The sequence below is a fragment of the Mangrovibacterium sp. genome, from assembly GCF_041596335.1.
GTDB lineage: Bacteria > Bacteroidota > Bacteroidia > Bacteroidales > Prolixibacteraceae > Mangrovibacterium.
Genome location: NZ_JBFHIT010000008.1, coordinates 57,672 through 102,681 on the forward strand (window position 1 = coordinate 57,672; position 45,010 = coordinate 102,681).

The window sequence follows — 45,010 nt, forward strand, 5'->3', positions numbered from 1 at the left end:
ATCCACTTTGTTTTTAGGGAAGGGCATCAACGCGACCTGATAATAACTGCGTTTCATAGTTCTAGCCTCCGGGGTCGATTGCCACTCCTGAAACAAGGAACCAAAGCCGCGTGAAAAAATCAATTGCCCCGTTTGATGATCGAACAACTGATAACGAAAGTTTCCGTAATTCCGATCATCAACCAGATTTACCCGCGATCCCGCCCAATCATCTAATTTTCGTTGTTGCTCGATAAAAATTTCGGTCGTTGTGTCATTTCCGGCGAGCGTAAAATCTAACCGTAAGGTCTTATCCTGAAAGGTCTTCTGAAAATTGTCGTGTGCAGTTACAATTCCGGATAGGGCAAACAAAAGGATAATCATCAGATATCGTATCATAATACTAGCTATTTACTATTTTTAGACCCTCAAAATACCAATAAAAACAAGATACAAACAAAAGCATTTCTCATGAAGCAATTCCGCGACTTTTTATTCTCTCTTTTTCAAGACCTGAACATACTGGATCACTGGGCATTAACTTTTTCAATTGGTTTATCATTAATCGCGCTAATTGTACTCGCTTTCCTCGCCCAGCTATCGACCCGTGTTATTCTGGTTTCACTTATTCATCGGCTTTTTCAAAAAACAAAAACAGAATGGGACGATTTTCTGATCAAACGAAAAGTCTTTCGTGCTTTAGCGCACTTCCCTTCTGCCCTCATAATTTATGCTGCCTACGATTTTTCAGGAGTTGAAATTATTACCGATATCCTATACGGGATCTCAAGAATATACCTTGTCGTCATATTCGCCCTCACCACGGTTCGCCTTGCAAATACGATCAACGACATTTACCAGACAACACCTTACGCAGCAACTCGCCCGATCAAAGGCTACATTCAGTTGCTCCAAATATTCATCATTTTCATGTCTGTCATTCTTGGCATCTCCATTATTATTGGCAAATCACCCTTGGGTATATTTGCCGGACTTGGAGCTATGGCTGCCGTTTTGCTGTTGATATTTAAAGATTCAATTCTTGGTTTCGTTGCCAGTATCCAGCTTTCTGCAAACAATATGCTCAAACCAGGCGACTGGATTGAAATGCAAAGCCACAAAGCCGACGGAACCGTGATTGACATTTCGCTGACAACCGTAAAAGTGCAGAACTGGGACAAAACAATTACCACCATCCCAACCTATGCTCTGGTCTCGGAATCGTTCAACAACTGGTCGGGCATGGAAGAATCGGGTGGTAGACGGATCAAACGATCGGTTAATATCGACATGAAAAGCGTTCGGTTTTGCGATCATGAAATGCTCGACAAGCTGAGCCATTTTTACCTCCTAAAGGATTTCATAAAGACCAAGCAGGAAGAAATTAAAGCCTTTAACGAACAACTCAACATTCAGGATGGCGATGTGTACAACGGACGCAGGCAAACAAATCTCGGTATCTTTCGATACTACCTGCAAGCTTACCTGAAACAAAACCCAAATATCCACCAAGACATGACTTTTCTGGTACGCCATCTGGATCCAACCGAAAAAGGAATACCGATCGAAATCTACGTTTTCAGCAAAGATCAGGAATGGGCAAACTACGAAGGTATTCAGGCTGACATTTTTGACCATGTCTTGGCAATCCTTCCTGAATTTGGCTTATTGGTGTTCCAAAACCCTAGTGGGCACGACATTCTTCAACTCAGCAATACCTTGCAAAACAACAGCGCAAACTAGTGTACTCCCAGCGGAAAATTAGCCGAGACCGTAGGTATTATCATTTAGAATTAAATAAAATTATTCTACATTTGCGGCGTGTGAGAAATACGATTTGATTTTTTCATTTTTAACTTTTCAACCGCCATTAGGTTGCAATTATTACAATATCTAATGAAAACTTTTATCATTTATCGTATTTTTGCAGTCGTACATTTCAATTTCTTACGCTAGAAACTTATTAAAATTACACGATGAATCAAGATTATATTGAACCCCTACCACAAATTGACGAGCTTGACGAAAAGATCCTTCGGTTGATTACTAAAAATGCCCGTATACCATTTCTGGAAGTCGCCCGCGAATGTGGTGTTTCCGGCGCAGCAATTCACCAGCGAGTGCAACGTCTGTTAAACCTGGGTGTTGTAACTGGTAGCGAATTCATTGTGAACCCGTCGAAACTGGGTTACAACACGTGCGCTTATATGGGTGTCTACCTCGAAAAAGCAAAATTCCACACGGTAGTTGCCGAAGCACTCCGTAAAATACCTGAAATCGTTGAGTGTCACTACACAACGGGGCAATATGCCATGTTTATTAAAATACAGACAAAGACGAATAAACACCTCAAAAAGCTTATTGACGAAGAATTGCAGGAGATTGAAGGAATTGCCCGTACGGAGACTTACATTTCTCTCGAAATGGATTTCAAAAGACAAGTGGCCATCAAATAAAAATCATTCTTACTATCCTATAAAAACCGTTCATCTGAGCGGTTTTTTTTTGTCTGCACCCGAACCACCCTTCTTTCTGAGCTAAACCAGTTGTAGCCATTAAACAGACCAACCTCACGATACTCGATTCGCAATGCGGGAAACAATCAATTTTGAATGAATTTAGTCGATCGAAACAACCACTCCTGCGCACTACTTTTTTATCTATTTCTCCGTTCATTCCAGAACTGACATCCAGAAATCAACACTGCAACAAATCACAACAAATGCAGATCCGGAAGCTGCCTGGCGAGGCAATATCGAAAATATTGAGACAAAAAAAACTCCCCGGAGACAAGGGGAGTTTCGAGCATATAAAAGAGCGACTCGTTAAAGCTTATTGTCGCTTTTATATTCAAAATCATATGATTCATTGTGCTGGCTAATATCCAACCCTACTTTCTCTGCCTGAGCCGAAACACGCAATGAAACAATCATATTGGTCACTTTATACATCAGCATAGCTCCACCAAAAGTGAAAATCCCGACGATAACCAGCGCCAACAAGTGATACAAAAACGTTGTTGACTCACCGTGAATCAAGCCTACATCTTCAGCAAAGACAGCTGTCAGCAACATACCAACAATACCACCCATACCATGAGCAGGAAATACATCCAACGTATCGTCCAACCGAGTTTTAGAGCGAAGTTCGATTGCGTAGTTACTAACCAATGCAGCCACGACACCAATAAACATACTCGACCCAACATTCACAAAACCAGCAGCTGGGGTAATTGCAACCAAACCTACAACCAGTCCAATAGCGGCACCCATACCCGAAGGCTTTTTGCCCTTCGCCATATCGTAGAATAAATAAGCTAACATAGCAGCAGCCGACGCAGTATTGGTATTCATTAGTGCCAATGCAGCTGTTGAATTTGCGCCTAACGCCGAACCAGCATTGAAACCAAACCATCCGAACCAAAGCATACCCGCGCCAAGTAGCACAAATGGAATGTTAGCCGGCTTCATTTCTTTGCCAAAATCTTTTCGCTTACCAAGGAAAATAGCTCCGGCCAACGCAGCGAAACCTGCTGACATGTGTACTACCGTACCACCTGCAAAGTCGAGAACTCCCCAATTTCTCAGGAAACCGTTCGGATGCCAGGTCCAGTGACACAAAGGCGCATAAATGAAAATGGTGAATAATACCATAAACAACATATACGCTCTAAACCGCACTCGTCCGGCGAACGAACCAGTAATCAGAGCTGGTGTAATAATTGCAAACTTTAGTTGAAACATGGCAAACAATGCCAAAGGAAACGTTGGGCTTAAATCCGGATCAGTAGCGCCACTCACGTTGTGGAAAAGAAAAAATGTGGCCGGATTACCAAAAAGTCCGTACCCTTCAGGCCCAATACTATCGCCAAAAGCAAGGCTAAAACCAACCAGCACCCAAACAACACTCACAACCCCCATTGCAATATAACTTTGCAACATGGTTGATAAAATGTTTTTGGGATTAACCATACCTCCATAAAAGAAGGCAAGTCCCGGTGTCATCAGTAAAACCAAAGCAGTAGCCGTCAACATCCAGGCGACATCTCCGGTTACAATATTCGGATCATCGAGGCCACCGAACCCACTAGGCACAAATACACCGACAATACTGACGACAATCAATAGCAATAGAATGAAAAGCCAACTTAGATTAGCGTTTTTCATAATGTCAAATAGTTAAGAATCCTACAATTTTACAGATAAGTTCAAATTAAATATCTTCAGCCAATATCAATTTGCTACTTTTATGTCTGCAAAAATAGCATTTAAAAACTAAATACAAAATTTACTCCTTAAATTGAAAGAGCGAACGCTGATTTTTATCATGTCCGAAACACAGAAAATCGCGACAAAACCGACATACCACACTGAACAACAACACTATAGACTCAAATGGGCAACAATAGGCGCCTAATCAAATTGAAAGAATACACCCCGTTATAATTTCCATTTGCTAAATAATGCTTACTTTTACCCTATTAAAATAATCTCGGATTTCTCAAATTATGACATTACGAAACAACCTGGATCAGATAGACTTACACATTCTTGATATAATCACCAAGAATGCGCGTATTCCCTTTAAAGATGTTGCTTCTGAAGTTGGCGTATCCAGAGCCGCAGTACATCAGCGTGTAAACAGAATGATAGAAATGAATGTCATTACAGGATCTGGTTATCAGATCGATCCTAAAAAAGTAGATTTTAAAACCTGCACCTATGTTGGTGTTTTCCTTGAAAAAGGCGGTTTTTACGACGATGTTGCCTCGATGTTGCAAGCCATTCCTGAAATTGTGGAATGCCACTACACCACCGGGCAATATGCAATTTTCGTCAAAGTTTATGCACGCGACAACGAACACTTAAAAGAAATTCTGAGCGACAAAGTTCAGAAAATTTCGGGTGTATCCAGCACTGAAACATTCATTTCGCTGGAAGAAACATTTAAACGTCAGGTGCCGATTACATTTTAGTTTCGGCCCGCTGCCGGACAACTTCGTATACCAGAAGACCGGCAGCGACTGATACGTTTAGCGATTGAATTTTTCCTAAAATCGGAATCTGCACGCGGTCGTCAGCCAGTTCCAAAATCTGGCGATCAATTCCAAACTCCTCCGACCCCATCACAATTGCTACTGGCCCTGAATAATCTGTTTTAATATAATTCTCAGATGTTTTTTCAGTCGCAGCCACAATTTTCAAGCCCGATTGCTGCAAAAACAATACTGATTTGCGTAAATCTTTGGTTCGGCAAACAGGAACCAAATGCAAAGCACCAGCCGAGGTCTTCACAGCATCGGCATTAATGCGGGCAGCCCCTTTGTCGGGTACTAAAACAGCATCAACTCCGGCGCATTCTGCAGTACGAACGATAGCACCAAAATTACGCACGTCAGTAACCTGGTCCAAAACCAAAATTACCGGGTTCTTACCTTCTTCAAATAAGGTTGGCAGGTAGTTTTCAATGTCATAAAACGTAACCGGCGAAACAAAAGCGATAACGCCCTGATGATTTTTTCGCGTGATCCGATTCAACTTTTCAACCGGTACAAACTGAAACGGCACCTGATGTTCCCGAATCAAATCGAACACTTCTTTGGACAAATCGCTTCCGGGCCCTTTTTTGAGCAACACTTTGTCGATTTCTTTTCCTGAATTAATTGCTTCGATAACGGCTCGTGTGCCGAAAATCATATCATCCGATTTTTGCTTTGCTTCTCTCATGTTCGTTTTGAAATAATATTTTTTGCCGGTAAAAAATTATCGTATGTATTCCCTACCAGGTTTTTTGTTGTACAAGTTGCTCGTGCTCCTCCGTAAATTCAGCCCATTGCTCCATCACCTGCTCAAGTTTTTGCTTCAGGTTTTCGTAAACCTCAAAAATCGACGAATCGTTCAAATTTTCCGGATTCGCCATTTTTTTATCCATTGCTGCAATTTCTCCTTCCACTTTGGAAATTTCTTTTTCCGACTGCTCAATTGATTTCTCGAGCCGGCTAATGGACTTATTAATTTCTTTTCGCTCTTCGTAGCTGAGTTTATTCTCCTCAACAACAGGCTTTTTCTCTTCTTTAGCGACAGCCTTATTTTCGATTGACTTCTGCTCCAACTCCTTCAAGGATTCTAACTTACGCTTCTGCAGAAAATCGTAAATTCCACCCAAATGCTGTTTAACTTTCTTATTTTTAAACTCATACACACAGTTCACCAACCCGTCCAGGAATTCACGATCATGCGAAACCACAAGCACAGTACCATCATATTCGGCCAGAGCTTGTTTAAGCATTTCCTTCGATCGCATATCCAAGTGGTTTGTCGGCTCGTCCATTACAAGAAAGTTTACCGGCTCTAGCATCAGTCGGATCATCGACAAACGCGTGCGCTCGCCACCCGACAGTACTTTTACTTTTTTATCTACATCCTCACCCGAAAACATAAATGCTCCCAAAATATCACGAATCTTTGTTCGAACATCGCCAACAGCAATTTGGTCAATCGTCTCCAGAACGGTCAGGTTCTCATCCATCAATTGGGCCTGGTTTTGAGCAAAGTAACCCACCTTCACATTGTGCCCTATTTTCAAATGTCCGGTATGCTCCAACTCATTTAAAATAACCCTTGCCAGCGTGGTTTTACCTTCCCCGTTTTTTCCGACAAAAGCCACTTTGTCACCTCGTTCAATCATCAGATCAATATCGTGCAACACTTCAAAATCGCCGTAACTTTTCGATAGATTCTTACATTCAACCACCACATTTCCAGACCGAATAGCCGGTGGAAATTTGATATTCAGGCGTGAATTATCGTCCTCGTCCACTTCTATCCGCTCTATTTTATCGAGCATTTTCGAGCGCGACTGAACTTGCACTGCTTTTGTAGCTTTATATCGAAATCGTTCAATAAATTGCTCCGTTTCTTCGATCAATTTTTGCTGGTTGCGATAGGCGGCCAGTTGAGTTTCCTTGTGTTCTTTGCGAAGTTCGAGGTAACGGGAATAATTTGCTTTGTAATCGTAAATTCTCCCCAGCGAGATTTCAACCGTCCGATTGGTCACCCCATCGAGGAAAGCCCTGTCGTGCGAAACCAACACCACAGCTCCGCTATAACTGCTCAAAAATTCTTCCAACCATTGAATCGATTCAATATCCAGATGGTTCGTCGGCTCATCGAGTAAAAACACATCCGGTTTTCTCAGCAAAATTTTGGCCAGCTCAATTCGCATTCGCCAACCACCGCTAAATTCAGAAGTTTGGCGGGTAAAGTCTTTTCGTTCAAAACCCAGTCCTTTCAGTGTTTGCTCAATTTCGCCCTCCATATTGGTTCCACCAAACATGTGATAGCGGTCATTCAAATCGGTTACCTCGTGAATCAATTGCATATAGCTATCCGACTCATAATCTTCCCGGGTCGCTATTTCATTATTCAGCCGGTCAATTTCACTTTTCATGGTCAGGATCTCGTCGAACGCCTTACGGGTTTCTTCGAAAACAGTTTTAGTATTGGACACGACCATGTGCTGCGGCAAGTAGCCAATCCGAACACCTTTCGGGCTCGAAATACTCCCTTCGGAGGGCATTTGCTTACCGGCCAAAATCTTCAAAAGTGTCGATTTACCGGCCCCATTCTTCCCGGTTAAACCTATCCTGTCCTTAGGAGTAATCAGAAATGACACACCTTTGAACAAATCAAACCCTCCAAAACTAACAACTAACTGATCAACCGAAATCATAAATAAGCAAAATTTTGAAGTGCAAAGATAACAGAAACATCCAAACGAAAGCGACAGCCGAATCGCTCTGAGCAGCAGATGTGCAGAAATGATTCATTACCTTTGCAAAAAAATCCCTCCGTCATGAAAACTAAACGCATTCACGTATTTCAACATGTCGCGTTTGAAGGCCCCGGCAGCCTGACAACCTGGTTTAAACAAAATAACTTTCCGGTAGAATATACCCGTTTTTATGAGCCTGCATTTAAGCTCCCGGAACTAGCCAGTTTTGATCAGCTTATTGTAATGGGAGGGCCAATGGGAGTAAACGATGAGGTCGACTATCCATGGCTGAAAGAAGAAAAAGAATTGATAAAAGCAGCCATTAAAAAGGGCAAAACAGTTGTTGGCATTTGCCTTGGCGCACAATTAATCGCAAGTGCACTTGGCAAAAAGGTATTTCCCAATAAACACACCGAAATTGGTTGGTTCCCAATTCTAAAAACCAAGGCAGCTGAACACGAGAAACTGGTCGCTGGTTTTCAACAGGCAACACAAGTGTTCCATTGGCACGGCGACACCTTCGACCTTCCGGAACAGGCAAAACATCTATTTTATTCTGAAGCCTGCCCGAACCAAGCATTTTTGATTGGGAACAAAGTTCTGGGGCTTCAGTTCCATCTCGAAGTTGAACCGGATAGTCTTGAAGGCATGCTCGAAAACGCAGGCAACGAACTACTTGGCGAGTTTTCATTTATTCAGTCAAAAGAAAGCATCCGCGCGAATATTGGAATATCTGAAACAAACACCCAACTACTTTACCGAATGATGGATTTGCTGGATTAATTCGATGATTGACTGCACAAATGCAGATAAAGCATCTAATGCCTTTTCAGCAGAAAGTGATTTACTGCTAATTCCTCTTTTTTATGACGCTAAATTTTAATCCGAACCCGCCACTTTTAGGTTCCGTTGTTTTAGCTATTTTTGCAAAAATTTAATCTCAATGGGTAGAAGCAGAAAAAGCAAACCTTTTTACGAAGGTGTTGAAATTACAGATATTGGTGCCGAAGGAAAAGCGGTGGCGCGAGTGAATGATGTGGTCATCTTCACAACACACGTTGTTCCGGGCGATGTGGTTGACCTACAGGTGACGAAAAAACGGAAAAACTACATGGAAGCGCGTGTAACAAACATCCGTGAAAAATCGAAAGACCGAGAGGAAGCTTTCTGCGCTCATTTTGGAACCTGTGGAGGCTGCAAATGGCAGTTTCTTCCTTACGACAAACAACTGTTTTACAAGCAAAAGCAAGTTGCCGACCAACTGCGCCGACTGGGACGAATTGAATTACCTGAAATTTCGCCCATTCTGGGGTCGGCTAAAAATACATTCTACCGAAACAAACTAGAATTTAGCTTTTCAAACAAACGCTGGCTACACCCCGACGAGATGGAACTGGATCTGGAAACACTACAGATGAATGCATTAGGATTTCACATCCCGGGGCTTTTCGATAAAATAATCGATGTAAACACGTGCTGGCTACAGCCCGATCCGTCGAACCGGGTGCGTAACTTCATTCGGGAATATGCGCTCAAAAATGAATTGAGTTTCTTCGACATACGCCAACAGGAAGGCTTTTTGAGGAACATGATTGTGCGTACCGCTTCAACCGAAGAAAACATGCTGATTGTTGTTTTCTTTTACGAAGACCAGGAAAAGCAAACCGCTTTACTTGAAGCTATTGCCGACAAGTTTCCGGAACTAAATTCAATCATGTATGTGATTAATCAAAAGGCAAACGATACAATTTCGGATCAGGAGATTGTGCCCTTCAAAGGCCCCGATCATATATTCGAAGAAATGGAAGGACTGCGTTTCAAAATCGGCCCAAAAAGTTTCTATCAAACCAATTCGGAACAAGCCTACGAATTATACAAAGTTACCCGCGAGTTTACCGAACTGAAGGAGACTGATGTGGTGTACGATTTGTATACCGGAACCGGAACAATTGCCAACTTTGTAGCCCGACAGGCAGCAAAAGTTGTTGGTATTGAATATGTTCCGGAGGCAATCGAAGATGCCAAAGTCAATTCCGCCATCAACAACATTGAAAATACACTGTTCTTTGCCGGCGACATGAAAAATGTGCTCAACGAAGCATTTGTTGCTGAACATGGCAAACCCGATGTAATCATCACCGACCCGCCACGTGCGGGAATGCACGATGATGTGATAAAAACCATTTTGGCTGCTGCTCCTGAACGAATTGTATATGTGAGTTGCAATCCGGCCACACAAGCTCGCGACCTTGCCTTAATGGACGAGTTTTATCAAGTTACCAAAATTCAACCGGTTGACATGTTTCCTCACACTCATCATGTTGAAAACGTTGTTCAGCTTATCCGAAGGAAATAGGTAAACTTTAAAAGCGCCAACTTGTTGTCTTTTCACAATTTAGAAAAACATAAAAATGATCGCTATTATTTCGCCGGCCAAGTCAATGGATTTCGAGACTAAACCGGCAACCGACAAATACACACAGATCGACTATTTAAATGAATCGATCCGACTGAATACAGTTTTAAAAAAAATGAAATCCTCCGACCTGATAAAGTTGATGGGGATTTCATCAAAATTGGCGAATCTAAATGTCGATCGTAACATCGCATGGTCAAAGACGTTTACAACCGAAAACTCGAAACAAGCGATTTTGGCCTTCAACGGCGATGTGTACGATGGTATAAATGCATCGGCATTTAACGAAGAGCAATTTTATTTTGCCCAAGACCACATCCGCATTTTATCGGGACTATACGGGCTGCTAAAACCGTTGGATTTGATTCAACCCTACCGACTGGAAATGGGAACCAAACTGAAGGTGGAGAAATACAACGACCTATACCAATTCTGGCAAACAAAGCTAACTAAATCCGTCAACTCGCTGCTGGAAAGCACGAATGGAACGCTGATCAATCTGGCATCTGTTGAATATTTCAAGGCAATCGACGCGAAAAAAATTAACGGTGAAATTATCACCCCCGAATTTAAGGACAATAAAAATGGCCAATATAAAATCATCTCGTTCTACGCAAAAAAAGCTAGGGGACTGATGTGCCGTTTTATGGTTGAGAACAAAATCACCAATCCCGAAGATTTAAAGGCATTTGATTTAGACGGCTACTATTTTAATAACCAGCTGTCGGGCGGCCGGAAGTGGGTTTTCACGCGCGACAACTAATTTCAATCAACAACGGCCTCCTTTACGGAGGCAAAATACAACGGGTAAGGTTCAATAAAATGTTACCTTTGTCAGTCCAATGCCTGAACACAGGAAAGAATATCGAACATGGAAGATTCATACAACGGAGATTTAAGCGGCTACAAACGTATTGACCGTTTCGACCAGAAAGTGACCGAACAAATTAGCGACCACTACAGTGAAATCATTCAGTTGCTGGGTGAAAATGTATCGCGTGAGGGCTTGCTGAAAACACCCCAGAGGGTCGCCAAATCGATGCAGTTTTTGTTACAGGGCTACGATCAGGATCCCGAACAAATGCTTCGCGATGCCATGTTTCACGAGGAGTACCGCCAAATGGTCATTGTAAAGGATATAGAGATTTATTCCATGTGCGAACACCACATGCTCCCGTTTATTGGAAAGGCTCATGTAGGCTACATCCCCAACGGCTACATTACCGGACTAAGTAAAATTGCCCGTGTGGTGGATGCTTTTGCCCGACGTTTGCAAGTTCAGGAACGATTAACCAGCCAAATTAAAGATTGTATCCAAAACACCTTAAATCCACTGGGTGTGGCTGTTGTGATTGAAGCACAGCACCTTTGCATGCAAATGCGTGGTGTTCAAAAACAACATTCAGTAACAACTACTTCTGATTTCACGGGAGCATTCGAACGGGTTGCGACGCGCGAAGAGTTTATCCGTTTAATTAGCTCGAAATAAGACAATCCGATTCCATTTCGACGGAAACACAAGCCGTTTGATTAATTTGAAACCTTCCTTGGTTTAATCAATTGTTACGGCTGACAATTCGGTCTGCAATTAACATTCGGTCAAACAACTTCTTATTATTCAAACAGATTGCTCATTCTACTGCTCAATAAGTCAGAATGTGCATTAACTTTACGAAAAAATCAGATTCATTTTTCTTAAGGCCAATAATTTTATATTATTTTTAGCACCGAATCAACATCAGCACTAGTTTAAATTATTCTACAATTCAGCCATTGTTGTTTTTGATTGGAAACAAATTAACCTTGTCAATATTAAACTATCACCAATGAATATGAAAAGTACATACAAAATTGTATCGCTGGCATTACTTGCTGGATTTTTATCGCCAGTTTTTCAATCCTGCACTGGTCAATCACCTAAAAAAGATTCGGCTCAGGTTGCTGAGGACGCTATTAAAAAAGAAATTGAGGAATATGCATATCCCCTTCCTTCAACATTTGAAGTAACCAATATGCTGAACTCCATTGAAGCCAGCTACATTGTTGGTATTACGAACGATGCTGAAAAAGCTGACAGCTATTTTACCGAAAAAAGCAAAGCGTTGAATCTGGGTATTTATACTGCCGATTTGGCCTATGCAACAACTTACAATCAAAAACCCGAAATTCAAGCCTATTTCAGTGCCAGTGAAAAACTGGTTCGTGAGCTGGACTTCACCTCTGCGTTTGACGAAAGCATGCCCGACCAGATTGAAGAAAACCTTGACAACAAAGAGAAATTGGTTGAGATTGTTACAAGCATGTTCCAAAACGCATATTCCTACCTCAACAAACAAGGCCGCACCGAGCTATCATACCTGGTTTTAACGGGTTCTGTTGTTGAAGGATTATACCTGACCACACACATTTCAGAAAATACATTCCAGAATCCTAAAATTTTGGAAGCTATCATTTTCCAAAAAGATGCGTTGATCGAACTGGAAAAAATGATGGAAACCTATAAAGATTCCGATTTACTGAAAGAAGCCTATTCAAGCATCAAAAGCATCAATGCGATCTATGCTATGGAAGAAGGCTCAACTGCATTGACTGAAAAACAAGTCTTATCATTAACAGAGACCGTAGCGGCAATCAGAGCAGCATTCGTTCAGTAGTTAACGAATAAACCAGTATGATATTGGGTTTTTGTAACCGCTGCTTATCGGCTACAAAAACCCTTTTTTCTTAAAATCGCTCCGCATGTACGAAGGTATAATTGAAACGCTGATTAAACTTTTTGCGATTATAACCGACTATAAAAACCGGTTATCTTCGGAAAATATGGCCTTGGTTGAATCCTATTTGAATGAAAATTTCAACCGGGAATTAGTCGATAAATACCTGGCTATGTATCGCGATTTTGTCACCTATTACCACATCGACCATCGCGAAATATTTTACTCAGAAAAGGGTGAAGGCGAGCGATTTATCAACAAAAAATACCTGAACCACATCTGTAGCGACATTGGGTTCAACTACGACATGAATATCCGCTTCATGATCGTAAATCAACTTTTCAACTTCATCAACAAATCCAAAGGGCTGAATATCGAAGACCTGAAAATGGTTCATGTAGTCGCCCTGGGCTTAAAGATCGATCCTAAGGAATACGATAACTTCTACCGGTTTGCCCTTTTCTCAATCCAAAAAGTAAAGCGTAAAAGCTGGCTTTTTGTCATTAACGGAAATCCGGATTACGACGACAAAGAAGTTAAACACCTGTATCGCGAAAATCAACGAGTTGAAATTGAATTCATCCGAATTCCCAGTATCAACACCATCTTCTTCAAATACAGCGGCTTCCGAAACCTTTACCTAAACGGACACCGAATTGCCCAACATCGGATGTATATTTTCCCGCCCGGGGGCATTCTTCGAACATCGCGCATCATCCCGATCTATTACAGCAGTGTGATGAGCCGTTTTATTCAGGACAAAGGGAAGTCGCTCATTGTTATTAATGCCGAAAATATTGAATATCGTTTTAGCAAACGAGTTTACGGTCTGCATGAGCTTAGCTTCCAGGAACGCTCTGGCGACTTAGTGGGAATTCTGGGGGGAAGTGGCGTTGGAAAAACGACCTTGTTGAATGTTCTAAACGGCAAATTGAAACCTAGTGGCGGTAAAATCAGCATAAACGGATACGACATTCACGATCCGGAAAATGCTGATATACTGAGTGGTGTAATTGGTTACGTTCCTCAGGATGATTTACTATTGGAAGAGTTAACGGTGTATCAAAACCTACGTTTCAACGCGCGCTTCTGCTTTGGAAACATGGCAAACGAAGAGATTGAAAACATCATTGAACAAACGCTGGTAGATTTTGATCTGGTGGAAGCACGAGACCTGGTTGTAGGCAATCCGCTGAAGAAAATCCTCAGTGGTGGTCAGCGAAAGCGTCTCAACATTGCGTTGGAACTGATGCGTGAACCTTCAATCCTCTTTGTTGACGAGCCAACCTCCGGCTTAAGCTCTGCTGACTCGGAGAAGGTTATGTACCTGTTGAAAAGGCAATGCCTAAAGGGCAAATTGGTATTTGCCAACATCCATCAACCGTCAAGCGACATTTATAAGTTGTTCGACCGTATAATTGTCATGGACAAAGGGGGCCGGGTGGTTTTCTTCGGCAACCCGATGGAGTCTATTACTTACTTTAAAAATCAGGCCAACTATATCAATCCCGACGAAAGCGAGTGCCTCAGTTGCGGAAATGTGAAAACGGAACAACCTCTTCGAATTATTGAAGCGCGTATGGTCGATCCGTTTGGCAAGAGTATTCGCCGACGGAAAGTGTCTCCTGAAGAGTGGTATCAAAATTACCGCGAAAAAGTAGAACCTCGGGTGGTTAATTTTATGCGATCGAATCCGATTAAGAAGGAAAAATTTCCGGAGGTAAAATTCAAAACCCCAAAATGGTGGAAGCAGTTCAAACTTTTTCTTCAGCGCGATTTTGCCTCAAAACGATCAAATAAACAATATCTGGCTATCGCGTTGCTCGAAGCGCCCATTTTAGCGCTTATCCTCGGGTTCTTCTCCAAATTTTACTTCCACGGAAAATACGTTTTTAACGAAAACGACAACATTCCTTCCTACTTGTTTATGAGTGTTGTTGTCGCGTTGTTTATCGGGCTAAGCATTAGTGCCGAAGAAATTTTCAAGGACAGAAGAATACGAAAACGCGAAGAATTCCTCAATTTAAGTAAAGGCGCCTATTTTGCATCGAAAATAGTTTTACTCTTTATCCTTTCCGGAATACAGGTTTTAACATTCGTGCTGATCGGCAACTACATGCTCGAAATCAAAGACTTAACATTTGAAAGCTGGGCAATTCTGTTTTCTACAGCTTGTTTTGCCAATATGCTGGGATTGAATTTGTCTGCTGGGTTAGATTCTGCTGTCGCCATTTATGTGATGATTCCGCTCATGCTCGTTCCTCAGCTTCTACTTAGTGGGGTAATTGTTGATTTCAATAAGATGCACCATTCCATCAGTAGTTTCGATCACACCCCGCTAATCGGCGATGCCATGGTTAGTCGCTGGTCATACGAAGCGCTGGCTGTCAATCAGTACACCAATAACTCATACCGAAAAAACTTTTTCCAGGAAGAACAGGAAAAGAATGAATGGGGATTCAAATCCTACTATTTCATACCCGAGCTTGAAGTATTGGTAGACGCTCACGAGAAAATGACCGCGACCAACGAACCGGAAGAGGCTGCGCTTCTGGAACCGCTGATTTACAATTCAATTGCAGAAATTGGTCAGGAAGTTAGCCCGAATGATTCTATTTTAGAAATCAGTAGAACCCTGCAAAATGGGAAAGGAGAAGCGATTCCGTATTCAACCTTAAACAACTATCTGGAAGAAGCAAAAACAACCTACCGGAGTTACTACTCGAAAGCGAATGAAAAACTGAACGAAAAATATGCGTCGTTACTCGAACAAAAGGGTAACAATCAGGAAAATTTGCAAGAGTTTAAAAACACGCACACAAATAAAAAACTCGAACTTTTAGTCCGCGATAAATATTCGCAGAACAAGCTCTACATCTCCAGAGACAGAATTCTTCAGGGAGATGAGCCAATATACCGGCTACCGATCGACACCAACGGAAGAGCCCATTTCTACTCCTCTTATAAATTTGTTGGGTCAACAAAAATACCGACGGTGATTTTTAACCTTTTAGTTATTTGGTTTTTCATTGGACTGCTCGCTATAGCCCTTTATTTCGATGTTTTACGGGATGTGCTGAGCTACATCGACAGGTGGAGATTAACTCGTCAGGCAGAGCTGCACGATCGAATTTTTTACAACCCAATGGCTTTTATAAAATCGGATCGCAAACACCGGGACAATAGTTCACAGCACAAAACCAGCTAGATTTCGCGCCACCAATAGCTATGTGGAGTCCGAACTTTGGGTTGAAATGATTCTCCGATTCGGGGAGTCGCAATCCATAATGAATCGTTCACAGCCGCTTTCAGCAAACGTTCAACCGGCTCTTTCCAAGGGTGAATGCTCAGCTTATATTTGGCCCAATGAATGGGCAATAGAGCTTTCGCCTTCAAATCGACCGCCACTTGATAGGTTTCTTCGGGAGCCAGATGAATTAACGGCCAGTATTGACTATACTGACCACATTCGAGCATGACCAAATCGAACGGTCCGAACTTTTCCCCAATAGATTTAAAGCCCGGATAGTAGCCTGAGTCCGCGCCGAAAAACAGTTTTTCACTTCCTCCATCAATCACCCATGAAGCCCACAAGGTAGAAAAACGGTTGGTCAGTCCTCTGCCTGAAAAATGCCGAGAGGGAGTTGCAGTCAAATGAACTGAATGATCAAAATCGTAGGATTCCCACCAATCCAGTTCGGTAATCCGTTCTGGCTGAATCCCCCAGTACTCCAGGTGAGCGCCAACTCCCAAGGCGGTCACAAATGGAACCTCTCGATCTTTCAAGGCATTAATGACCGAATAATCCAGATGATCGTAGTGATCGTGCGAAATGATTACCAGATCAATTTGCGGCAAATCATTCAAGCTGTAGTTTTGACTGTACTCAAACGCTTTGGTTCCCAGAAACGAAAAAGGCGAAACACTTTCTCCAAAAACCGGATCGACAAGAATTCGTTTGTTGTTTATTTCGATGAGCAAAGTTGAATGGCCCAACCAGGTAACCCGAGCGTTATCTACTTTTTGCTCAAAGTTTTCCGGATGAACCGCTACCACCGGAATGAGGCCCGACGGAACCCGATCGCCCTTTGCAAATAGGAACTCACGCAAAATTTTAAAAAAAGGCATATCATCGGTTTGCATCACCGTCTCAACCGGATTCTGGAATTTACCGTCCTTAAAATTCGGAGACTGCTGTGCTCTGGCAAGCCTCTCCCCTTTCAACTTACCTCCAAAATTGGGATTCAAACTAATCGCCAAAAACACACCAACGGCCAGAATCATCACAGCCAAAACAATCCAAAGTAAAACTTTCCAAATCATAAGCAGTCTTAATTTTACACAAAAAAAATGTTAGGCTCAACGACAGAATGCCTAACATCTTTCCATTCTTAATTTCGTAAATAAACTAGTTTACCGGAATTAATTTCAATATTTTCCCGGGATTTTCAATCGCGACATAAATATAGCCATCTGGGCTAACTTCAACGTTTCGTACCCGTCCAATTCCCTCCAGCAGCTTTTCGTGGTGAGTGACGGCATATCCATCCAGCACCACCCGCTCCAGGTACTGAAAGCGCAGCGAACCAATCAAAATATTGTTTTTCCAATTCGGATAGCGATCCCCCTTTACAAAAGTCATTCCACAGGGAGCGATTGACGGAACCCAATAAGTTAACGGCTGTTCCATTCCTTCTTTCTCGGTTATATTGGTGAAAGTTGTTCCGTTGTAGTTTATTCCATACGAAATAACCGGCCAACCGTAGTTCGCACCCGGACGAATTAGGTTCAGCTCATCGCCACCCATTGGTCCGTGTTCTGACTCAAAAATCTCCCCTGTTTCGGGATTCATGCAAGTGCCCTGCGGATTTCGATGACCGTAGGAATAAATGGAAGCAACAGCCCCCGGAGTATTCGTGAACGGATTATCGGGTGGGATGGAACCATCGTCGAAAATTCGGTGTATTTTACCGGCGTGATTGCTAAGACTTTGTGGATTCTGATCTCTGTTTCCGCGGTCACCAATTCCAAAGAAAAGATAACCTTCGCGATCGAACTCCAACTTTGCTCCCCAATGTTGTCCCCGGTCAGAATCAGGTGTTCCGTTAAATATTTCCTGCTGATCAACCAGTTGATTGCCGTTTAGTCGGGCACGCATAATGTTTGTACAGCCCTCCTTTTTGCTGTTCGCTCCGTAGCCTGAATAGGAAAAGTACAACCAACCATTCTCTTCATAGTTTGGGTGAAGTTTCAGATCGAGCAAGCCGCCCTGCCCTTTCACCATAATATCGGGCAACCCGCTTATTTCCTGCAATTCGTTGTTGGTAAACCGCAGCAACTGACCCGACCGCTCAGAAATGAGCAGGTCTCCAGTGGGTAAAAAAGCCATTCCCCACGGCACATTTAGTCCGCTAACGACTGTATCAACCACAAAATCCTGAACCTCGGTTTCAACTTTGTTGTTCCCCGACAGCGCCGGTTGCAAATCATCTTTGTTTTCCGGGAGCCCTTCTTTCACATAAACGGCAAGATTCCTGATTTCATCAGCCGTGAACGTAACTTCAAACGAAGGCATTCCCATTTCCTCTTGCCCATAAGTAATGCTATTGATCACACTTTGCAGGTTGTCGCCATACATCCAATCCTTCTTTTCAAACTTCTCGAGATTGAATCCATGACATCCTGCGCAATAGGCCCGGTAATTCTTAACCGCGACTGTATGTTCCTTTTCATTTAGTTGCCCGGTTCCGTTACTACAACCTCCAAGGAAAATCGCAACGAAAAGAATCAGGCTAAATCCAATTGTCCGATAATTCATAATAAGCAAGTTTTTAAGAGTTTAACACCCAACAACGAAAAAAGTTAAGCGACAGCCACAGAAAGATTACTAGTTTAAAAACTTCAGGCACACCGGACTCGGTATGTCGTAGCTTTTACCGGTGTAAGTCAGAAGGCCCGTTTCTGCATCGCGCGAAAATACAGCCACATTATTACTGTGTTGGTATGCCACGAGCACATAATTGCCGTCTGGCGAAATACAAAAGTTACGAGGCCATTCGCCCTGTTCCGGTTCATTCTGAATCAGTTCGATTGTGCCATTTTCCAGGTCGCGTTTAAAAACGGCTATCGAGTTTAACCCTCGGTTTGAACAATATAAAAACCGACCGTCCGCGCTAAGGTGGATATCTGCGCCCGACTTCGAGCCGGTATAATCAGCCGGAAGGCTCGATTCCGTCTGGACCAACTCCCAGCCGTCGTTCACTTTTTTCACAACACTAACTGTCGAAGCCATTTCGTTCATGACATAAATGAACGAATCGTCCGCTGATCGGGCAAAATGTCGAGGCCCTGCCCCCGGAGCCATTTCAACAAACGGCTGTTGTGCCGGAATGTATTTCCCCGAATCGGCATTGAACTGATAAAAGAACAGCTTATCAAGTCCCAAATCGGCTGTCATTATTGTTTTTCCATCGTCACTAAATTGCGCCGAGTGGGCGTGAGGTCCTTTCTGACGCTGTGAATCCGGCCCGAAACCAACATGTTGAATCAATTGTGGATTTTCCACCAGCGATCCGTCCGGCTTCACTTGGTAGATGCTAATACTTCCGCTGGTGTAATTCGATGCCACCATCGTTTCCCCGTCAGGAGCAACAGCTATATGGCAAGGATGATTTCCCAATGTTGCCACCTGGTTCAATTTAGTCAAACGGCCGTCCGGCTCAATCCCATAGGCAGTCACCGATCCACTGTCCAGATGGTTATAATCATTGACCTCACTTACAGCGTACAAAAACCTGTTGTTGCGTGAAATACCAATAAACGATGGATTCTCACGATTTTCAGTAACCTGATCAAAAACCAATTCCCCATTTTCGGGATTGAATTTATAGGCGTAAATACCGTCGCTGTCGTCAACAGAATAGGTTCCAACGTACAACCGGATTGAAGGATCAACAGGTTGACAGGCTTGCAATAGAACAAACAAGCAGATTACACTTAAGAGATTAAATTTCATATGATTCGTTTTAAATTTGATTGTTGATATCCCGATAATCAGTCTTCAACAATCGGTGTTTGGCTTTTTCATTCAGTTTTTAAATGAAATCGTCGGAATTAGTTGAACAGACTTTTACGTATCTTGTTTAAGTATGTAAACTTAAAAAGAAACACAATGAAGCCCAAGTATCTTTTAATCATCCTTTTCGTTTTCGGACAAATTTTTAGCGGTTACGCCCAAAAAATTGTAGAAGTGTGGAGAACAGGGCCGACATTGAAAACACCCGAATCGGTATTGTTCGATGCCAACAGTCAACGAATTTATGTTGCCAACATCAATGGCGCTCCAACAGATAAAGATGGAAATGGATTTATTTCGATACTAAATACCGATGGAAGCATCCAAACCGAAAAATGGGTTGAAGGAATGAATGCGCCCAAAGGAATGGCCATCTATAATGGAAAACTTTACGTATCTGACATCGACAACCTAATTGAGATCGACATTGCCAAAGCTGAAATTACAAATCGCTATCCATCGGCAGAGGCCATTTTTTTAAATGATGTGGCTGCCTGCAAGAACGGAATGATATTCGTGTCGGACAATCGAGCCGGAAGAATCCACCTGTTAACGAACGGTACCTTATCGGTTTGGCTGGAAGGAGACGATTATTTGGGCACGAATGGACTATACACCGAAAATGGGAAACTGTATGCCGGATCTGAGGTAATTAAAGAAATTGATATCAAAACAAAAGGTGAAAAAATTATTCAAACAGGTTGTCAGGGGATCGACGGACTTGACAAAGATGAGCATGGCAATTTTGTATTCTCGAACTGGGTAGGCCGGATTTTCTATCTAAAAGAGGGCAACCTGACTAAGATGTGGGACTCAACGGCTGAGAAACTAAATACTGCGGATCTGGATTATGCCAAAGGTTTAAATTTACTTTTGGTTCCCACGTTTTACAACAACCAGGTGGTAGATTACCGAATTGAACAGTAAAAAACGACTAAACAAATCAGATATGAAAAAAGGAAAAATCGCTGAAAAAAGCCCGTCTATGATGGAAATGGAACCGGGTACTTACTGGTGGTGCGCTTGCGGACAAAGTAAAAATCAGCCCTTTTGCGACGGTTCGCATAAAGGAAGTGAATTCACCCCCAAAGAGGTTTTAATTGAAAAGAAACAAACCGTTTTTTGGTGCCGCTGCAAACAAACGAATAATCCGCCTTTTTGCGATGGGTCGCATAAAAACCTGTAAATAAAATTTCCACGACGAAGTAAATAATTTTTCTTCGTCTTTTTTTTTGACATTATTTACCATTCACTCAGGCTTTTTAAGAAAGTTGGCCAGCATTAATTGCTAAATTGCGCCCCAATTCAGAATCAGTTCATGAAAAAATTCGCACCGATATTATTCGCCATTTTCCTCTTTCCAACATTCACTTGGGCGCAAACCAAGCTTGAGTCGCCTTCATTTTATAGTCCTGAATTTAACTGGAAAATCCAGATACCTCCGGGTTTTGAAGAAATTGAGCCGGCAATTTGGGATCTGAAAAAAAACGCTACGGACAGTATCGCGCCAGCAAAACAGCCACAGACCATCTTAGTTTTTAAAAGCAACGACTACCATTATTTTGAGTCAAACTGGCAATTGTACAACAAAGACGAACAAGGTGAATTTAAGGTGCATTGCCAGTCGGTTGCGAACCAACTATATCAAACTTTCGAAGAACAAATACCGGATGCGAAGATCGACACGGCCTCCAGCGTTCAAACGGTTGGAAGTCTGGAATTTCAGAAATTTGTTTTCAAAATGACTCTCCCCAACGGAATTGCTTTATACTCCTACATGTTCAGCCATTTGTTCGACAACAAAGAATTTTCGGCCAACTTGTTCTATGTGAATGAGGAGCAAGGCGCGCTGTTAATGGAAGCCTGGCTGTACTCTAAATTTGAATAAAAAAAGCTGCCGTTACGGGCAGCTTTCGAAGCTTATTGTTTTTGCAAAGTAATAACCTCTCGCGTATCGCCTGACGATATCGATATTTTTAATTCGCTGCCAGTCTCACTAGCCACTCCGCTCCATTCATCTCCATTCGGTTGAATCCATTTTACGGTATAAATACCGGGAAGATCAGAAGGAATTAGATTAGCAATCGTTTGCATTTTCTCGTATCCCAAGCTTTTACCGTTCAAAATAATCAATGCATTGGATCCGTCAGCCTTGGTTGCATATTCAATTAAAAACTTTTCGTTGTAATAAACAATTTTAGTTTGATTGCCGTCTGCCTCCCCCTCATCAACAACAGGCGCCTCAACCGGCATGGCTTTTTCAGCAACTATCGGTGCAGAAATAGCCGCGCTTTGCTGATTAGACATTTGTTTCTTGACAGGCAAATCTTTTAAATCTTTAAAGGCATCTTCTATGGCCTCGGCATAACCTTGTCGGAACTCTTTCGACATCCCAACACCTTCGTTCTCCCAGACCACCCAATTCATGCAATCCCGAAGTTCAATTGATACCTTCACTTTCAAGATGGAACTCTCTTTGGTAATCACAGCCGTAAGTCCATCGCAATAATCAGAGGGGCGCTCGGAGCTTTCAAATGCGCAAACTATTGATTTCTGAGCTAAAATTTTCTGCATACTGGAACTAACGCCGTAAGGATCAATTCCACTTCCAATTCCCGGCACATTTGTCGGAATAAGGATAAATTTATAGCTCTCCTGTGCTTGAGAAATCAAGCCGGCAAGAACAAACAAGACGAGAAAAAAATTTCGTTTCATGGGTATTAATTTTCAATCATGTATTTTATATCTGTAGGGAGAATTTCCATTTTCCCTTCTAATTTCCGCCGAAATAAAACAGACCTGACAATTCATAAAGGCAGTTGGCCTCCCTCTAAATCGCGCTCGCTCTAATTTTGCTAATTACTCCAATCGTCGCTAAATGAGTGTTAAGCGCAAAAGTCGATTTCATCATGCCAAGCTAACAATTTTTTTGCAGGAAAACGAGATTTGCTCAGGATATGCGTCTGCCCCAGCCCACGTGTCCCCGCTACACCCTACGCTTTCAATGCTTACTCTTGGTATCGCAATTATTAAGGAGATCAGCGATAAAACAATTCCGTTGCAATCGATGATCTTCCGGGTCGGCCAACTAAATTAGCATGAATTTTTGACCTGTAAATTGAATAGAATCTTTTGTGAATTCGAACAAAACAGGCTACATTCAGTAAAAAATAGTATTCGGGTTTACGATGATCTAAGTGAACGAATAAACCGATTCAATGTTAAGATAATAGGTGAGCCGGTGACCAGTTTCTTTTTACACCAATGTAATCGGGATCGTTTTAAGCCAGGCGCGATTAACAGAAATTTTACGACACAACAAACCGATATGAAAAAAACAGGAGTATTAGTGGTTAATTTGGGCACTCCAAATTCGTACGCGAAAGCAGATGTTGCAACTTATTTACGCGAATTTTTAATGGATGGCCGTGTCATCGACATTCCACATTGGAAGCGCTGGATGCTGGTCAATTTGATTATTGTGCCGTTCAGGGCTCCGAAAGTTGCCCACGAATACGAGAAGTTGTGGCTCAGCAACGGTTCGCCGTTAATGGTATACGGCAAGGAGCTGGTTGAAAAGTTAAATCAGAAATTCGACGATACTGTTGTGGTTGAGTTAGCAATGCGTTATCAAAACCCGTCCATTCAATCAGGGCTGGAAAGGTTACGTCAGTCACAGGTCGATCAGATTATCGTATTCCCGTTGTTTCCTCAATATGCATCGGCCACAACCGGTTCAGTTGCCGAAAAAGTGATGGAAATTGTGTCGAAATGGAATGTTATCCCATCCATCCAACTCATAAACAGTTACCACGACAACATGCTTTACATCGGCAATTTCGCCGACAAAGTGAGAAAAGACATCAAAAGACACGAACCTGATCATGTGCTGTTTAGCTATCACGGCATCCCGGAACGTCATCTCGACAACATGAATGAAGAGGGGTTGGAACTTTGTTCCCGTTGCATGGGAAACACCTGTGAAAAAGGCAGTGAAAAACGCTATTGCTACCGCTCGGCTTGCTTTGAAACATCGAAGTTGATTACTGAAAAACTTAAATTACCGCAGGACAAATACACAACAGCCTTTCAAAGTCGTTTGGGGAAAGATCCCTGGATAAAACCATATACTGACGCAACAATTAAGCAACTCGCTCAGCACGGAACAAAAAAACTGTTGGTTGTTTCGCCGTCGTTTGTTGCCGATTGTCTCGAAACGACACTGGAAATTGGAGAACAGTATCGCGATCTGTTTTTTGAAAACGGAGGGAACGACTTTAATTTCACCGAAAGTTTGAATGCAGACGATGCATGGGTACAAACCATTTTTAATCTCCTTCAGCGCGAGATAAAAAAAAATGACTTGACGATTTCCCATAATATTTCGGCATCGCTCATCGATTTTGATCCGATCACAAGTCCCAACTAACCACTTATTTCGTCAGTGAATAATTTGTTTTTTTGCCATTTGAAACGACAATAATCCCTTGGTAGTGTCATCAGCTGTTGGAAGCGAGCACCGCGACAATAGCTGTTTTTTTGTTGGTGAGAGCAACAATGCGAGATGCGGATTAAAACGAAGTGATCATTTCCCAACCAAATTATCTTCAATTTTTAGCGCATCTACTATTGTTTTGCCTATTTTTGACAGCACTAAACTACATCCAACCAATGCGATATTTCAAAGCACTGCTACTTACATTCTTGCTACTGACAAGTGTCAATGTTTTTGCACAAAAAGCAACGAAATTGTTCAATGGTAAAAATCTCAATGGCTGGTACGCCTTTAATGCCGAGCATGGAAAACCGACTAAAGCCGACCAATTATTTCAGGCTCAAGACGGGATGATCAGGCTTTTTGGCCCAACAGTGGGTTATTTGATGAGTAAAAAATCATACACCGAGTTTGAGATTACCGCCGAATTCCGCTGGAATATTGCTGAAGGTTTTGAGCATAAAAGCACAAAAAAAAATAGCGGATTGATGTATCTGGTACCCGAAACGGCCAAAGATACGATTTGGCCTCAGGGAATTCAGTTTCAAATTAAAGAAGGAGCTACCGGTGATTTCATATTACTGAAAAACGTAACTATAGAGAAAAATGGTGAGCGAAATGATCCTGGAGCAAGTGTTGTTTTACCCAAAGATATAGCAGCCGAAAACAAGCCCGGCGAATGGAACCAAATTACCATTCGGGTTGAAGACGGAAAAATCAGTCAATACTTAAACGGCCGTTTGGTAAACGAAGGACAACAAGCTTCGGTAAAAAAGGGAAGAATTCTCCTCCAATACGAAGGGTTTCCGATTGACTTCAAAAACATTCACATCCTAAAATTATAATTCACCATAACAAACAAGAAGCTATTTAAATGAATGCAAAGCAATTGGTTGGCGAAAAAGCGACTGAGTACGTTCAAAACGGCATGATTGTCGGACTGGGCACCGGCTCTACAGCGTATTATGCTATTCAGAAAATCGGTCAAATGGTCAGCGAGGGATTAAAAATTCAAGCGGTCCCAACATCAAATGCAACTGAGCGTCTGGCTCGCGAACTTAACATTCCGTTGTTGAATGTTGCCGAGGTTCGTGAAATTGATTTAACGATTGATGGAGCTGATGAATTCGACCCAAATAAACAATTGATTAAAGGTGGCGGCGGTGCCTTGCTCCGGGAAAAAATAATTGCGTCGATCACTAAATTTTACATCTGCATTGCCGATAACGGGAAGCGTTCCGACGTTTTGGGCAGCTTCGCATTGCCTGTTGAAGTGACGCCATTTGCCTGGGAAATTACAGCTTTTCAGATTGAAAAATTGGGGTGCAAACCGAAATTGCGCTATAATGGCAACGATCCATTCATTACCGATAATCAGAACTACATTTTAGATTGCAAGTTTGATCGCATTGATCGTCCAACAGAACTAAATTTGAAGCTAAACCAAATTCCGGGAGTAGTTGAAAACGGCCTGTTCACCAATATGGTTGATCTCATCATCTGCAATACCGCCGATAATGAGATTCAGATTATAAAATAACGGTTGTGCTACTATGCAATCGCATGAAAGCCGGGACGTTAAAGCTCCCGGCTTTTTTTCATTCGCATTGCATTTCAAGGGAGCAACAACTTCGACACGAATTCTGTCGCCGATCCGATTTTCATAGTGATTGCCAATATCGCAAATCAACAGCCCCTGCTATAGGCCATCTGAAGTTAGTTCTAAAAAACGTTTAGTAACTACAGAGCCAAGGTAACACAGGATTCAAAAAATCGTCCATAGCTCTATTTCCTTCCTTTTGTTAATTCTGAAGATGGACTCTGAAATTGAGGTCGATATAGCTGCATTAGCGAGCCATTGGGATCCTTGTTTCGACGATGATTTGGTCAGCCATATAGATGGCTTCTATAATTCAATTGAGCTTGGTTTTTGTACAGGATGAAAATCGACCCGATGAATGATTAATTCAGCATCTTTCCCCTCAACCGGAGCATTTCCTCCCATAAGCCAAAAATTAATATGCAAGCGAGCTTTCCCTTCTTTCGGTATCCGATTCCCTTCGTAAGTCCATTGATTGATTATATGGTTCTCGGAGACCAAGTTTTCGAAATGCCCATGGTAACTTTCAAAAACGACCTTGTCCGGATGCCATATAAATTTGTGAGTTGAAAAACTCCCATTAAGCTCAATGCCAAAGCGATCCTGATTATCCGCGGTATATGGATATGGCTGAACAGTATACAATCCGTATGTTTGCCCGGAGTCATGCACCGGAAACTCAATATCAATTTCGGAACTGTCGTTTTCATAAATAAAAAGCCCAACAACAACATTTGGTGCATAATCGTCCACTTTGCTGGCTAAAAAGAATTGATACTCTCCATAGCCTACTTCTGTATTCGAACTGATCTCAGCACAATGCCATACGTTTTTAATTTTTCGAATTTTCAAATGGAGAAAGCCCTTGGAATCAACCCAAACACTCTTTGAACTGTCTGACCAATAGTTTGGACCGGGCCCTTGAAAACACTTTTTCACAGTCCACTCCATCCCTGCAAACTCGATCACGCGTTGCGCGTGACTCTGCCCGAAAGAGCTAAGCAATACCATCAGGATCAACAAAATTAGTTTGTCCATAGTTCGAAATTAGAGCATTCACAATTCGAAAAACCGAATGCACGGTGTAAAAATTGTTCTGATTTCCGTTTAATCCGACCAGAAGTTAAGACATATTTCTCATTCGTCCGGCCAACAAACCAATATTGTTTGTTCATATTGTTCTATACCTGACTTTCTTTCGGAGGCAAATAACGCCTAAAACGTAAAGTTCACTCCCAACCGCCAGTATTTGGGTTTAAAGCTGAAAGTCCAATCAGAATCTTCCAGATCGCCACTAACTTTTTCGTACCGAAGGCCGCCCGCATACACCGACACTCCCCAATGTTCGGCAAAAAAACAAACCAACTCGGGCGCAAGCTCAAGATCCAGATAGTTCAAATCGGCAACAGCACCATAGGAGGCTAGCGTGGAACCAGTCGCCTCAACTAACTCCAGTTCTGTTCCGGACAACTCAGTTGCCGTTGCCTGGAATCCCACTAGCTCCTGCTCTACTTTGGTATAGCCCGTTTTAAGATGGGGAACCACATAAAACCGGCCAGATACCGGAAGGTAGTATTTGCAAAAAACACGCGGCATCCAATAGTTGGCTTCCGTTTCAACAACCGTCATACTTAATTCGTTACCGCTATAGATTGATGAACTGGCCTCTCCGTCGTCCCAATAACGAGCCAAACTCAGACCAACCGAAAAGCGCCTGGTTAACATTCGCTCTACAGACAATGAAAAGTTCAATGATTTCTCTTCTGTTTTAAATTTTGAATCCGCTATCGTCTCGGTCGATTTCGTTTTGAAGTAATTTCCATCAACCGAAACCATAAAGTCTTTAGCAGCCGGTTGAGCCATTGATAGCAAAGCGGCAAAAAGCGGCAACATGAATAAAAAAATCTTTCTCATTAGTGCAGAATTTGTTTTTTATTTGCTTGATGGAACTCACAGTTGCTATAATTTTTTTCATCTGGTGTTTTACTCGGTGCAACCTGCTCGTTTCATTGGTAGTTTAAGTGTTTGGTGAATATAATTACGCGACTAAATCCCACCAAACTCGCTCTGATTAGCAATGCAAAATACAAAACTTTACAAAACATTTCCATCGATCAATAAAATATTGGAACAAATTTGAACCATTCCACCCAATTTTTCGGGACAAAAAACGGAGATGCTCCCATGTTGAAGCATCTCCGTGTTCTAAAATTCATCATACGACTATTACCGACGAAGAAGGTTCGTTTTATTCTTTCAATCCGATCTTTTGCGATCAGAAAATCTTGTACCTCAAGCCCATGTAAATGGTTCGTTCCCCAATGGGTCCCCAAACAAGCGAGCTGTCGAAATAGGGTCCAAACGGATCTTCGCTGGCTACAATCGGATTGTCCTGCGTATAATTTGTCAGGTTCTCAGCTCCGAGGTATAGCTCAAGGCTCTCGCGCCAACTTTTCGACACCTGCACGTTAATCCGGTTAAAAGCGGGCGAATAATCGGCTAAGCGATACTGCTCCGGGTTCGACTCTGTTGTCGGAATACGCTTCCTCCCCTGCCGGTTGATCGTGAAATCAAAACGCCAGTAATTCCGGGTTTGGTAGGCCAAATTCACAAACGCGCGCTGTTTCGACAGCAATGGTTTCTCCATCAACTCACCATGATAAGTTGTTTTCACATCGTATAATCGGTAAGCCACGCGAAAGTCGAGCCGATTGAGCAATTCATAGTCCAGCTGCGCTTGAAAACTATTGGCATACGACTTCCCATCCAAAGGGGCAAAAACCGCTTGCTGCGGACTCAGATCCAGATCCACAACAATTTGATTTCGGAAATCGGTTCGATACAGGTCGAAACTAACTGCCCCCTCCCTGAAATCGAGCTCAAACTTTTGAGTAAAATTAGCTCCATAGTTCCAGGCAACTTCCTGTTCAAAACCATACGGCAAACCGGCTTCCTGCGATTGAAAAATAATTTCACGTGAACTAGCCAGGATACCGCTGTTCTCCATAATCACGTTCGCCGTACGCATTCCCCTACCCGCCGAAAAACGCAAGACCGACTTTTCAGCCGGGGCGTAACGAATATGCAGCCGCGGGGTTACAAAGGAGCCAAAATGATTGTGGTGATCGATCCGCAAACCGGCAACCATCGAGAATTTATCGGAAGGGTCCAGCGTATATTCAAAATAGGCCCCCGGAACAATTTCGTTGTAGCCCAGATCCAGTTGGTTTAAATACTCCCCGTAACGGTCGAACTGAAAGCTGATTCCTGTTTTAAACTTATGAAAAGAAGTGCCAATAATACTTTGGTAGATTGAGTTGATATAAAATGACTGTTGATCAGCATTATACCGAGTCAAACCGAACGTGCTATTCTGCTCGTAAAAACTCCCCGACATTTGCACAGCGACTGATTTCCATGGTTGATCAACATATACCTTTCCCAGCTTGGCCCACGCTTCACCGTGCTGAATATCGAGCTTCATTCCCCAATATTCGTTCGCTGCTGTCTGTTTCGGATCAAATTTCATTTGGCCTCCGACACTACTTTGTGTCGTATATTTCACCCCAAATTGTCCTTCAACTCCATCTCCGCTGTTGTATTTCCATCGGTTTAGTATGACGTAAGTGTCCCCGGTTGGCATGTCCATAAAACCATCGTCATTCTTATCATGCTTTTCCGACCGACCGCTGGCATGCAGTAACAAAGCGGTTGACCACTTATTATTTTCAAACCGGTGTGTCAAATTTAAGTTGGCCTCCAATCGGCTTTCATTATTGGCATACAAATTCAGGTACAGAGGGTCTGCTTCCTCCGGTTTCTGCAACTCCAGATTGATCTGCCCCGCAATACTCTCAAATCCATTCAAAACCGATCCGGTTCCTTTATTCAGCTGTATGCTCTCAATCCAGGTTCCCGGAATAAAGGTTAAACCGTAATTGGAAACCAAGCCGCGCAAACCGGGCATATTCTCTTTGGTAATTTGTACATAGGGTCCCGATAAACCCAACATCTGAATTTGCCGGGTGCCGGTTACAGCGTCGGTGAAAGAGACATCGATACTAGGGCTGGTTTCAAAACTTTCGCTTAAGTTACAGCAAGCCGCTTTTAGCAACTCTTTTTCACTAATGTTTTCAACCTTTCGGGGATCCAACATCGATATTTGGGTTGATTTCTGCCGGCTGACAACTGACACTTCATCAAGTAGAAGGTTGCTTTTCATTTCAACCTTAAGCTGCTGACGACCAGAAACCAAAACAGTATCATTATGAAAGCCGACATAGCTAAAAACGAGCGAATCAGCTCCTTTAATCAGCTGAATGGTAAACATTCCATCCTTATTGCTGCTTGTTCCTTTTTGTGTGCCCAGCCAATACAAGTTTACACCGACCAAGGGAAATGCCTTTCCCGACTCGTCGAGCTCATAAACATGGCCACTAATTTGGACATGACTGGCTTTTTGTCCGTTTAAATTGAGGATGTTACCAACAAGAAGAAACAGACAAAAGCAGCATGTTTTCATCTTTTTCATCATTATTTCTCCTTTAAATTAGTGTACTTCCTGTCCTTCGCGATATTGACAGCAATGATACAAATTATTATAAACTTCGTCGGTCGCCCGCACATTTTCGGTATCGTGTCCAACCTCTGCGATCGCTTTTTCGATGGTCAGCAAAGTGGTTTTGTCCGACTTGTATACGACCTCCAATATTTGCTTTTCTTTATCCCACGAAACAAACTTAACGCCTTTTATGAGCGCGGCATTTTCAATCCGTTCCTGACATAAATTACAAACTCCGGAAACTTTAATCTGCTCTCTTTCAATCTTTTTATTTTGTGCGCTCCCGATTGCAGTAACTGACAGCAGTACCATCATCACCACAAACGACTTCAATAGTGTAGTTTTCATGATTAACTTTTTTAATTTATAACGAATAACAACGATTTGACTTTGCCAAACATGCAAAGCCTGAAGCGACCTTTGCCAGTCGCTTTTCTGTGTTTACAGCTTAGCTGAAGGCATAAAAATGCCCACAAGAGCAAGCTGTTTTATCCGTAATAAACCAAAGCGCACTGCAGAAGCCAGAGCGGATTATCGGAAAGTGGAGGAACAAAGAAATCAAAAGCCGGGAGGCTCCGTTCCTGATTGAGTTCCTGATCGAATGAACTTGCAAACAGCTTCAGATCAAGTGTTGCCGGCACAAATTGAATACTACTTGCCGGTGTCACACCCTGTTGATCGTCGAACTGAAATACATGTACCTCATTTTGGCAACAGGCTGCTTCCTCTTCACCATCGTCGCAACAACATGGTTCAGCCTGTGCATATAACTCGTATGAAGCAATCTCCCCACAGCAATAATTCAAACTTACTGCACTCCCAATGGTGAGCAGTAAATAGATTATTGCAACATGTATGGATAATATCTTCTTCATTAATTTTATAAACGGTTTTGCCGGTACTTTGTTTTATTTGGAAACCGATTGTTACTAGGCATTTATCTCACGGTCGCGCAAACCAATGAGGTATAAAATGGCGTCGAGGCCAATCTCCGAGATCGAATTTTTAGCCGATGCCTGCACCTTGGGTTTAGCGTGAAAGGCAATCCCCAAACCGGCCAACTGAATCATCGGCAAATCGTTCGAACCATCGCCCACGGCAATAACTTGCTCCAGATGCAAATCTTCCTTAAAAGCCAGCAATTTGAGCATTTCTGCTTTCTTTGCGCCGTCAACAACTTCGCCAATATGACGTCCGGTAAGCTTGCCATCAACAATTTCCAGCTCGTTTGCAAATACATAATCGACGCCTAATTTCGATTTCAGATGATTACCGAAATAGTTGAACCCTCCGGACAGGATAGCTGTTTTGTAGCCAAATTTCTTCAGTGTCCGGAACAGCCGTTCTGCTCCTTCGGTTAAAGGCAGTTGCTCTGCAATCTCCTGCATTACCGAAACATCCAGCCCTCTAAGGTAGCTAACCCGTTTCTCAAAGCTTTCCTTGAAATCGAGTTCCCCCCTCATAGCAGCTTCGGTAATTGCACTAACCTCGTCGTACTTTCCGGCTCTGCGAGCAAGCTCGTCGATCACTTCAGCCTGAATTAAGGTAGAATCCATATCGAAACAAACCAACCGACGATTACGGCGAAACATACTATCTACCTGAAACGCGATATCTACGCCGGTTTCTTTACTAATTCCAATAAATGCGCGTTTCAATGCTTCATTATCTTTGGGTGTTCCGCGAACCGAAAATTCGACGACACTTTTTGTCTTTCCTTCTTTGTCGTTCAGCGAAATACGGCCAGACAAACGGGAAATAATATCAATATTCAAGCCCTGATCCGAAATGGCACGAGTAACCAGCGATAACTGATGGGCCGATAATTTACGAGCCAAAAGCGTGACGATAAAACGATCCTTGCCCTGGTGAGAGACCCATTCCTCGTATCGATCCTCAGGAATTGGTGTAAATTTCACTTTCAATCCCAATTCGTGAGCTTTAAACAAAAGGTCTTTCAGAATGGGAGACGAGTCAGCTTTTGCCGAGATCTCGAAAAGAATTCCCAGTCCGAGGTTTTCGTGAATGACTGCCTGACCGATATCCAGGATCGTCACTTCATACTGTGCCAATACCTCTGTTAACGATGCTGTCAGGCCGGATTTGTCTGCTCCGGAAATATTGAGCAGAATAATCTCCCGCCCTTTGGTTGTCTTATCCATAATATCATATTCGCTACATCAGGCAATTCCCGGGTAGCAGGGTTTTATTTGTTGAATGCTGCTAACTACCAGTTAAACTTAATGGTTTGTCTCAATTCGGGGTGAAGGCTTAACGGAACCGGACTTGTACCGGCCACGCTTTCCACCATGCGCTTTTCCTGGTCGGTATAGGTTTTATCCTTCGGGAAAAAGAATTCAATCACCACTTCGGCCACACGACGAGGGTCGCTAGCCATGATCTTGGTAATTTCCAGTCGGGTGCCAACAATGTCAATTCCATTATCCATCGCCTTAATGCCCATAATGGTCATGATACAGTTGCCGAGCGCTGTTGCCAGCAAATCGGTTGGCGAAAACGACTGTCCTTTTCCACGATTATCACAAGGAGCATCGGTTATAATTTTTGCTCCCGATTGCAAATGAACGTTTTCGGTACGCAGGTCGCCCAAGTATTTGGTTTCAATGGTAATCATATTCGTGATTTTTAACGGGCTCGAAAATACAAAAAAATCAAACGGTCAACCGATTAAGTTTTGAATATACCGCCAAAAGATCATACTATCTTAGCAATTGCCGGATGACTCGCACACCAAAAATTCCAGTATATTCGTTCAACCCTTAAAAAGCGTTTATGAAACCAAAGCTGATTCTCCTTTTCCTGTTGGCGGTCTCGTTCAGTTTGCAGGCACAGAAAATTGACAAATCTGAAATTGTAAAGCAAGGTTGGAATTTTGGAGCCCTCCCCGCAGTAACCTATGATTCTGATTTGGGTTTTCAGTACGGCGCCCTGGTAAATTTGTTTGAATATGGCGATGGTAGCCGCTACCCGGAGTATAACCATTCGCTGTATTTCGAAGTTTCGCGCTACACTAAAGGAAGCAGTATCTATCGCTTTCAATACGATTCCGATCGGCTATTCAAGGGTCTGCAAAGCTATGCCGAAATTAGCTACGCGACTGACTTACTGTACAATTTTTACGGCTATAATGGGTACGACGCGGTTTATAATAAAGCATGGACCGATGAGGATGATCCGGACTACCGAAGCCGCGCCTTCTACAATTACGACCGAAAATTGTTTCGGCTGAAATTCGATTTGCAGGGACCACTTAAAGGTGAAGAACTCAGGTGGACAGGTGGACTTAATTTCCAGACATTCAAAATTGCCTCGGTTAACGTATCAAAGATAAACAAAGGCAAAAGCGAAGCTGACAAACTGCCTGATGTTGAAGGATTGTATGATCAATATCTTGCTTGGGGACTAATTCGGGACGATGAGGCCAACGGTGGAAACATTGCCATGCTGAAAGGTGGATTAATTTATGATACGCGCGATTTCAGGGCAATTCCGGAACGGGGTGTTTGGTCGGAGGCTTTGCTCGAGTTTGTGCCGGAACTATTAGGTTCTGAAAGCTCCTTCACCCGTTTATGCCTCACCCATCGCCAGTATTTTCCCATTGTGCCAAACCGAAAATTAACAGCTGCCTACCGCCTCTCGTACCAACAGGTTTTGAGCGGCCACGTACCATTTTACTACCTACCTCAACTAGCTGTAACAGGCTCCAAAGGTTCTGGTTTTGATGGATTGGGAGGTTCCAAAACGCTGCGTGGCATTTTGCGCAATCGGGTAATCGGCGAAGATATCGCCTTTGCAAACCTGGAAATCCGCTGGCGGCTTACCGAATTTCAATTTAAGAATAACAATTTCTTTATTGGCCTGAATGGCTTTGTAGATGGCGGCAAAGTTACCGGCAAAAGGGAACTCAGTTTCTACCCGACTTTCGCACCGATTAATACCAAAGACTATTTGGACAATGGCGCCGAAAGCTGGCATGTGTCGTACGGAACAAGCCTAAAAGTAGGGATGAACGAAAACTTCATTGTGACCTTCGACTATGGCCGTGCGACCGACCATCGCGATGGTTCATCCGGATTTTATATGGGCCTGAATTATTTGTTTTAAACGGATTTAAAGGGGATGAATGCATTGCCGCGACGGCTATCGATAGGGCAAGCCATCGGTTTGAGCTGCCCTTCTACATAAACCGCTCCAACAAATAAGCCAGTGCTACGCCCAGGTAATTCCCGAAGGCATAGCCCAAAATACCAACAGTGAGACCGGAAATAATTACCTCTTTGTTTTTCAAAGCTGAAGCGACAACGGGCACAAATGGCGGCGAATAAGTCAACGCCGTAATGGTGATAATGGTTGTATCGGAATCAACCTTAAACAGCCACGACAGAAACACATGCACGACCATTGAACCAACCACTCCGACCGCTACAAATAAAAAGATATATACGAAATTGATGTTTAACATGGCCTGCAGATTAGCCATGCTCGATACCAGCAACGAAAAAATCAGAATGAGATACATGCCCAGCGAGAACGACTTTTTCAATTTATTAACTGCTGGAATGAGACTGGCCAGCAACCCCAGCGTAGTAATGCCTAGAATGACGGTGACCATTTGTGCCGATTTTGGAACCAATAAACTAACGGCTCCTGAAACACCGAAAATAAACAACGACAATCCCAATGCTTTAGCCATCTGAACCAGAGCCGGCTTCATCAGCATTCCGGTAAAGTCTTCCGTAACAAAATCAGCATCCGAAACAGACTCAGCAGTTGCCGACTTGTGTGCCGATTGAAAAGCCGGTAAAAAGCGATTGAAGGTCGCTTGCGCAATCGTCATTAAAAACAAAAGGAAGAATGAACCCAGCAACAAATCGTAAGTATGAGTGAGAATGAAGAGATTTGGAGAAACGTCGAGCGCCGCGCTAATGGAGGCCAGATTGGGCGTTCCACCCGTGTAAATACCAACCAGCATGCCGGCAATTTTCCAGGCGTCGGGAATGTAATTCTTGAGTATAAAGAAGCCGCAAATAATGACAAACACTAGCGACACCAATCCTAAAAAAAGCGAAAACAAAGCCTCGTAGGCTAAGCGAATCCAACGGCGCAAATCAAGTGAAAAAAGCAACAACGGAATGGCTAACGGAATCGTCAGAGTCATCAATAATTCCTGCATCGAAGCAATCTGATTAGGCAACAGGTCTGACTCCGTAAGCAATCCTTGTTTGATATAGTTGGTCAGTTCTTTCGAATCCATGCATGTTTTACCGGCCAACAAATAGCGCAATTCCGAAGAAGCCTGAGGCAGCAGACCAATATTTCCCAAAGCCAAGCCGAACAAATAAGCCAAAACCACCGCTCCAATTTTTTCCAGGAGGGTCGATTTTTTCGTCAAGTAGATCATGAAAGCCGGAAAGCACAGGTAAAAAACAAAGAGAAACACCATTGCAAACATACGCGCGAAACGTTCAGTTATTATTCATTTCAATCCCAAAGAAGCATTCAACCGCCAGATCAATTTATCCGCTCCTCAACCGGAATTTCGTCCAACTCATAGCGCCTGATTTTAAGATTCAGATAGGCGAACAAAATCGACATCAACGGACTAATCAGGTTAAAAAACGCATACGGCAAATAGTCGAATGTGCCTACTCCGAGCACCCGCGATTGAGTGGCGCCACAGGTATTCCATGGAATGAGTACCGAAGTCATTGTACCCGAATCCTCCAGTGTGCGACTTAGCACTTCAGGTTTCAGTCGCTTGTCCTGGTATGATTTGCGAAACATACGCCCCGGAACAACAATTGAAATGTACTGATCGGACGCTGTGGTATTGAAGAAAATGCAGGTTACTACTGTTGATGCCACCAGCGACCCTGTAGAGTCGGCCCAATTAATGATTGGCTGCGTCAAACGGGTAAGCAAACCGCCGGATTCCATGATTCCGCCAAATACCATTGCCGAAAGAATTAGCCAGATCGTATCGAGCATTCCAGCCATTCCCGAAGTGTGCAAAAGTTCGTTCACATCGGCGTCGGGAGTTACAATGATAATATCGCCAAACATGGCCTGCATAAATCCAATGTACGAAGCCTCAGCATAATTGGGCACATTGCCCGCAATCTCAGAAACCATGTGGGGTTGAAAAAGAACCGCACAAACACCTCCCAGAAGCGTTCCAATCATTAGCGAAGGAATGGGAGGCACCTTTTTGATAATGATAACAAACAGAATCAGCGGGACTAAAAAAAGCCATGGCGAGGTATTGAACGCGCCGTCAATAGCCGATTTTACGTTAGCGACATCAACCACTGCTTCCGAAAAATTATAACTCAACCCAATGACCAGAAATATCAGCAAGGTGATAATAAAACTGGGGGTTGTTGTATAAAGCATATATCGGATATGCGTAAACAAATCGGTACCGGCCATTGCAGGCGCCAGGTTTGTCGTGTCGCTCAAGGGCGAAATTTTATCGCCAAAATAGGCCCCCGAAATAATCGCGCCAGCTACAATCGCTTCGTTAATTCCAATGGCTTTTCCAATCCCCAACAGCGCAACGCCAATCGTCGCTATGGTCGACCACGAACTACCTGTTGCCAGCGAAACAATGGCACTCACCACAACAGCCGTAATCAGAAAAACCCGGGGATTGATGATATCAAGTCCGTAGTAAATAAGGGCGGGAACAATTCCACTGAGCAACCATGTACCGGCCAGCGACCCAATTAACAAAAGAATCAACATCGCAGGCATTGCCGATCCAATCGTGCTTACAACATTTTCCATGGTTCTAGCCCAGGCTTGTCCGTTTCGTCTTACAATAATTCCGGCGATTGTAGCCGCAAGCAGTAAAGCCACCTGGTTCGACCCGGCCAACGTGTCTTCAAAGAAAAACACATTCATGGTCAGCAACCCAACTAAGGTCAGAATCGGCAATAAGGCTTCAATATAGGATGGTTCTTGTTTCATTCAGTAAAAAATTAAATCGATTCAGTGGCAGGCTTTTCAACCATCCAACTCTTTGATTGAAGTCTCATTGCACTTCGAATCATCACGCCCGGTCAATCTGCTTTTATTGTTGGATTTCAAATAACGGAATAATAGTTGAGTTCCGAAAAGGCAAAAATAAAAACTTGTTTTTAGCGTTAAAAAATTATATCTAAGTTGAATGAATTATATTCGCTACTCCTAAAAGAATTTTAAAAAACAGCTTTATTTTTCGGTGGGAAAGCTGATATTTCAAACGTTGTTGGATATGTATCTGAAAAAAATCTTGTTAATTCTCTTACTTCTTCCTTTCGCCTTGCAGTTGGCGGCACAAGACGACATACAATTTATTGTTGACGGCCGGTTAACGTCTGATGATGGTAAGACTGATGGAGCAACCATCACTATTTCAATGAGCGGAAAAGCCGACGAAGTAATCAGTCCACCCCGAACCGGACGCTTTCTATTTAAATTGGACTTCAATCGCGAGTATCGATTAACCTTCAACAGAGAGGGATTCTTTCAGAAAATTATCATCGTATCAACCTACGTCCCAACCGAAATTCTCCAGAAAAACAACCGGTTTCCACCACTTTCGTTTGTTCTCAACCTGTTTAAAGAAACCGACATCATCGACAACTCGTTCACAATTAAACCTGTAGCACGGGTTTTCTATAATTCAAAGATCGACAATTTCGATTCGGAGATCTATTTGTCCGACGATCAGATCAAAGAACAAATTCAGGCCGCTGAAGAAGCTAACAGTACGCTGGCTTCGGAACGGAAAAGCATTAGTCGTGCAGATGAACTGGAACACGCGGCGCTCGAAAAAAGCTACGACAAGGCCATCGCTGATGCTGATGCCCTTTACCAGAAAAACGACTACGACGGAGCAATCAGCAAATTTCGCGAAGCGTTAATGCTATTCAGTGATCGCCCCTATCCACGCGACCGTATTGCCGAGATTCAGGATCTGATATTGGCACTAAAGATGGCTGAAGAGACCGAACAAAACTACCTGGCCGCCATCCAATCGGGCGACGACCAATTTTCGGCGACACAGTACAATGGCGCAATCGCCGCCTACCAAAAAGCGCTGCAATACAAGGCGAAAGATAAGTACGCGACCGAACGTATTGAAGAGTCGAACAAGCTGATGAAAGAACAAATAGGCATGGTGCAATACAACGAACTGATTGCAAAAGCCGATCAGGCATTTAACGCGGAAGTGTTCGACCAGGCAAAAGGGCTTTACCAGCAAGCTATCGGCCTGCGCCCCCGCGACTCACAATACGCCCGCGATCAGATCACCAAAATCGACCTCGAAGTTGAACGTCTGGCCAAACTTAAACAGTTAAACGATCAATATGCTGAAGCGATGAGCAAGGGAAATACCTCGTTTTCCGCGCAAGCTTATCCGGACGCACTCAATTCGTTTAAACTGGCTTTGAGCTTAAAACAGAATGACGAAGCAGCTCTGAACCGGATTGAAGCGACTGAGGCTGCCATGGCCACCTTGGCTACCAATCAAAAATACACCGAACTAATTAGCAAGGCTGACGATCTTTTTGATAAAACTCAGTTTCCTGATGCCAGAGCGCTCTACAGCCAGGCACTTGCCCTCAAAACAACCGAGCAATACCCCAAAGATCGCATTGCCCAAATCGACAGCCGCATGCAGTTCGATCAACAATTTGATCAACTACTGGCTGATGCGAACACTAGCTTCAACCAAAAAGATTACCCGGCTGCTAAAAGTAAATACCAACAAGTATTACAGTTGAAAGCCGACCACGAGCTGTCGCAAAACCGGTTGGTAGAAATTGATGGAATTTTGATCCAATTAGCCATAGAAGAACAGTACAAAGCTGCCATCGAAATGGCCGATCAGGCATTTAATGCTCAGCGACTGAATGTGGCAAAAGACAACTACCAAAAGGCATTGGCATTAAAATCACTTGAAAAATACCCACTCACGCAGATTCAAAAAATCGACGAGGAATTGATGCGTCTGGCCGAGCTTTCAACACAAGAGGAACAATACCAAGCGTTTATGCAGCAAGGGATTTCTGCTTTCGATGCTGAAAAATACTCCGATGCAATCACTGCATTTCAATCGGCTTTAGCCTTAAAAGCCAATGATACCGATGCAACGGCCCGACTGAATGAATGCCGCGAAATACTGGCCAATCTCGAAGCCCGAAGTCAGTATGGTGATTTAATTGCGACTGCTGACCGGGCATTCAATGCCAATGAACTTCCTCGTGCAAAAGAACTTTACCAGAATGCGCTTAAATTGATTCCTGCTGAGACCTATCCGCAAGAACAGATTGAGCAAATCGATGAACGCTTGGCTCTTCTTGCCCAACTTGATCAGCTGATAAAACAAGCGGATGATGCTTTCGCAGACGAACAATACCAGTCTGCCAAGCCGCTTTATCAGCAAGCACTTTCATTAGCTCCCGATCATGAGAAGGCCCTTCGCCGGATCACTGAAATTGACGACATTCTGGCGCTACAGAACGCTGAAAAACAGTACAACGATCTAATTGCAAGCGCCGATGGCAGCTTTACCGCCAAACAATATCAATCAGCCAAAAGCAATTATCAAAAAGCATCGAGCTTAAAGCCTGACGAAAACTACCCGAAAGACCAAATTCTGAAAATTGATCAGGAACTCGCTCAATTGGCTCAGTTGGACGAAGATTATAAAAAAGCTGTGGGTGAAGGCGATCGACTGGGATCTGAGAAAAATTACCCGGATGCTATTCAACAATACCAGCTTGCACTAACATTAAGACCGGCAGCGACTTATCCTTCAGAGCAAATCGAGCGAATGAAACAGTTGCAAGCCGACCTGCTGAAATCGCAACAATTGGATCGTTCATATCTGGCCTATATCAGCAAAGCAGACTCGTTGCTATTGTTGAATGACTACCGCAATTCACGGGCAAACTATACCGATGCAAACCGACTGAAACCGGAAGAACAATATCCGGTACAAAAGATTTCTGAAATTGACGCCCTCCTGGCTGAAATAGATCGAAAAAACGAAGTCATGGCTAAAGTAACACTGGCCTACCAGGCTGCCCTGCGCAGAGGCGATGGCGCACTAAATGAAAAAAACTATGCCGTTGCCACCGATGCTTACAACGAGGCACATCTATTGAAACAGGAAGAAGAATACCCGGTGAAGCAATTGGCCGAAATTGAACGACTGCAAGCCTTCGAAACAGAACAGGCCTATAAAACGGCTATCGCAAAAGCCGATGCCTTGTTCAGAAAAGAAGAGTTGGCTTCGGCAAAACCAGCCTATCAGGAAGCTCTCAATATAAAAACTGACGATCAGTACGCCATGAATCAAATAGCGCTGATCGACCAAAAAATACAACAATTAGCTGAGGTTGAAGCTGACAGACAGAAACTGGAAGCAGAATATGCGGCCAAGATCGCTGAAGCGGATCAGGCATTTAGTGACGGGATCTATGTGAACTCAAAATCGCTTTACCAAGAGGCGCTGACCCTAAAATCGAAGGAGAAATATCCGACAGATCAAATTCTAAAAATTGATGATATTCTCAAGCAACAGGAACAACTGGCTATTCTCGACCAACAGTATCAGGAAGCCTTGGCATCGGCTAAAGCGGCCTTCAATCTGGATCAGCTTCCGGAAGCGATTTCGGCCTATAAAAAAGCAGGTGGATTGAAACCGGACGAACCGGAACCTCCGCAACGGATTAACGAAATTGAGCAACTAATTGCCCAACGGGCAGAAGAAGCCCGACTGGCAGCCGAAGCAGAAGCGCAGCGGATAGCAGCAGAGAATACAGCCAAAGCCACTAAAGCGCGCTACGATGAAACCATTGCGCTTGGCGATGCAGCCTTGGGTCAGAAAAGATACGCAGAAGCCCAAACGGCATACAACAAGGCTCTTTCTATTTTCCCCAATGAGCAATACCCAAAAGATAAGCTAAACGAAATCGAGCTGCTTCTGCAGCAGCTTGCTCAGGCCGAACTCGAACGCAAGCAAAAAACTCTTGAAGACTCGATTGCGCAGGCAAACCTGTTGGCCTTCAACTCAAAAATAAAAGAAGCTGAAGCGTTTATTGACAAGCAACTGCTTGAGCAAGCCCTGGGAAGCTATCGGGATGCGATTGTTATTTTGCCGGAAAAGGAATCTGACGTTCAACCTAAAATAAAGGAACTGGAAGATTTGATGTCGCAAATTGCCAAGCTGGATGCAGACTACCGGGCAACAATTTTGAAGGCAGACAAACAGTTTAATGCTGAAGCGTGGAACGAAGCCAAAGCAGATTACACGCTTGCTCTGAATCTGAAACCACAAGAAGCCTATCCGAAAAAACAGATCGAGGCTATTGACCTTAAACTCATTGAGCTTGAATTGCTGGCGGAACGGGCAAAGGCTGCCGAAAAAACAAACGCGTCTTATACGGAAGCGATTCAAATAGCCGATGAAAATTTCAACAAAAAAGATTATACAGTAGCTCAGTTCTACTACCAAAAAGCATTGAATATTCAGCCACAAAATCCGCATCCGCAGCAACGTTTGGCCGAAATCAGCAGACTAATCGATCAATCATTGGCTGCCGACCAAATTCAAGCCTATAACGATGCGATTACAAAAGCCGACACTGAATTTGAACGGAAAGGCTTCACTTTGGCACGTTTCTATTACAACAAGGCACTTGAAATTAAATCGTGGGAAAAATATCCGCAAGATCGAATCAGCGAAATCAGCAGGCTGACCAATACAATGCTCTCGCAACGCGAAGAACAAGATTATCTGAATTGGATTAACATTGCCGATGAAGCATTTGTGAACAAGGATTTTGCAGTGGCGCGGGCTTACTATCAACGAGCACTCGCGTTGAAAAAAGAAGAACCTTATCCGTCGATCCGACTAGCTGAAATACAGAAAGAGCTGGAGAAACAGTTGGCTCAACAAAGTGAGAAAGAATACCAAAATGCCATTGCCGAGGGAGACAAAGCATTCGGAAATAAAAATTACAGCGTTGCCCGTTTCTATTACAATAAAGCAATTGGGATTAAATCGAACGAAAAGTATCCCAAAGATCAACTTCAATTAATCCGGAACGCCATTGGTGGAAATTAGAGTTTAAAAGAAGTAGCCGACACCCGAAAACGGTGCCAGCAAATTTTACAACGATAAAGGGATCTCTATAAAAAAGGTGGTCCCTTTTTCACTTACGGACGAGAAGTCAACTTTACCCTTCAGGTATTTTTCGCCCAACAATTTCATACTATAAGTCCCAACGCCCCGATCCTGTCCCTTGGTTGAATAGGACCGCTGAAAAAGTTGATTCTGAACATCCGCTTCAATATAGGAATCGTTATGCACTTCAATCCGAACACGTTCCCGGTCACCAAAAGCCTGAATTTTGATTTCTCCTCCACGATCAATCGCTTCGAGCGCATTTTTAGCCATATTAAAAATAACTCGGGTGAGTAACACCCGGTCGCTGACAAAACAGACATTGAAACTATTGTCGACAACGTTGATATTACGATCAAAGGCAGCTTGACTATACTTGATTTTATCACGAATTTCATTCATGAAATCAGCCATTTGAATTTCGCCTGGCTCCACTTTCAATTCCCCTGTTTCAGCTTTCAACATTTGCTGCTGAGCTTTTATTTCTTCAATGATTTGTTCACTCAGCGAATGAGCAGCTTCCAAAAAATCCTCTTCTGTATCATCAATCCCCTGCTTCATTAATCCCAAAATCCCACTCAGGCTACCAGCCATATTAATAACATCGTGGAAAAATATTCGCTCCAGAAGATCCCGTCGTTTCTTATCGGTGATATCGTTGATGGAGACGACCATATAATCTTTTTGATAAAAAAACGGACTGGCTGAGATTTCAAGGTCGAACTGAACTACAGATCCGTCAATAGACCGAAGCAACCGGCACTCTTTAGTTACTGATTTATTGTGCGCTAAATAGTCTTCGAAAACATAATTTGCCCCGCAATAATGACATTTATCAGTTGTACCGCAAACAGAATCCTCTGCTTGATTATTAATACAGTTCATCACCTCGCCAAACCGTAAGCCAAAAATGTCATCCGTTAAATTGATGGAATATTTCTCAAGTAGTTTTTCATTGGCAAAAACGACTTCACGCTGACTGTTTAGAATACAAACAACATCTGACATTGTCGACAAAATCTCTTTCACTAAAGGGATGTTCGAATGCGAAACCTGACTATTCATCACATCACCCAATACATCCCGTCCCGGTCGTTTTCCATTTTCCATAGTTCGATCATTGGTGGTAAAAATAATTAAGAAAATGTAACTATCAAAAAACACTAAAAATCAGGGATACACTTTCTAAGTATCCCCGTTAGTTCGGGTAGCAGTAAAGGGCCTTCTTTGCTCCACTGCAAGTCTCCAGACTTAAAAATCATAACTGTTGGAATTGATTTCACCTGAAGTTGGTTGGCGATTAGTGGATTGAAATCGACGTTCACTTTCAGAATACGAATCTGTTCCTTAAACGTATTCTTAAGTTCACATAAAATTGGTTGAATCTCTTTGCATGGCTGACACCAATCAGCATAAAAATCGACCACAACCGGCCGATCTGATTTTATAATATTTTTAAAACGACTATTTGCTCTCATGTATGGTTTCGTATATCCAGCCCCAAAACAATAACCCCTGCTACGAACATCGAACAGTTAAGCAGCTCTTCAGCAACTGATTTTAAATTGAACACAACACTTTAGACAACAGGGAGCGTGAACGATAGTTGAATGATCGCCTATCGATAATAACAATGAGAAATAGATAAAACCAATGAAGTGATGGGTGGAAAAATAAAAAAGGTCACCAAAAACGGCGACCTTTATTGAGCGGGAGACGGGATTCAAACCCGCGACCCTTAGCTTGGAAGGCTAATGCTCTATCAGCTGAGCTACTCCCGCAAACATTCAAATTCCAATATTCAAGTCTCAAACCCCAAACTAGTATTTGGAATTTTTATCTTTTGGAATTTGGTAATTGTGGGGAGAGCAGGATTCGAACCTACGAAGACGAAAGTCAGCGGAGTTACAGTCCGCCCCAGTTGGCCACTTTGGTATCTCCCCAAAATTTTTTCAATCGATAAAGAACGACAGCCTTTAGGCTGATATGAGCCGAATCACAGATTCGAACTGTGGACCCCGAGATTACAAATCACGTGCTCTGGCCAACTGAGCTAATTCGGCAAGTGGGTAAGCTACCTGTATCGCACCGCTACAACCTCCTACCCTTGCTGCCTTCCGACCCTGGGGGGATTCAGAGGGAGCTGGTCGTACAGGACTTACCCGGCGACAAAAGTAGAAATTTTTGTATTCACT

At 43.0% G+C, this 45,010-nt stretch carries 36 protein-coding genes, 3 tRNA genes and 1 other RNA gene (1 of these 40 running past the window's edge); 17 read left to right on the forward strand and 23 right to left on the reverse strand.

Going from position 1 to position 45,010, the window contains the following annotated elements:
* On the reverse strand, positions 1–378 hold the 5' end (the start) of the coding sequence (locus tag ABZD21_RS04845) for a M64 family metallopeptidase (protein WP_372773312.1). It extends 900 nt beyond the left edge of the window; the window shows 378 of its 1,278 coding nt (coding positions 1–378); it begins with the start codon at positions 376–378; its stop codon lies beyond the left edge, outside the window.
* Between the two features lie 72 nt (positions 379–450).
* On the opposite strand from ABZD21_RS04845, the gene ABZD21_RS04850 reads away from it, so the two are divergent.
* Positions 451–1,722: a mechanosensitive ion channel family protein gene (locus tag ABZD21_RS04850; protein ID WP_372773314.1), complete on the forward strand. Its 1,272-nt coding sequence runs from the start codon at positions 451–453 to the stop codon at positions 1,720–1,722.
* Positions 1,723–1,955: 233 nt separating this feature from the next.
* A complete protein-coding gene (locus ABZD21_RS04855; RefSeq protein WP_372773315.1) occupies positions 1,956–2,435 on the forward strand; it encodes an Lrp/AsnC family transcriptional regulator in 480 nt (159 codons plus the stop codon).
* A gap of 369 nt (positions 2,436–2,804) precedes the next feature.
* Here the strand turns inward: ABZD21_RS04855 and ABZD21_RS04860 are convergent, their stop codons facing one another.
* Positions 2,805–4,145, reverse strand: a complete 1,341-nt coding sequence (locus tag ABZD21_RS04860; RefSeq protein WP_372773316.1) for an ammonium transporter — start codon at positions 4,143–4,145, stop codon at positions 2,805–2,807.
* Between the two features lie 341 nt (positions 4,146–4,486).
* On the opposite strand from ABZD21_RS04860, the gene ABZD21_RS04865 reads away from it, so the two are divergent.
* Positions 4,487–4,954 carry an Lrp/AsnC family transcriptional regulator gene (locus ABZD21_RS04865; RefSeq protein ID WP_372773318.1) on the forward strand — a complete coding sequence of 156 codons (468 nt, stop codon included), beginning with the start codon at positions 4,487–4,489 and terminating at the stop codon, positions 4,952–4,954.
* Here the strand turns inward: ABZD21_RS04865 and rlmB are convergent.
* Together rlmB and ABZD21_RS04875 are read right to left on the reverse strand one after the other, a co-directional pair.
* On the reverse strand, positions 4,944–5,705 hold the full coding sequence (gene rlmB, locus ABZD21_RS04870) for a 23S rRNA (guanosine(2251)-2'-O)-methyltransferase RlmB (RefSeq protein ID WP_372773319.1): 762 nt from the start codon (positions 5,703–5,705) through the stop codon (positions 4,944–4,946). The genes ABZD21_RS04865 and rlmB overlap by 11 nt on opposite strands.
* A gap of 52 nt (positions 5,706–5,757) precedes the next feature.
* Entirely contained in the window at positions 5,758–7,710 is a 1,953-nt protein-coding gene (locus tag ABZD21_RS04875; protein ID WP_372773320.1) for an ABC-F family ATP-binding cassette domain-containing protein, read from the reverse strand.
* A gap of 123 nt (positions 7,711–7,833) precedes the next feature.
* Between ABZD21_RS04875 and ABZD21_RS04880 the strand changes: the two genes are divergently transcribed.
* The 6 genes from ABZD21_RS04880 to ABZD21_RS04905 all read left to right on the forward strand — a co-directional run bounded on the left by ABZD21_RS04880 (position 7,834) and on the right by ABZD21_RS04905 (position 16,090).
* On the forward strand, positions 7,834–8,535 hold the full coding sequence (locus ABZD21_RS04880) for a type 1 glutamine amidotransferase (RefSeq protein ID WP_372773321.1): 702 nt from the start codon (positions 7,834–7,836) through the stop codon (positions 8,533–8,535).
* 160 nt (positions 8,536–8,695) lie between these two features.
* The gene (rlmD, locus tag ABZD21_RS04885; RefSeq protein ID WP_372773322.1) at positions 8,696–10,108 is read left to right on the forward strand and encodes a 23S rRNA (uracil(1939)-C(5))-methyltransferase RlmD; all 1,413 of its coding nucleotides are present in this window, start codon (positions 8,696–8,698) and stop codon (positions 10,106–10,108) included.
* A 55-nt stretch (positions 10,109–10,163) separates the two neighbouring features.
* Positions 10,164–10,931 (forward strand): peroxide stress protein YaaA, encoded by a 768-nt coding sequence (gene yaaA, locus ABZD21_RS04890; protein WP_372773324.1) that lies wholly within the window; start codon positions 10,164–10,166, stop codon positions 10,929–10,931.
* A gap of 108 nt (positions 10,932–11,039) precedes the next feature.
* Complete coding sequence (folE, locus tag ABZD21_RS04895) at positions 11,040–11,657, forward strand: GTP cyclohydrolase I FolE (RefSeq protein ID WP_372773326.1); 618 nt, start codon at positions 11,040–11,042, stop codon at positions 11,655–11,657.
* Positions 11,658–11,994: 337 nt separating this feature from the next.
* Entirely contained in the window at positions 11,995–12,822 is an 828-nt protein-coding gene (locus tag ABZD21_RS04900) for a hypothetical protein (protein ID WP_372773328.1), read from the forward strand.
* Between the two features lie 85 nt (positions 12,823–12,907).
* Positions 12,908–16,090, forward strand: coding sequence for an ATP-binding cassette domain-containing protein (locus ABZD21_RS04905; protein ID WP_372773329.1), 3,183 nt, complete (start codon positions 12,908–12,910; stop codon positions 16,088–16,090).
* Here the strand turns inward: ABZD21_RS04905 and ABZD21_RS04910 are convergent.
* From ABZD21_RS04910 to ABZD21_RS04920, 3 genes are all read right to left on the reverse strand, one after another.
* Positions 16,087–17,205: an MBL fold metallo-hydrolase gene (locus ABZD21_RS04910; RefSeq protein ID WP_372773330.1), complete on the reverse strand. Its 1,119-nt coding sequence runs from the start codon at positions 17,203–17,205 to the stop codon at positions 16,087–16,089. The two genes, ABZD21_RS04905 and ABZD21_RS04910, sit on opposite strands and share 4 nt — an antisense overlap.
* Before the next feature lie 85 nt (positions 17,206–17,290).
* On the reverse strand, positions 17,291–18,700 hold the full coding sequence (locus ABZD21_RS04915; protein WP_372773332.1) for a PQQ-dependent sugar dehydrogenase: 1,410 nt from the start codon (positions 18,698–18,700) through the stop codon (positions 17,291–17,293).
* 69 nt (positions 18,701–18,769) lie between these two features.
* On the reverse strand, positions 18,770–19,897 hold the full coding sequence (locus ABZD21_RS04920) for a lactonase family protein (protein ID WP_372773333.1): 1,128 nt from the start codon (positions 19,895–19,897) through the stop codon (positions 18,770–18,772).
* A gap of 156 nt (positions 19,898–20,053) precedes the next feature.
* On the opposite strand from ABZD21_RS04920, the gene ABZD21_RS04925 reads away from it, so the two are divergent.
* The 3 genes from ABZD21_RS04925 (at position 20,054) to ABZD21_RS04935 (ending at position 21,845) form a co-directional block, all read left to right on the forward strand.
* Positions 20,054–20,884: a hypothetical protein gene (locus ABZD21_RS04925; protein WP_372773334.1), complete on the forward strand. Its 831-nt coding sequence runs from the start codon at positions 20,054–20,056 to the stop codon at positions 20,882–20,884.
* Positions 20,885–20,906: 22 nt separating this feature from the next.
* Positions 20,907–21,143, forward strand: coding sequence for a CDGSH iron-sulfur domain-containing protein (locus ABZD21_RS04930; protein ID WP_372773335.1), 237 nt, complete (start codon positions 20,907–20,909; stop codon positions 21,141–21,143).
* A 132-nt stretch (positions 21,144–21,275) separates the two neighbouring features.
* Positions 21,276–21,845, forward strand: coding sequence for a hypothetical protein (locus tag ABZD21_RS04935; RefSeq protein ID WP_372773336.1), 570 nt, complete (start codon positions 21,276–21,278; stop codon positions 21,843–21,845).
* Positions 21,846–21,877: 32 nt separating this feature from the next.
* On the opposite strand, the gene ABZD21_RS04940 is transcribed toward ABZD21_RS04935, so the two are convergent.
* Complete coding sequence (locus ABZD21_RS04940) at positions 21,878–22,672, reverse strand: hypothetical protein (protein WP_372773337.1); 795 nt, start codon at positions 22,670–22,672, stop codon at positions 21,878–21,880.
* Between the two features lie 613 nt (positions 22,673–23,285).
* Between ABZD21_RS04940 and hemH the strand changes: the two genes are divergently transcribed.
* From hemH to rpiA, 3 genes are all read left to right on the forward strand, one after another.
* Positions 23,286–24,386, forward strand: a complete 1,101-nt coding sequence (gene hemH, locus ABZD21_RS04945; protein WP_372773339.1) for a ferrochelatase — start codon at positions 23,286–23,288, stop codon at positions 24,384–24,386.
* Positions 24,387–24,628: 242 nt separating this feature from the next.
* Positions 24,629–25,297 carry a DUF1080 domain-containing protein gene (locus ABZD21_RS04950; protein ID WP_372773340.1) on the forward strand — a complete coding sequence of 223 codons (669 nt, stop codon included), beginning with the start codon at positions 24,629–24,631 and terminating at the stop codon, positions 25,295–25,297.
* Positions 25,298–25,326: 29 nt separating this feature from the next.
* Positions 25,327–25,992: a ribose-5-phosphate isomerase RpiA gene (gene rpiA, locus ABZD21_RS04955; RefSeq protein ID WP_372773341.1), complete on the forward strand. Its 666-nt coding sequence runs from the start codon at positions 25,327–25,329 to the stop codon at positions 25,990–25,992.
* Between the two features lie 366 nt (positions 25,993–26,358).
* Here the strand turns inward: rpiA and ABZD21_RS04960 are convergent, their stop codons facing one another.
* From ABZD21_RS04960 to ABZD21_RS04990, 7 genes are all read right to left on the reverse strand, one after another.
* A complete protein-coding gene (locus ABZD21_RS04960) occupies positions 26,359–27,090 on the reverse strand; it encodes a glycoside hydrolase family 16 protein (protein ID WP_372773342.1) in 732 nt (243 codons plus the stop codon).
* Positions 27,091–27,267: 177 nt separating this feature from the next.
* A complete protein-coding gene (locus ABZD21_RS04965; RefSeq protein ID WP_372773344.1) occupies positions 27,268–27,966 on the reverse strand; it encodes an outer membrane beta-barrel protein in 699 nt (232 codons plus the stop codon).
* A gap of 361 nt (positions 27,967–28,327) precedes the next feature.
* Complete coding sequence (locus ABZD21_RS04970) at positions 28,328–30,586, reverse strand: TonB-dependent receptor domain-containing protein (protein WP_372773345.1); 2,259 nt, start codon at positions 30,584–30,586, stop codon at positions 28,328–28,330.
* A gap of 15 nt (positions 30,587–30,601) precedes the next feature.
* Complete coding sequence (locus ABZD21_RS04975; RefSeq protein ID WP_372773346.1) at positions 30,602–30,961, reverse strand: heavy-metal-associated domain-containing protein; 360 nt, start codon at positions 30,959–30,961, stop codon at positions 30,602–30,604.
* A 140-nt stretch (positions 30,962–31,101) separates the two neighbouring features.
* On the reverse strand, positions 31,102–31,488 hold the full coding sequence (locus ABZD21_RS04980; RefSeq protein WP_372773347.1) for a hypothetical protein: 387 nt from the start codon (positions 31,486–31,488) through the stop codon (positions 31,102–31,104).
* Positions 31,489–31,542: 54 nt separating this feature from the next.
* A complete protein-coding gene (gene serB, locus ABZD21_RS04985; RefSeq protein ID WP_372773348.1) occupies positions 31,543–32,775 on the reverse strand; it encodes a phosphoserine phosphatase SerB in 1,233 nt (410 codons plus the stop codon).
* Positions 32,776–32,840: 65 nt separating this feature from the next.
* A complete protein-coding gene (locus tag ABZD21_RS04990; protein WP_372773349.1) occupies positions 32,841–33,248 on the reverse strand; it encodes an OsmC family protein in 408 nt (135 codons plus the stop codon).
* 158 nt (positions 33,249–33,406) lie between these two features.
* On the opposite strand from ABZD21_RS04990, the gene ABZD21_RS04995 reads away from it, so the two are divergent.
* Positions 33,407–34,738, forward strand: a complete 1,332-nt coding sequence (locus ABZD21_RS04995; protein WP_372773350.1) for a BamA/TamA family outer membrane protein — start codon at positions 33,407–33,409, stop codon at positions 34,736–34,738.
* Positions 34,739–34,811: 73 nt separating this feature from the next.
* Here the strand turns inward: ABZD21_RS04995 and ABZD21_RS05000 are convergent, their stop codons facing one another.
* Positions 34,812–36,086, reverse strand: coding sequence for a DUF819 family protein (locus tag ABZD21_RS05000; RefSeq protein ID WP_372773351.1), 1,275 nt, complete (start codon positions 36,084–36,086; stop codon positions 34,812–34,814).
* Between the two features lie 59 nt (positions 36,087–36,145).
* Positions 36,146–37,603 (reverse strand): Na+/H+ antiporter NhaC, encoded by a 1,458-nt coding sequence (gene nhaC / locus ABZD21_RS05005; RefSeq protein WP_372773353.1) that lies wholly within the window; start codon positions 37,601–37,603, stop codon positions 36,146–36,148.
* 286 nt (positions 37,604–37,889) lie between these two features.
* On the opposite strand from nhaC, the gene ABZD21_RS05010 reads away from it, so the two are divergent.
* Positions 37,890–42,755, forward strand: coding sequence for a hypothetical protein (locus ABZD21_RS05010; protein WP_372773355.1), 4,866 nt, complete (start codon positions 37,890–37,892; stop codon positions 42,753–42,755).
* A gap of 45 nt (positions 42,756–42,800) precedes the next feature.
* Here ABZD21_RS05010 and ABZD21_RS05015 read toward each other — a convergent pair whose 3' ends face one another.
* From ABZD21_RS05015 to ffs, 6 genes are all read right to left on the reverse strand, one after another.
* Positions 42,801–43,925 carry an ATP-binding protein gene (locus ABZD21_RS05015; protein ID WP_372773356.1) on the reverse strand — a complete coding sequence of 375 codons (1,125 nt, stop codon included), beginning with the start codon at positions 43,923–43,925 and terminating at the stop codon, positions 42,801–42,803.
* 53 nt (positions 43,926–43,978) lie between these two features.
* On the reverse strand, positions 43,979–44,293 hold the full coding sequence (locus ABZD21_RS05020; protein ID WP_372773358.1) for a thioredoxin family protein: 315 nt from the start codon (positions 44,291–44,293) through the stop codon (positions 43,979–43,981).
* A gap of 230 nt (positions 44,294–44,523) precedes the next feature.
* Positions 44,524–44,596: transfer RNA gene (locus tag ABZD21_RS05025), tRNA-Gly, on the reverse strand.
* A gap of 79 nt (positions 44,597–44,675) precedes the next feature.
* A tRNA-Tyr gene (locus ABZD21_RS05030) sits at positions 44,676–44,758 on the reverse strand.
* Between the two features lie 46 nt (positions 44,759–44,804).
* Positions 44,805–44,878, reverse strand: a tRNA-Thr gene (locus ABZD21_RS05035).
* Position 44,879: 1 nt separating this feature from the next.
* Positions 44,880–44,979, reverse strand: an RNA gene (ffs, locus tag ABZD21_RS05040) — signal recognition particle sRNA small type.
* Positions 44,980–45,010 lie beyond the last annotated feature (31 nt).

Excerpts from the sequence above, each read along its gene's own strand:
- ABZD21_RS04850 (WP_372773314.1), top strand. The coding sequence starts at position 451 with ATGAAGCAATTCCGCGACTTTTTATTCTCTCTTTTTCAAGACCTGAAC.
- ABZD21_RS04855 (WP_372773315.1), top strand. The coding sequence starts at position 1,956 with ATGAATCAAGATTATATTGAACCCCTACCACAAATTGACGAGCTTGAC.
- ABZD21_RS04860 (WP_372773316.1), bottom strand. The coding sequence starts at position 4,145 with ATGAAAAACGCTAATCTAAGTTGGCTTTTCATTCTATTGCTATTGATT.
- ABZD21_RS04865 (WP_372773318.1), top strand. The coding sequence starts at position 4,487 with ATGACATTACGAAACAACCTGGATCAGATAGACTTACACATTCTTGAT.
- rlmB (WP_372773319.1), bottom strand. The coding sequence starts at position 5,705 with ATGAGAGAAGCAAAGCAAAAATCGGATGATATGATTTTCGGCACACGA.
- ABZD21_RS04875 (WP_372773320.1), bottom strand. The coding sequence starts at position 7,710 with ATGATTTCGGTTGATCAGTTAGTTGTTAGTTTTGGAGGGTTTGATTTG.
- ABZD21_RS04880 (WP_372773321.1), top strand. The coding sequence starts at position 7,834 with ATGAAAACTAAACGCATTCACGTATTTCAACATGTCGCGTTTGAAGGC.
- rlmD (WP_372773322.1), top strand. The coding sequence starts at position 8,696 with ATGGGTAGAAGCAGAAAAAGCAAACCTTTTTACGAAGGTGTTGAAATT.
- yaaA (WP_372773324.1), top strand. The coding sequence starts at position 10,164 with ATGATCGCTATTATTTCGCCGGCCAAGTCAATGGATTTCGAGACTAAA.
- folE (WP_372773326.1), top strand. The coding sequence starts at position 11,040 with ATGGAAGATTCATACAACGGAGATTTAAGCGGCTACAAACGTATTGAC.
- ABZD21_RS04900 (WP_372773328.1), top strand. The coding sequence starts at position 11,995 with ATGAATATGAAAAGTACATACAAAATTGTATCGCTGGCATTACTTGCT.
- ABZD21_RS04905 (WP_372773329.1), top strand. The coding sequence starts at position 12,908 with ATGTACGAAGGTATAATTGAAACGCTGATTAAACTTTTTGCGATTATA.
- ABZD21_RS04910 (WP_372773330.1), bottom strand. The coding sequence starts at position 17,205 with ATGATTTGGAAAGTTTTACTTTGGATTGTTTTGGCTGTGATGATTCTG.
- ABZD21_RS04915 (WP_372773332.1), bottom strand. The coding sequence starts at position 18,700 with ATGAATTATCGGACAATTGGATTTAGCCTGATTCTTTTCGTTGCGATT.
- ABZD21_RS04920 (WP_372773333.1), bottom strand. The coding sequence starts at position 19,897 with ATGAAATTTAATCTCTTAAGTGTAATCTGCTTGTTTGTTCTATTGCAA.
- ABZD21_RS04925 (WP_372773334.1), top strand. The coding sequence starts at position 20,054 with ATGAAGCCCAAGTATCTTTTAATCATCCTTTTCGTTTTCGGACAAATT.
- ABZD21_RS04930 (WP_372773335.1), top strand. The coding sequence starts at position 20,907 with ATGAAAAAAGGAAAAATCGCTGAAAAAAGCCCGTCTATGATGGAAATG.
- ABZD21_RS04935 (WP_372773336.1), top strand. The coding sequence starts at position 21,276 with ATGAAAAAATTCGCACCGATATTATTCGCCATTTTCCTCTTTCCAACA.
- ABZD21_RS04940 (WP_372773337.1), bottom strand. The coding sequence starts at position 22,672 with ATGAAACGAAATTTTTTTCTCGTCTTGTTTGTTCTTGCCGGCTTGATT.
- hemH (WP_372773339.1), top strand. The coding sequence starts at position 23,286 with ATGAAAAAAACAGGAGTATTAGTGGTTAATTTGGGCACTCCAAATTCG.
- ABZD21_RS04950 (WP_372773340.1), top strand. The coding sequence starts at position 24,629 with ATGCGATATTTCAAAGCACTGCTACTTACATTCTTGCTACTGACAAGT.
- rpiA (WP_372773341.1), top strand. The coding sequence starts at position 25,327 with ATGAATGCAAAGCAATTGGTTGGCGAAAAAGCGACTGAGTACGTTCAA.
- ABZD21_RS04960 (WP_372773342.1), bottom strand. The coding sequence starts at position 27,090 with ATGGACAAACTAATTTTGTTGATCCTGATGGTATTGCTTAGCTCTTTC.
- ABZD21_RS04965 (WP_372773344.1), bottom strand. The coding sequence starts at position 27,966 with ATGAGAAAGATTTTTTTATTCATGTTGCCGCTTTTTGCCGCTTTGCTA.
- ABZD21_RS04970 (WP_372773345.1), bottom strand. The coding sequence starts at position 30,586 with ATGATGAAAAAGATGAAAACATGCTGCTTTTGTCTGTTTCTTCTTGTT.
- ABZD21_RS04975 (WP_372773346.1), bottom strand. The coding sequence starts at position 30,961 with ATGAAAACTACACTATTGAAGTCGTTTGTGGTGATGATGGTACTGCTG.
- ABZD21_RS04980 (WP_372773347.1), bottom strand. The coding sequence starts at position 31,488 with ATGAAGAAGATATTATCCATACATGTTGCAATAATCTATTTACTGCTC.
- serB (WP_372773348.1), bottom strand. The coding sequence starts at position 32,775 with ATGGATAAGACAACCAAAGGGCGGGAGATTATTCTGCTCAATATTTCC.
- ABZD21_RS04990 (WP_372773349.1), bottom strand. The coding sequence starts at position 33,248 with ATGATTACCATTGAAACCAAATACTTGGGCGACCTGCGTACCGAAAAC.
- ABZD21_RS04995 (WP_372773350.1), top strand. The coding sequence starts at position 33,407 with ATGAAACCAAAGCTGATTCTCCTTTTCCTGTTGGCGGTCTCGTTCAGT.
- ABZD21_RS05000 (WP_372773351.1), bottom strand. The coding sequence starts at position 36,086 with ATGTTTGCAATGGTGTTTCTCTTTGTTTTTTACCTGTGCTTTCCGGCT.
- nhaC (WP_372773353.1), bottom strand. The coding sequence starts at position 37,603 with ATGAAACAAGAACCATCCTATATTGAAGCCTTATTGCCGATTCTGACC.
- ABZD21_RS05010 (WP_372773355.1), top strand. The coding sequence starts at position 37,890 with ATGTATCTGAAAAAAATCTTGTTAATTCTCTTACTTCTTCCTTTCGCC.
- ABZD21_RS05015 (WP_372773356.1), bottom strand. The coding sequence starts at position 43,925 with ATGGAAAATGGAAAACGACCGGGACGGGATGTATTGGGTGATGTGATG.
- ABZD21_RS05020 (WP_372773358.1), bottom strand. The coding sequence starts at position 44,293 with ATGAGAGCAAATAGTCGTTTTAAAAATATTATAAAATCAGATCGGCCG.